At 57.7% G+C, this 57,496-nt stretch carries 53 protein-coding genes (1 of these 53 cut by a window edge); 31 read left to right on the top strand and 22 right to left on the bottom strand.

Translation table 11 applies throughout. The features are described from left to right. From metG to ACR0LL_RS03060, 3 genes are all read left to right on the top strand, one after another. Positions 1–1,388, top strand: partial view of a methionine--tRNA ligase gene (gene metG / locus ACR0LL_RS03070; protein WP_480583867.1) — the 3' portion only. The gene continues 331 nt to the left of window position 1, outside the view; the window shows 1,388 of its 1,719 coding nt (coding positions 332–1,719); the start codon falls outside the window, past its left edge; it ends in the stop codon at positions 1,386–1,388. A gap of 249 nt (positions 1,389–1,637) precedes the next feature. After that, positions 1,638–2,795 carry an efflux RND transporter periplasmic adaptor subunit gene (locus ACR0LL_RS03065; RefSeq protein WP_480583864.1) on the top strand — a complete coding sequence of 386 codons (1,158 nt, stop codon included), beginning with the start codon at positions 1,638–1,640 and terminating at the stop codon, positions 2,793–2,795. Positions 2,796–2,798: 3 nt separating this feature from the next. Continuing rightward, on the top strand, positions 2,799–5,936 hold the full coding sequence (locus tag ACR0LL_RS03060) for an efflux RND transporter permease subunit (RefSeq protein WP_480583861.1): 3,138 nt from the start codon (positions 2,799–2,801) through the stop codon (positions 5,934–5,936). 43 nt (positions 5,937–5,979) lie between these two features. On the opposite strand, the gene ACR0LL_RS03055 is transcribed toward ACR0LL_RS03060, so the two are convergent. Continuing rightward, positions 5,980–6,525: a DUF2087 domain-containing protein gene (locus tag ACR0LL_RS03055; protein ID WP_480583857.1), complete on the bottom strand. Its 546-nt coding sequence runs from the start codon at positions 6,523–6,525 to the stop codon at positions 5,980–5,982. A gap of 195 nt (positions 6,526–6,720) precedes the next feature. Beyond that, the gene (gene glpD / locus ACR0LL_RS03050; protein WP_480583854.1) at positions 6,721–8,307 is read right to left on the bottom strand and encodes a glycerol-3-phosphate dehydrogenase; all 1,587 of its coding nucleotides are present in this window, start codon (positions 8,305–8,307) and stop codon (positions 6,721–6,723) included. A 179-nt stretch (positions 8,308–8,486) separates the two neighbouring features. Between glpD and ACR0LL_RS03045 the strand changes: the two genes are divergently transcribed. The 6 genes from ACR0LL_RS03045 (at position 8,487) to ACR0LL_RS03020 (ending at position 13,218) form a co-directional block, all read left to right on the top strand. Beyond that, complete coding sequence (locus tag ACR0LL_RS03045; protein ID WP_480583851.1) at positions 8,487–9,248, top strand: DeoR/GlpR family DNA-binding transcription regulator; 762 nt, start codon at positions 8,487–8,489, stop codon at positions 9,246–9,248. Between the two features lie 107 nt (positions 9,249–9,355). Beyond that, positions 9,356–9,511, top strand: coding sequence for a DUF5993 family protein (locus tag ACR0LL_RS03040; RefSeq protein ID WP_480583848.1), 156 nt, complete (start codon positions 9,356–9,358; stop codon positions 9,509–9,511). 10 nt (positions 9,512–9,521) lie between these two features. Further along, on the top strand, positions 9,522–10,091 hold the full coding sequence (locus ACR0LL_RS03035) for a disulfide bond formation protein B (protein ID WP_480583845.1): 570 nt from the start codon (positions 9,522–9,524) through the stop codon (positions 10,089–10,091). Between the two features lie 35 nt (positions 10,092–10,126). Beyond that, positions 10,127–10,489 (top strand): DUF3302 domain-containing protein, encoded by a 363-nt coding sequence (locus ACR0LL_RS03030; protein ID WP_480485873.1) that lies wholly within the window; start codon positions 10,127–10,129, stop codon positions 10,487–10,489. A 21-nt stretch (positions 10,490–10,510) separates the two neighbouring features. Then, positions 10,511–11,656, top strand: a complete 1,146-nt coding sequence (locus ACR0LL_RS03025) for an HlyD family secretion protein (RefSeq protein WP_480583842.1) — start codon at positions 10,511–10,513, stop codon at positions 11,654–11,656. Positions 11,657–11,667: 11 nt separating this feature from the next. Next, complete coding sequence (locus ACR0LL_RS03020; RefSeq protein WP_480583839.1) at positions 11,668–13,218, top strand: efflux transporter outer membrane subunit; 1,551 nt, start codon at positions 11,668–11,670, stop codon at positions 13,216–13,218. Between the two features lie 3 nt (positions 13,219–13,221). On the opposite strand, the gene mprF is transcribed toward ACR0LL_RS03020, so the two are convergent. Then, positions 13,222–15,831 carry a bifunctional lysylphosphatidylglycerol flippase/synthetase MprF gene (gene mprF / locus ACR0LL_RS03015; RefSeq protein WP_480583836.1) on the bottom strand — a complete coding sequence of 870 codons (2,610 nt, stop codon included), beginning with the start codon at positions 15,829–15,831 and terminating at the stop codon, positions 13,222–13,224. Between the two features lie 113 nt (positions 15,832–15,944). Further along, positions 15,945–16,373, bottom strand: coding sequence for an Lrp/AsnC family transcriptional regulator (locus ACR0LL_RS03010; protein ID WP_480472343.1), 429 nt, complete (start codon positions 16,371–16,373; stop codon positions 15,945–15,947). A gap of 87 nt (positions 16,374–16,460) precedes the next feature. Between ACR0LL_RS03010 and rocF the strand changes: the two genes are divergently transcribed. Together rocF and ACR0LL_RS03000 are read left to right on the top strand one after the other, a co-directional pair. After that, the gene (gene rocF / locus ACR0LL_RS03005; RefSeq protein ID WP_480583833.1) at positions 16,461–17,381 is read left to right on the top strand and encodes an arginase; all 921 of its coding nucleotides are present in this window, start codon (positions 16,461–16,463) and stop codon (positions 17,379–17,381) included. After that, complete coding sequence (locus tag ACR0LL_RS03000) at positions 17,381–18,424, top strand: ornithine cyclodeaminase (RefSeq protein WP_480565115.1); 1,044 nt, start codon at positions 17,381–17,383, stop codon at positions 18,422–18,424. The genes rocF and ACR0LL_RS03000 overlap by 1 nt, the downstream gene beginning before the upstream one ends. A 139-nt stretch (positions 18,425–18,563) precedes the next feature. Here the strand turns inward: ACR0LL_RS03000 and ACR0LL_RS02995 are convergent, their stop codons facing one another. Genes ACR0LL_RS02995 through ACR0LL_RS02985 form a run of 3 tightly spaced genes read right to left on the bottom strand, consistent with a single transcriptional unit; the run spans position 18,564 to position 21,673 of the window. Continuing rightward, complete coding sequence (locus ACR0LL_RS02995) at positions 18,564–19,967, bottom strand: TRAP transporter large permease (RefSeq protein WP_480583830.1); 1,404 nt, start codon at positions 19,965–19,967, stop codon at positions 18,564–18,566. Between the two features lie 3 nt (positions 19,968–19,970). After that, on the bottom strand, positions 19,971–20,600 hold the full coding sequence (locus ACR0LL_RS02990) for a TRAP transporter small permease (RefSeq protein ID WP_480583827.1): 630 nt from the start codon (positions 20,598–20,600) through the stop codon (positions 19,971–19,973). 56 nt (positions 20,601–20,656) lie between these two features. After that, positions 20,657–21,673: a C4-dicarboxylate TRAP transporter substrate-binding protein gene (locus ACR0LL_RS02985; protein WP_480583824.1), complete on the bottom strand. Its 1,017-nt coding sequence runs from the start codon at positions 21,671–21,673 to the stop codon at positions 20,657–20,659. A 430-nt stretch (positions 21,674–22,103) separates the two neighbouring features. Here ACR0LL_RS02985 and acs point away from each other — a divergent pair, with 430 nt between their 5' ends. The 8 genes from acs to ACR0LL_RS02945 all read left to right on the top strand — a co-directional run bounded on the left by acs (position 22,104) and on the right by ACR0LL_RS02945 (position 31,507). Beyond that, complete coding sequence (gene acs, locus ACR0LL_RS02980; RefSeq protein ID WP_480583821.1) at positions 22,104–24,068, top strand: acetate--CoA ligase; 1,965 nt, start codon at positions 22,104–22,106, stop codon at positions 24,066–24,068. 7 nt (positions 24,069–24,075) lie between these two features. Beyond that, positions 24,076–24,759, top strand: a complete 684-nt coding sequence (locus ACR0LL_RS02975; RefSeq protein ID WP_480583818.1) for an adenylate kinase — start codon at positions 24,076–24,078, stop codon at positions 24,757–24,759. A gap of 180 nt (positions 24,760–24,939) precedes the next feature. Next, the gene (locus ACR0LL_RS02970; protein WP_209504901.1) at positions 24,940–25,224 is read left to right on the top strand and encodes a DUF4212 domain-containing protein; all 285 of its coding nucleotides are present in this window, start codon (positions 24,940–24,942) and stop codon (positions 25,222–25,224) included. A 15-nt stretch (positions 25,225–25,239) separates the two neighbouring features. Further along, positions 25,240–27,024 carry a sodium:solute symporter family protein gene (locus ACR0LL_RS02965; RefSeq protein WP_480583816.1) on the top strand — a complete coding sequence of 595 codons (1,785 nt, stop codon included), beginning with the start codon at positions 25,240–25,242 and terminating at the stop codon, positions 27,022–27,024. 108 nt (positions 27,025–27,132) lie between these two features. Beyond that, positions 27,133–28,956, top strand: a complete 1,824-nt coding sequence (locus ACR0LL_RS02960) for a putative nucleotidyltransferase substrate binding domain-containing protein (protein WP_480583813.1) — start codon at positions 27,133–27,135, stop codon at positions 28,954–28,956. A gap of 27 nt (positions 28,957–28,983) precedes the next feature. Beyond that, a complete protein-coding gene (locus ACR0LL_RS02955; protein ID WP_267364034.1) occupies positions 28,984–29,502 on the top strand; it encodes a hypothetical protein in 519 nt (172 codons plus the stop codon). A 2-nt stretch (positions 29,503–29,504) separates the two neighbouring features. After that, positions 29,505–30,917 (top strand): 3'-5' exonuclease, encoded by a 1,413-nt coding sequence (locus ACR0LL_RS02950; protein WP_480585248.1) that lies wholly within the window; start codon positions 29,505–29,507, stop codon positions 30,915–30,917. A gap of 89 nt (positions 30,918–31,006) precedes the next feature. Then, positions 31,007–31,507, top strand: coding sequence for a flavin reductase family protein (locus tag ACR0LL_RS02945; protein ID WP_480583810.1), 501 nt, complete (start codon positions 31,007–31,009; stop codon positions 31,505–31,507). Here ACR0LL_RS02945 and ACR0LL_RS02940 read toward each other — a convergent pair. From ACR0LL_RS02940 to ACR0LL_RS02930, 3 genes are read right to left on the bottom strand one after another with little or no spacing between them, the layout of a single operon-like run. After that, complete coding sequence (locus ACR0LL_RS02940; RefSeq protein WP_480485889.1) at positions 31,504–31,983, bottom strand: DUF6505 family protein; 480 nt, start codon at positions 31,981–31,983, stop codon at positions 31,504–31,506. The genes ACR0LL_RS02945 and ACR0LL_RS02940 overlap by 4 nt on opposite strands. Continuing rightward, positions 31,980–32,678, bottom strand: coding sequence for a biotin/lipoate--protein ligase family protein (locus ACR0LL_RS02935; protein WP_480583807.1), 699 nt, complete (start codon positions 32,676–32,678; stop codon positions 31,980–31,982). The genes ACR0LL_RS02940 and ACR0LL_RS02935 overlap by 4 nt, the downstream gene beginning before the upstream one ends. After that, positions 32,675–33,736 (bottom strand): Mrp/NBP35 family ATP-binding protein, encoded by a 1,062-nt coding sequence (locus tag ACR0LL_RS02930; protein WP_480583804.1) that lies wholly within the window; start codon positions 33,734–33,736, stop codon positions 32,675–32,677. The genes ACR0LL_RS02935 and ACR0LL_RS02930 overlap by 4 nt, the downstream gene beginning before the upstream one ends. A 132-nt stretch (positions 33,737–33,868) precedes the next feature. Between ACR0LL_RS02930 and ACR0LL_RS02925 the strand changes: the two genes are divergently transcribed. Next, positions 33,869–34,597: a hypothetical protein gene (locus ACR0LL_RS02925; protein WP_480583801.1), complete on the top strand. Its 729-nt coding sequence runs from the start codon at positions 33,869–33,871 to the stop codon at positions 34,595–34,597. Here ACR0LL_RS02925 and ACR0LL_RS02920 read toward each other — a convergent pair. Continuing rightward, positions 34,591–36,543, bottom strand: coding sequence for a 4Fe-4S binding protein (locus ACR0LL_RS02920; protein WP_480583798.1), 1,953 nt, complete (start codon positions 36,541–36,543; stop codon positions 34,591–34,593). The genes ACR0LL_RS02925 and ACR0LL_RS02920 overlap by 7 nt on opposite strands. A 263-nt stretch (positions 36,544–36,806) precedes the next feature. Between ACR0LL_RS02920 and ACR0LL_RS02915 the strand changes: the two genes are divergently transcribed. The 10 genes from ACR0LL_RS02915 (at position 36,807) to ACR0LL_RS02870 (ending at position 45,958) form a co-directional block, all read left to right on the top strand. Next, positions 36,807–37,361: a DUF3305 domain-containing protein gene (locus tag ACR0LL_RS02915; protein WP_267365561.1), complete on the top strand. Its 555-nt coding sequence runs from the start codon at positions 36,807–36,809 to the stop codon at positions 37,359–37,361. After that, positions 37,358–37,933, top strand: a complete 576-nt coding sequence (locus ACR0LL_RS02910; RefSeq protein WP_480583795.1) for a DUF3306 domain-containing protein — start codon at positions 37,358–37,360, stop codon at positions 37,931–37,933. Before ACR0LL_RS02915 ends, ACR0LL_RS02910 begins: the two co-directional genes overlap by 4 nt. Positions 37,934–37,937: 4 nt before the next feature. Then, positions 37,938–38,549 (top strand): TorD/DmsD family molecular chaperone, encoded by a 612-nt coding sequence (locus ACR0LL_RS02905; RefSeq protein WP_480583792.1) that lies wholly within the window; start codon positions 37,938–37,940, stop codon positions 38,547–38,549. Positions 38,550–38,610: 61 nt separating this feature from the next. Further along, complete coding sequence (locus tag ACR0LL_RS02900) at positions 38,611–38,799, top strand: ubiquinol-cytochrome c reductase iron-sulfur subunit N-terminal domain-containing protein (protein ID WP_209504175.1); 189 nt, start codon at positions 38,611–38,613, stop codon at positions 38,797–38,799. A 105-nt stretch (positions 38,800–38,904) separates the two neighbouring features. Beyond that, positions 38,905–41,799, top strand: coding sequence for a formate dehydrogenase subunit alpha (locus ACR0LL_RS02895; protein WP_480583789.1), 2,895 nt, complete (start codon positions 38,905–38,907; stop codon positions 41,797–41,799). Between the two features lie 12 nt (positions 41,800–41,811). Then, positions 41,812–42,405, top strand: a complete 594-nt coding sequence (fdh3B, locus tag ACR0LL_RS02890) for a formate dehydrogenase FDH3 subunit beta (RefSeq protein WP_209504177.1) — start codon at positions 41,812–41,814, stop codon at positions 42,403–42,405. A gap of 75 nt (positions 42,406–42,480) precedes the next feature. Beyond that, positions 42,481–43,683, top strand: coding sequence for a formate dehydrogenase subunit gamma (locus tag ACR0LL_RS02885; RefSeq protein WP_267365567.1), 1,203 nt, complete (start codon positions 42,481–42,483; stop codon positions 43,681–43,683). After that, the gene (locus ACR0LL_RS02880) at positions 43,684–44,946 is read left to right on the top strand and encodes a c-type cytochrome (RefSeq protein ID WP_480583786.1); all 1,263 of its coding nucleotides are present in this window, start codon (positions 43,684–43,686) and stop codon (positions 44,944–44,946) included. Positions 44,947–44,959: 13 nt separating this feature from the next. Next, positions 44,960–45,085: a hypothetical protein gene (locus ACR0LL_RS02875; protein WP_480583783.1), complete on the top strand. Its 126-nt coding sequence runs from the start codon at positions 44,960–44,962 to the stop codon at positions 45,083–45,085. Next, the gene (locus ACR0LL_RS02870) at positions 45,086–45,958 is read left to right on the top strand and encodes a helix-turn-helix transcriptional regulator (RefSeq protein WP_267365570.1); all 873 of its coding nucleotides are present in this window, start codon (positions 45,086–45,088) and stop codon (positions 45,956–45,958) included. Between the two features lie 63 nt (positions 45,959–46,021). Here the strand turns inward: ACR0LL_RS02870 and ACR0LL_RS02865 are convergent, their stop codons facing one another. The 10 genes from ACR0LL_RS02865 to ACR0LL_RS02820 form a co-directional block, all read right to left on the bottom strand. Next, positions 46,022–46,840 (bottom strand): ABC transporter substrate-binding protein, encoded by an 819-nt coding sequence (locus ACR0LL_RS02865; protein WP_480583780.1) that lies wholly within the window; start codon positions 46,838–46,840, stop codon positions 46,022–46,024. A gap of 16 nt (positions 46,841–46,856) precedes the next feature. Further along, a complete protein-coding gene (locus tag ACR0LL_RS02860; protein WP_480583777.1) occupies positions 46,857–47,591 on the bottom strand; it encodes an ATP-binding cassette domain-containing protein in 735 nt (244 codons plus the stop codon). After that, positions 47,584–48,297 (bottom strand): ABC transporter permease, encoded by a 714-nt coding sequence (locus ACR0LL_RS02855; protein WP_480485912.1) that lies wholly within the window; start codon positions 48,295–48,297, stop codon positions 47,584–47,586. Before ACR0LL_RS02855 ends, ACR0LL_RS02860 begins: the two co-directional genes overlap by 8 nt. Positions 48,298–48,456: 159 nt before the next feature. Beyond that, positions 48,457–49,446, bottom strand: a complete 990-nt coding sequence (locus tag ACR0LL_RS02850; RefSeq protein WP_480476654.1) for an ABC transporter substrate-binding protein — start codon at positions 49,444–49,446, stop codon at positions 48,457–48,459. 61 nt (positions 49,447–49,507) lie between these two features. Further along, positions 49,508–50,353 (bottom strand): ABC transporter permease, encoded by an 846-nt coding sequence (locus ACR0LL_RS02845; protein ID WP_480583774.1) that lies wholly within the window; start codon positions 50,351–50,353, stop codon positions 49,508–49,510. Beyond that, positions 50,350–51,267, bottom strand: a complete 918-nt coding sequence (locus ACR0LL_RS02840; RefSeq protein ID WP_480565157.1) for an ABC transporter permease — start codon at positions 51,265–51,267, stop codon at positions 50,350–50,352. The genes ACR0LL_RS02845 and ACR0LL_RS02840 overlap by 4 nt, the downstream gene beginning before the upstream one ends. Next, positions 51,264–51,605 (bottom strand): GNAT family N-acetyltransferase, encoded by a 342-nt coding sequence (locus ACR0LL_RS02835; protein ID WP_480583772.1) that lies wholly within the window; start codon positions 51,603–51,605, stop codon positions 51,264–51,266. The genes ACR0LL_RS02840 and ACR0LL_RS02835 overlap by 4 nt, the downstream gene beginning before the upstream one ends. A 91-nt stretch (positions 51,606–51,696) precedes the next feature. Then, positions 51,697–52,494, bottom strand: coding sequence for an ABC transporter ATP-binding protein (locus ACR0LL_RS02830; RefSeq protein ID WP_209595940.1), 798 nt, complete (start codon positions 52,492–52,494; stop codon positions 51,697–51,699). 54 nt (positions 52,495–52,548) lie between these two features. Continuing rightward, complete coding sequence (gene hydA / locus ACR0LL_RS02825; protein WP_480583768.1) at positions 52,549–54,003, bottom strand: dihydropyrimidinase; 1,455 nt, start codon at positions 54,001–54,003, stop codon at positions 52,549–52,551. Between the two features lie 91 nt (positions 54,004–54,094). Then, complete coding sequence (locus ACR0LL_RS02820; RefSeq protein WP_480583765.1) at positions 54,095–55,345, bottom strand: Zn-dependent hydrolase; 1,251 nt, start codon at positions 55,343–55,345, stop codon at positions 54,095–54,097. A gap of 172 nt (positions 55,346–55,517) precedes the next feature. On the opposite strand from ACR0LL_RS02820, the gene ACR0LL_RS02815 reads away from it, so the two are divergent. Then, entirely contained in the window at positions 55,518–56,126 is a 609-nt protein-coding gene (locus tag ACR0LL_RS02815) for a TetR family transcriptional regulator C-terminal domain-containing protein (protein WP_209504191.1), read from the top strand. Positions 56,127–56,173: 47 nt separating this feature from the next. On the opposite strand, the gene preA is transcribed toward ACR0LL_RS02815, so the two are convergent. Further along, positions 56,174–57,478 carry an NAD-dependent dihydropyrimidine dehydrogenase subunit PreA gene (gene preA / locus ACR0LL_RS02810; protein ID WP_480583762.1) on the bottom strand — a complete coding sequence of 435 codons (1,305 nt, stop codon included), beginning with the start codon at positions 57,476–57,478 and terminating at the stop codon, positions 56,174–56,176. Positions 57,479–57,496: the final 18 nt, after the last annotated feature.

The raw sequence follows: 57,496 nt of genomic DNA, 5'->3' as shown, positions 1-57,496 counted from the left end.
TTGATGCGGCCGGGTTGATCCGTGAGGTCACGGAAAAACAAGTCTATTCCAACGCAGATGGTCGCTTTCTTCCCGACCGCTATATCGAGGGCACCTGCCCCAATTGCGGGTATGAGAACGCACGTGGCGACCAGTGTGAAAACTGCACCAAGCAGTTGGATCCGACCGACCTGATTGAACCGCGCTCGGCCATTTCGGGCTCGACCGATCTGGAAGTGCGTGAGACCAAGCACCTCTATCTGCGCCAATCGGCGATGAAGGATCAGCTGGATGCCTGGATTGACAGCAAAACTGACTGGCCGATCCTGACCACATCCATTGCCAAGAAATGGCTGCATGATGGCGACGGGCTGCAAGACCGGGGGATCACCCGCGATCTGGACTGGGGCGTTCCAGTCAAGAAAGGCGAACAGGACTGGCCCGGTATGGAAGGCAAGGTCTTCTATGTCTGGTTCGATGCGCCGATTGAATACATCGCCTGTGCCAAGGAATGGGCGGATTCGACCGGGAAACCCGATTCCGAGTGGGAACGCTGGTGGCGCACCGATAAGGGTGCGGAGGATGTGCGTTATGTCCAGTTCATGGGCAAGGACAACGTGCCATTTCACACGCTTTCTTTCCCCGCCACTATTCTGGGGTCGGGCGAGCCGTGGAAGATGGTCGACCATCTGAAATCCTTCAACTACCTGAATTACGACGGCGGCCAGTTCTCGACCTCGCAGGGGCGTGGCGTTTTCATGGATCAGGCGCTCGAGATTCTGCCAGCCGACTACTGGCGGTGGTGGCTGCTGAGCCATGCGCCGGAAAGCAGCGACAGCGAGTTCACGTGGGAGAACTTCCAACAATCCGTGAACAAGGATCTGGCCGATGTTCTGGGCAACTTCGTCAGCCGCATCACCAAGTTCTGCCGCTCAAAATTCGGTGAGGTGGTGCCCGAAGGCGGTGAGTTTGGCGAGCGTGAGAACGCTCTGATCGATGAACTCACCAAACGCGTCCGCGCTTATGAGGCGCATATGGAAGCAATGGACGTCCGCAAGTCGGCTCAGGAACTGCGGGCCATCTGGGTGGCTGGCAATGAATACCTGCAAGCTGCAGCGCCGTGGTCAACCTTCAAGGAAGACCCCGAAGGGGCCGCTGCGCAGGTGCGTCTGGGCCTGAACCTGATCCGGTTCTATGCCGTGCTCAGCGCGCCGTTCATCCCTGATACCTCAGCCAAGATGCTAAGCGCCATGAACACGCTTGATACCAGCTGGCCCGAGGACGTGGCCGCAGCGTTGAACGCCCTGCCAGCGGGTCACGACTTTGTCGTTCCTGACGTTCTGTTTGCCAAGATCACAGACGAACAGCGCGAAGAATGGCAGGCAAAATTCGCCGGCAAACGCGGCTGACCACCCTGGTATTCGTCAGCTCAAACGGGGGCTGTCGGCCCCTGTTTTCGTTTAGCACCTCGGAACAGGCCGACACCTAAACCAGCTTAGTTGCTGAAATTTTTGGCGTCATCGCAAACCACAGCGGGATTCATCGCGCTTGAGAATTCGTGGCAAACAAGCCATCCTGCAAACAAGTTTTGTCGACTCGCGCGATTGTGACCGCCGGGATGGACACCAATTGTTTCTGAAATGCACGAGGCTTTCGCCATGTCCCAAGTTTTCCCTTTTCCAACTCAGGCCCGCAATCCAATAGCCACCGCACTATTGCTGATTTCCCTGGGACTGGCCCAACCTGCAACTGCACAGGACGAAGGAGCGGCACCGAAAGTTACGATTGCGGCCGCCTTCACCGAAGAAATCACCGACGAGGCTTCCTTCATAGGGCGCGCTCAGGCGATCAATAAGGTCGACATCGTCGCCCGCGTGAACGGTTTTCTCAACAGCCGGAATGTAGAGGATGGGGCTACGGTCAAGGAAGGAGACCTGTTGTTCACCATCGAGCCGGACCTTTACGAGGCGACATTGGAGGCCCGAAAAGCTGATCTAAACCGGGCCGAGGCGAACCTTGAGCTGGCCAAGGTCGATCTGGCGCGAAAGGAAGAGCTTTACAAACGCGACGCGACACCTGAATCCGAACGCGACATCGCGCGGGCCAACGAACTGGTCGCCGAGGCTGAGGTCAAGGCCGCAAATGCGGCGATCCAGCAGGCCGAACTGGACCTGAGCTATACGCAGATCCACGCACCTTTTGATGGGCGTATCGGCAGCATCACCACCAGCGTCGGCGATGTGGTAGGCCCGACCAACCCGCCGCTGGTGAACATTGTCAGCGAGACGCCGATCTATGTGAATTTCTCTCTGAACGAAAAACTTTTCACTTCGGTTCTTCAGGCAGTTGGCGCAAATTCAGCTTCTCTTGCGGACAGCCCGCAAAGCCCCAATGTGCATATCACGCTGCCAAATGGAACCAAGTTGGATGAAACGGGCAGGATCGTATTCGTTGACAATCGTATCGACCCGTTGACCGGCGCGATCACAATGCGCGCCCAGTTCGAAAATGCCGACCGTTTGATCCTGGACGGTGCATTCGTGAATGTGCAGATCGAAGCGTTGCAACCGACCTTGCAAGTTCTGGTGCCGCAAGCTGCGCTGCAACGCGATCAGCGTGGTGATTTTGTTCTGGTTGTAAACGACAAGCAGATGGTGGAGCAGCGATACATCACCACAGGCAACACAGAAGGTACCGCCATCATCGTTACCGAAGGCTTGCGTGAGGGCGAAAGCGTGATTGTCGAGGGCCTGCAACGGGTCCGTCCCGGTGTGGCTGTTGACGCGGTTGTCGCCTCTGAACAGCCGGGAGAGTAATCGATGTTCTCAGCCCTGTTCATCAGCCGGCCGAAGCTGGCGTTAGTCATTTCGCTTGTGCTGACCATCATGGGTGGCATCGGCTATCTGGTGCTGCCGGTCGCGCAGTTCCCCGACATTACTCCGCCCGTGGTCAACGTATCCACCAAATACACCGGAGCAAATGCGGAAACAGTGGAAAACACCGTCGCCGCTCCGATCGAGGCGCAGGTAAACGGCGTGGACGACATGATCTACATGACGTCCAGATCGTCTGACAACGGCTCGTATTCGTTGGACGTAACTTTCGAAGTTGGCACCGACCCTGATATCGCCTCGGTCAACGTTCAGAACCGGGTGGCACAGGCAATGTCGTCGTTGCCCTCCGAAGTGACATCTTCGGGCGTTGTCACACAAAAATCGTCGACCAACATGCTGATGCTGGTCACGCTGACCTCGCCCAACGGCACCTATGACAGCGTGTTTCTTTCCAACTATGCCTCGATCAACCTGCGCGATGCGCTGGCGCGTGTGCAGGGCGTGGGTAAAGCTGATGTTCTGACCAACTTGGAATACGCCATGCGGGTCTGGATGGACCCTGACAAGATGGCGGCCCTTTCCATCACGCCAGGTGACGTGATCAACGCGATCCGCGAACAGAATATCGAAGTGTCCGCCGGTTCGATCGGTGCGCCACCTGTTCCCGAAGGCCAGACCTTTCAATACACGATCAAGTCCAAAGGGCGACTGACATCCGCCGAAGAATTTGGCGATATCGTGATCCGTACTGGAGATGCTGGCGCAATTATCCGCGTAAGGGACATCGCCCGAGTTGAGCTTGGTGCAGAATTCTACTCGGCATCCGGCTATTTTCAGGCCGTGCCTGCCACCGTCATCGGCATCTATCAAGCCCCAGGCGCAAACGCCCTGGCCGTTTCAGAGCGCGTGCAGGCGGAACTGGAGCGGCTGTCCCGCGCATTCCCGACGGATGTCGAATATGAAGTACCCTTCAACACAACAGACTTTGTCGAAGCCTCTTTGAATGACGTCGTATCGACACTGATCCTGACCTTCACCCTCGTGATCTCGGTCGTTTTTGTGTTCCTGGGAAGTTGGCGTGCGACGATCATCCCCGCGGTTGCCATCCCGGTCTCACTGATCGGCACGTTTGCTTTCTTGCTGGCCTTCGGCATGTCGTTGAACACGATCTCGCTGTTCGCGCTGGTACTGGCCATTGGGATCGTGGTTGATGACGCCATCGTCGTGGTCGAAAACGTCGAGCGCATCATCGCTGATGAGGGGCTGCCCCCAGCCGAAGCCACCCGTAAGGCGATGGGGCAGATCACAGGCCCGGTCATCGCGACCACGCTGGTATTGCTGGCGGTATTCGTGCCCGTGACCTTCATGCCGGGCATCTCAGGGCGGCTGTACTCTCAGTTCGCTGTCACGATCTCGACCGCTGTTGTGATCTCGTCGATCAACGCGCTGACACTGTCGCCCGCGCTGTGTGGGCTGGTCCTTAAGGCCCGCTCAGGGCCGCCCAAAGGGCTGCTTGCACTGTTCGAAAACTTCATTGGTGGCGTTCGCAACGGCTATGTCGCCATTGTTCGCAAACTGCTTGTATTTCCGGCTATCGCGCTGGCCATCGTGGTTGGGCTCGGCATGGGAACAGGGGCAATCATGTCAAACACGTCCGCCGGGTTTATCCCGCTGGAAGACAATGGCTATCTCTTTGTCGACGTGCAACTGCCTGACGCCGCGACGCTGGAACGGACCGAGGCCGTGACAAAGCGCCTCGATGACCAGATACGCGAGATCCCGGGTGTGTCCAGCACCGTTCTGATCAATGGCTTCTCATTGCTGAACGGCACAATCACCAACGGCGCTGCGATCTTCGTGAACCTCGACAACTGGAGCGAACGGCAGGAAGAAGACCTGAGCGCCGAAGCCATTTTAGCCAAGGTGCTGGCCATCGCGAATAATGAGACCGCAGCCTCGACCGTTGCCTTCAACCCGCCGCCAATTCAGGGTCTCGGCATGTCTGCCGGGGTTGAGATGGAGGTGCAGCAAACCGGTGGCGGTTCACCGCAGGATCTGGCATCGGCTGTGGGGTCGTTTGTCTATTCGGCCAACCAACGACCCGAGATCGGGCAAGCCTATACGACATTCCGTGCCAACGTTCCGCAGCTGTTCGTGGATCTGGACCGCGAGAAAGCCAAGACACTGGACGTCTCGGTGGCTGAGATTTTCCAGACCATGCAAGCCCAGCTGGGGTCGTATTATGTCAACGACTTCAACCTGTTTGGTCGCGTCTATCGCGTAATGATCCAGGCGGAAGGCAGCTATCGCGACAATGTCGATGACATTGCCAGCCTCTATGTGCGTTCACAGAAGGGCGACATGGTGCCACTGGGTACCCTGATTGACGTGGAAAACGTTTTGGGGCCGGTTCTGCTGAAACGGCATAACCTGTTCCGGTCGGCAACGGTGACAGCGGTGCCAGCGCCGGGCCTGTCCAGCGGCGACGCGATCACAGCGATGACAGAGGTCTCTGCTTCGGCTCTGCCGCCGGGATACTCGTTCGAATGGACGGGGACGGCACAACAACAGTTGGCGTCAGGCAGCCTGGTGATCGTCATTCTGGGGCTGGCTATCCTATTCGGTTACCTGTTTCTGGTTGGACAGTATGAAAGCTGGACTATGCCGGTCTCGATCTTGCTGTCTGTGGTCGTGGCCCTGTTCGGGGCGGTGGCGGCAGTTGCCATCGTTGGCAGTGACATCAACCTCTATACGCAGATCGGGATGATCATGCTGGTGGGGTTGGCTTCGAAGAACGGCATTCTGATCGTCGAGTTTGCAATGGAACAGCGCGCCAAGGGTCTTTCGATCAAGAACGCTGCCGTCGAGGCAGCTCATCAGCGGTTCCGCGCTGTCATGATGACAGCCCTGTCTTTCCTGCTGGGCGTCGTACCGCTGCTGGCTGCCAATGGTGCGGGTGCGGCCAGCCAGAAAGCCATCGGTGTCGCCGTGTTCGGTGGTATGTTGGCCGCGACGCTGGTTGGCGTGATCGTGGTGCCTGTCCTCTACGCCCTGATGCAAAGCATGCGCGAGTGGCTGAAAGGCAGTAAAAACGATCCCGGCCCTTCAGAAGAAGCGGCCTGATCCGATCAAAGCCCCGCCCATCAGCGGGGCTTTTTTTCTGGTGTCAGTCTGATCTTTCCCGCCGCCGATCAGAGAGTTCGCGGATCACCACCTTTGCCTCTGGTGTCGGCGCCTGCTCGACCCGGCGATAATCCGATCCATCCCGGTTCCGTGTCAGCAGCCCACAGGAAATCATGGTCCGGCGCAGGGTTGCAGGGTCATCAAAACAATGTTCGGCATTGAGGCACACGTTGACCGCACCTTCTTGCAGCGCCACGGCTGCCGGTACCGCAGACCAGAGCCCCCACAAAGACAAAGTCTGCACCGATCGTTTTGACGGCCATTGCCGAAGTCTGCCCTGCCCGTCGAACAGGTGCAGTGTGCGCTCAACCGTGCGCATGTCAGCAACTGGTTGTTTCGGGCGAGCCTCGATCCGCCTGGCAGCGGCACTGGTGGCGCGCATATGTTGCACGTTCTGAAACCCGGCGGCACGAGCGACCATATTCATCAGGGTCAGGTGCGACGGGCTGGAGTCGCCAAGTTGTTGGGACAGGATACGCACGAATCCGGTCAGATCATCGGCGTGCAAGGGTACAGGAGTTTTGCTCATCACAAATCCATATCGGGCGTTTTGCGCGATCGTTGGTCGCTGACTTGACGAAACAACGCCCTGATGGTTGCGATAGTTTCCCATACACTGGCAGGTTTAGCACTCTGGGTAAGAGCAGCGACGCCTCGGTGTCTGCCGACCGTATCCAACGGCTAGCACAACACTCATCACCCGCCAAGAGGATAGAAAGATGGATCAGGTCGAGCCGGGGGCCAGCCGTTCAGCCATCCAGCCGTCGATCCGCGCGATCTGCTCGGCATTCAGTCGCAGGCCCAGCTTGTTGCGCCGCCAGACGACATCTTCGGCGGTCCGTGCATATTCCTTGTCGATCAGCCACGCGACTTCCCGCGCGGTCAGGGTTGCGCCAAAATCCTCACCCAGATCAGACAGCTGTTGCGCATCCCCAAGGACATCTGTTGCTTCGGTTCCATAGGCCCTGATCAGGCGTGCAGCCCAGGCGGCACCCAGAAACGGATACGCGGCCTGAAGCTGGTCAGTCAGGGCTTCAACAGCGTCAACCGGAAAGTCACCGCCCGGCAACGCCACACCAGCGGTCCAGGGGCCCGGCATATTTGGAAAGAATTCACCAACCTTCTCCAGAGCACTTTCCGCGAGCCTGCGATAGGTGGTGATCTTGCCGCCAAACACGTTCAATACAGGCGCCCCACCCTGCGCATCGACTTTCAGCGTGTAATCTCGCGTTGCTGCGGTGGCACTGCTGGCACCGTCGTCATAAAGCGGCCGCATACCAGAATAGGTCCACACAACATCTTCGCGGGTCACAGCGCGCTTGAAATACTTCGATGCGAAGGCGCACAGATACTCCTGCTCGGCCTCGGTACAGACGGGTTTCGTGTCAGGGTCCGGGTGATCCTGATCCGTTGTGCCGATCAGGGTAAAGTCCTGCTCATATGGAATGGCGAAAATGATGCGGCCGTCTTCGCCCTGAAAGAAATAGCACTTGTCGTGGTCATACAGCCGGGATGTCACAATATGGCTGCCCCGAACAAGCCGAACACCCTCGCGTGAGTTCACACGGATCTTGGTCTGGATGATGTCCCCGACCCAAGGGCCACCCGCATTGATCAGCATTCTGGCCCGAACAAGACGGGTTTCGCCGCTGCTGCGATCACGAATCGATACCTGCCAAAGGTCGTCCACCCGCTCGGCCGAAATCACCTCGGTTCGCACCATGATCTGCGCACCGCGCGCCTCGGCGTCGCGGGCATTCAGAACCACCAACCGCGAGTCTTCGATCCAGCAATCAGAATATTCATAAGCCGTTTCGAACTTGTCCTTTAACGGGACGCCTTCCGGAGCCGATCGCAGGTTCAGCGACGTGGTGCCCGGCAGGATTTTGCGACCACCCAGATTGTCATACATGAATAAACCCAACCGGATCAGCCAAGCCGGACGCCGCCCGCGCATCCACGGCATGACCGTACTGAGCAGCCGAGAGGTCGGCGTTTCCGAGTCAAACCGCATGTCCTTGTGGTATGGCAGCACAAAGCGCATCGGCCAGCTGATATGCGGCATCGCGCGCAACAGGGTTTCACGCTCGATCAGTGCCTCACGGACCAGACGGATTTCGAAATACTCCAGATAGCGCAAACCGCCATGAAACAATTTCGTCGAGGCTGATGACGTGGCCGAGGCCAGATCATTCATCTCTGCCAATGTAACTGACAGCCCGCGACCAGCAGCATCCCGAGCGATGCCGCAACCATTGATCCCGCCACCGATGATAAAAAGGTCCGTTGTCTGAACGTCGGCTGACCGCATACCAATGATTCCTTGTCAGGATGGATGACAGGCATTTGCCAGAACATCCTTCGTATGGTCAATGTTTTTGTTCGAATTTTTTCGCTTTGTAACAGTAACCTGAAATTTTCTAACACCTTCCTTGCAAAACCGGCCAAAAAGAACAAAAACGAAAGAAGCACTTCAAGTTTGGAAACACCATGTCCCTGTCTTTTCGCCAATCTGACATTCTGGACATTGCCGGGGCCGAAGGCCGCGTCACCGTTGACGGGTTGGCCGAAAGATTTGGTGTCACGGTCCAGACGATCCGGCGCGACCTGACCGAGCTGGCCGAGGCAGGTAAACTGGATCGGGTGCATGGCGGCGCGGTGCTGCGCTCGGGCGTGTCCAACATCGGATATGAAGACCGCCGTGCCCTGAACGCCGACGCCAAGACCCGTATTGCAAAGGCTTGCGCCACCGATATCCCCGACGGCGCATCGATCTTCATGAACATCGGAACCTCCACCGAGGCCGTGGCGCGGCAATTGCTGAACCACAAGAATCTGATGGTTGTGACCAACAACATGAATGTCGCAAACATTCTGATTGAGAACCCGGATTGTGAGGTCGTCATGGCCGGTGGCGTTCTGCGGCGCACCGACGGCGGGTTGATCGGGAACCTGACTGTTTCGACCATTCGGCAATTCAAATTTGACCTTGCCGTAATCGGCTGTTCAGCTTTGGACACTGACGGAGATCTTCTGGACTTCGACTTTCAGGAGGTACAAGTCAGCCAGACCATCATTGTGCAGGCACGCCGCACATTTCTGGTTGCCGACTATTCCAAGTTTCACCGCTCGGCCCCGGCCCGCATCACTTCTTTGGCAGAAATCGACGCAATTTACACGGATGCGCCGTTACCAGGCGATCTGCACCTGCGCAGTCAGGAATGGCAAACGGACATCGTCCTGTGTAACTAGCGGACATTAAGAATAGTCCCCAAATTACCGCGTCGCTTGCCAGATGCCACCCGGCCTGACACTATCGTCTTCATAAAGATATGTGCACGGGAGGGGAGCACCGGGCCATGATTGCGCTTTTATTTGCACTACTTACCGCCACGATGGGGCTCAACTATTTCAACATGACAAAGGCAGGCAAAGCGCTGTTCTTCCTTACAATTGCCCTCAGTATCTACTGGTTGAAATTCCACGCCACCAGTCAGCTGACAATTCAGCTTTGAGGGCCTCATCATGACACCCGAACTGTCACGTACACTAAACGCGATCGGAATGCTGGCCGTCAGTCTCGTTCTGGCGCTGGCATTCTTCTATCAACTTGTCCTTTACGAACTGCCCTGTCCGCTTTGCCTGTTGCAGCGTGTCGGCTTTGTAGCCGTCGGCGTCGGGCTGGGCCTGAACCTGCTTTATGGCGCGCGACCGCAGCACTATGCCATCATGCTGATTGCCGCTTTGTATGGCGGCAGTGTTTCGATCCGGCAAATCCTGTTGCACATTGTGCCTGGAACCGGCCACTACGGATCGCCCGTTCTGGGGCTGCATTATTACACTTGGGCGGGCATCGCCTTTTTCCTTGTCCTGCTGGGTACGTCGTTCATGCTGCTGTTTGATCGCCAATATGACTCGGGCGCGGCCAGCGAGGTACGTTTTGGGGGAAACAAGCTGGCCAAAACCGCCTTCTTTGTCATGCTGGCACTTGCCGTACTGAACGCCGGTTCAACTCTGCTGGAATGCGGACCGGGCATTTGTGATGACCCGCCAACGGACTACAAGTTGATTGACGAACTGAAAACGAATGATTGAGGATACCCTAACCTTCCCCTGATGGAGGCACGCACATGGGACTATTGGGCCAGCCGCTGGGCTATTATGACTATCTGACATTGGTCGCGCTGATCCTGCTGCTTGCAGCAGTTATGGCGCTGTTCCTGTTCATTATGGGCCTTCCGGGGCGGATCGCGATCAAACGTAATCATCCCCATGCCGAAGCCGTAAAGATCATGGGATGGATGGGGTTTTTGGCTGTCGTGCCTTGGGTTCACGCCTTCATGTGGGCTTTCCACGATGGCGTCACGGTCGATATTCGCCGGGGCCCGGACGAGGAAAAAGATGCCATTCGAGATGAAATTAAACGCCTGGGCGGCAAGGTCAAACCCGAATACCAGGATCGTCTGGACACAGACGACACACAACCCAGTTAAGACCGAAGGACCCTAATACCTATGTTCGTCGCCCTCGGCATCACGCTGTTCTACATCATTTTCGTCTGGCTCATTTTCTTCAAGCTGGAATGGCTGAAGTTCAACATTGCCTGGGGCATTGCTTCGTTCTGGGTGGGTGCACATCTGCTGCTGATCTTCCTTGTGGCGCTTCGCTTCTTTCAACCATTTTCGGCAGACAGCCACGTGGTACGCTCGACCATACAGATAATCCCCAAGCTGACACAGCCAACGATCCTGTCCGAGGTGCTTGTCGAACCAAATACACCGGTCACAAAGGGCGATCCGCTGTATCGGTTCGATGACACGGTGTTTTCGCTGGCGGTCGATAATGCGCAGGCCCAGTTGGTGGCGGCACAGCAGAATGCTAAAATCCTTGAACAGGATGTCATTGCGTCGACCGAAGCTGTCGAACGGGCCAATGCGCAATTGGCCTATGCGCAAACCCAACAGGCGCGGTATGAGAATCTTGTTCCGGCCGGAGGCGCCCGTCAGGACGATCTGGATCAATGGAACGAACAGGTGACCGAAGACCAGGCCGCCGTCAAACAGGCTGGGGCCAACCTGTCCAAGGCTCAACTGGCGCTGGAATCGCAGATTGACGGCGTGAACACCGGCATCCTTCAGGCGCAGGCGCAATTGGCCGAGGCCGAGTATTTTCTGGAAAACACAACAATCTATGCGCCTGAAAATGGCATGATCGTCTCACAGCAGGCCCGCCCCGGATTGGTGGTCGGTGACGTCCGGTTGGGTGCGATCGCCAGCTTTGTGACTGATGAAAGCCCTTATATCCTTGCCACATTCCGCCAGCAGAACCTGAAATTTGTCGAACCGGGACAAGAGGTCGAAGTCGCGCTTGATCTTTATCCCGGCGAAATCCTGACGGGCAAGGTCGAAGCGATCTGGTGGGCCACCCGGCAAGGGCAACTCATCCCGTCGGGCCGCCTGCCCGGTTTCGAGCTGCCCAAACTGCCCGGTCGGATTGCGGTTCAGATCACCGTCGATGTGCCGGAAGACCACATTTTCCCAGCGGGCGGCCATGCCGCTGTGGCGATCTATACAGGCCAGGGCAAAAGTTTTGAGTTTCTGAGACGCATCAACATCCGCCTTTATTCCTTCGCCAACTTCATCCGACCCCTGGATATCTGAGGATGCGCGCCATGACACTCCGCAGGTTGTTGGGAACCGCCATTTGCGCCGCCACTCTCGCGGCTTGCACACCCGTTGGACCGGATTTCGTGCGCCCCAACTCACCTGTCGTGAAACAATGGATTGAGGTCAACAACCCCAGCGCCGGTCAAAGCGGGCTGACTTCGCGCAGTGCGCCTGTCGTGAAATGGTGGCAGACATTCAATGATCCGACCCTCAACAAACTGATTGCCGAGGCCTACGCCCAGAACCTGACACTTCAGGTCGCTGGTGCGCGGGTTTTGCAGGCGCGCGCGCAACTGGGTATCGCCTTTGGCGAGCTTTACCCGCAGTCGCAGGCCATTGGCGGCTCGCTTGAACGGCGCCAGATCAGCGACAATCTGGGGCCAATTTCGGATGTCAATCGCGTCATCCCGCTGGATACCGAATTCTCGACCTCGCAAGTCGGCTTCGATGCCCAGTGGGAGTTGGACGTCTGGGGCGCCCAGCGGCGCGGTGTTCAGGCGGCGCGATCCAACCTGGCCCTGCAAGTGGCAAACTACGACGACGCGTTGGTTACGCTGACCGGGGACGTCGCCGCGCTTTACGTCAATATCCGGGCGCTGCAAGAGACGCTGGCAATTGCGCGCGAGAACATCAAATTGCAGCAGGACTCGGCAGACCTGACTCAGCTGCGGTTCAACAATGGCGTCACCACGGAACTGGACGTGCAGGAATCCACCGCCCTGTTGAACAACACTAAGGCGCTGGTACCCGAACTGGAAAGCGACCTGCAACAGACCAAGAACGCGCTTGCGGTGTTATTGGGCACGACACCTTCTCGCATGACCGGTCTGTTGGGCAATACCGGACGCATTCCATCGGCCTGGGCAAATGTGGCTGTGGGCGTTCCCGCTGAATTGCTGCGTCGCCGCCCGGATGTGCGCGCGGCTGAACTGGCGGCAGCCACGCAGTCGGCGCAGGTGGGCATCGCGATGGCGGACCTGTATCCCCAATTCATCCTGTCAGGCGCAATCGGCTTGCAGGCATCCGGCGGGCGCGATCTGTTCGGCGGCGGCAGCACAACCGGACTGGCCAGTGCGGGTGTGGTCTGGAATGTGCTGAACTATGGCCGCATCAAGAACAATGTTCGCGCGCAGGACGCCGCTTACCAGGCGCTGATTGCGAATTATCAGAACACTGTGCTGACCGCTTATTCCGAGGTTGAAAGTGCCATGGTCGCTTATGCGCAGGCACGTAAGCAGGTCGGGTTCTATCAGCAAAGTGTCGACGCCTCACGCAAAGCTGCCGAAATCGCCGTCAGCCAATATACAGATGGCATTGCCGATTATTCGCGCGTGCTGAACACCCAGACCGCACTATTGCGGTCGCAGGCCAATCTGATCGAGGCACGGCAGCAGGTATCCAGCAATCTGGTGGCGGTTTACAAGGGTTTGGGCGGCGGATGGCAAATCCGGCAAAATCAGGAATTCCTGCCCGAAACCGTTCTGGCCGAGATGGCCTATCGCACGGATTGGGGCGATCTGCTGCAGAAAACCCCAACCCGCGCAAGCCTGAATTAGGTGCTACTTGGTTAACCCGCGCAACCCGCCCGAGATCAGGATATTAACCTCATAGAGGATGCGGGGCGCGGCCAGCCCGCCGGGGCTGGCCAGATAGTTCGGGCTCCATTCCGGATCGAACTTCTGCTTGAACGCACGAAGGCCCTCAAAATGGTAGAACTGTTCGCCATGTTCGTAAACGAACCCACCGATGCGGTTCCAAAGCGAAGCAAGCTGACGGTTTTCGATCCCTGAAAACGGTGCCGCACCCAGTGAAAACCAGTGAAACCCCTGCTGCGCCCCCCAATCCATCATGTCGGCGAAAAGAGCGTCCATGACGAAACTTGGGCTATCGGGTTCATAACGCATGAGGTCCAGTGACAGCTCGGACTTGTTCCCTCCTTGGAACAGATTGGCAAAGGCCATGACCTTGCCGGTGTTGCCATCACGCAGGATCGCATGATCGAAATAGGACAGGTATTGATCATCAAATCCCCCCAGTGCAAAGCCCTTTTCTGCACCGGCCTTTTGCGCAAGCCAGCGGTCTGAAATCCCACGCAAATCTGACAACAGAGGCCTCAGTTCTTCCTTCGGAATGATCTCGAACACATATCCTTCGCGTTCAGCACGGTTCTTGGCCTGCCGGAACCGCTTGCGCGACTTTCCGTCCAGCGAGAAATCGTGCAATGACACCCGCGCAACCTCGCCAATCTTCAGGATCGACAGTCCAAGATCCAGAAAAGTCGGCAGATATTTGGTCGAGACACTGTAGAAAGCACAGAGTTTACCTTCACGATCCGCCATTTCCCGAAGCTGCCAAATCAGTTGCTGCCCGGCCCTCTCGTCACCAACCGGTTCTCCTTTTGAAATCAGCGCATTGCCCGTGTCTGCGTAGGCTATAAACGCGGTCTCATCCGGTGAAACCAGGAATTGCTTGTCACCGGTAAGCGAGATTTGCGACTCCGTATCCTCACTCTCCATCACCAGCCGCTCGACAACCTCTGGGATTTCAACCCGCTGTGGTGTCGGAATCTCACGCCCGAACAGAGAGTTCACGGCAACAATGCCCACGATCACGGCTACAACAAGGCTGGACCGCAGAAAGCGCGAGGCGTCACCGTTCCAGGCAAACTGCCACCACAGATCGTTTTGGTATTCGACATGCGAATATGCAAACAGCCCGATCCAGAATATCACCGCCAACAGAACCACGACACTGATCAGCCATGGGATGTTCAGCCGAAATATCGACGCACCACTGACCCGGTAGAACGCGCCACGAAACATAGCCAGCAGCCCAATCGTTCCCAGCATCGAAAACGCCTCGTGGATGTCGAGCCCCTTTGCAAGCGACGCAAAGAACCCCACCCCCATCAACACCATCGCAACGACCCATGCCCGGTAGAGCTTGCGGAACAACCCGCGCGACACCAGCAATAGCAACACCCCAACGACACTGCCTGCAAGATGCGAAGCCTCGACAAACGAAAGCGGCAGCATATCTTTCAGTGTGCTGAGCTTTTGCGCCCCCGCTGGCAGCGCGCCCGACACCAGCAAGATTACCCCGGCCACCGCGGCAACCCCGGCCGCTACCATCGGAACCATGGGACGGATCACGCGATAGACCCAGATGGCGGCACCGCCGATCAAGTTTCTTTGCGTCAAGGCAGATGCAACGGCAATGGAAAGGCTGGCGACTGCAAATGGCAGAAAAGTGTAAACCACCCGATAAAGCAGCAACGCAGCAATCACATCCGAACGGCCTGACGCCCCCAGACCGGCAATCAATGTCGCCTCAAACACGCCGATCCCACCCGGCGCATGGCTTAGGATCCCAACGGCAATGGCAGCGATATAGATCGTGAAGAAATACGGGTACCCGACACCCAGATCATCCGGCATCAAAACGTAAAGCACCATGGATGCGCCAAACAGGTCGCCAATGGCAGCCAACGTCAGCAGGCCCGCCAGTTTCCCTCCGGGCAGATCGAAACCGACGCCTGCAACGGCCAACCGCCGGCCACCGCTGGACAGCCAAATGAACATCGCGACAAATGCAGCCAGCAAGCACAATCCTATGGTGGTTTCGACCGTTTCGCTGACGGGCATCACCTTGGATATTCCATCCGGGTGCAGGGTCAGCAATAAGCCCAAAATCAGGATCAGACCCATCCAGAACGCTACCCACGAGGTCGCGATTACGCCAGCCACCCGGCCAAGGTCCAAGCCAAGCGACGCATATATTCGATACCGGATCGCAGTTCCCGTGATGTAGGAAAACCCTAGGCAGTTCGACACCGCGTATCCGCTGGCTCCGGCCATCCCCGCCACGGGTAACGGCACCTTGCCATCTGCCACGCTCTGTACCGCGAACACATCATAGAGCGACAGCGACAAAAAGCTGAACGCTGTCCAGCACATCGCAAAAAACATCAATTTCCATGATGTCGCCGAAATATCGGTCTGGACATCCGACCATTTCACATGGGCCGACAGATCGTGCAAAACCGAAAGGGCAATCCCGGTAATAACGACCGGTATCGCGATGCGCAGCCAGGGTTTTTCCAGCAGACCAGCAAGTCGTTCGGCCCACTGTCCGGCCAAAGGTTCGTCACCATTTTCAGATGTGGTCATGCCGCAAGCCTTCCGGAAATACTGAACCCTTAGTCAGCAAGCGGCCTACCTAAGGGTAAGTCGCACCCTGTCTACTCACAAACTCTGGCACAAGTCGCATTCATCTCAAAGTACTAGAGCCGCCCCTTGCGTGTTGACAGCAGCAGGTTCGTTTCCGAACGTGTAACGCCGTCGATCCTGCGAATATGAAACAGAACCTCGTCCAGTTCGGCCAGAGTTTCAGTACTGATTTCGGCAATCAAATCCCAACTGCCGTTGGTCGAATGGACCGCCGTGACCTGCCGCATGGCCCCGATCCGGGACATCACGCGCTCGGTGCCGCGCCCCTCGATTTCCAGCATCATCAGCCCACGTACCGGGCTTTGCGCCAGATCCCGACGCGTCAACACGGTAAAACCGACGATCTCACCGGATTGCTTGAGCCGTTGCAAACGGCTGCGCACCGTAGTGCGGGTCACACCAAGCGTTTCCGACAGCTCTGACAGGCTGGCGCGCGCGTCACGCTGCAATGCGCCCAGCAGACGACTATCCAATTCGTCCATATTACCTTCTCATTAAGGAGTTTCCTGATCCATTTTGAGCATTTTGTGCTCTTCACGCAAGACACAGTGACGGCCTAAATGAACCACATGGAACGCAAAAACATCATTTTAGTCGGCGCGCCGATGGACGCCGGAAAACGGCGTCAGGGTTGCCGAATGGGTCCTGATGCATATCGCGTGGCTGGGCTGGATCAGGCCTTGGCCGATCTTGGTCACTCCGTTTGCGATTGGGGCGACGTGCAACCTGGAAAAACGGACCTGCCCGAGCATCCGCACCTGTTCGCGCTGCCCGAATGCGTCGGATGGACGCAAGCGCTGAGCAAGACCGCACTGACAGCAGCTAAACAGGGCATTCCAATCTTCATGGGCGGCGATCACGCATTGTCCATGGGAACCGTGACCGGGATGGCCGCCTATGCTGCTAAGGTCGACCGCCCACTGTTCGTTCTGTGGCTGGATGCCCATAGTGACTTTCACACCCCCGACAGCTCAGACAGCGGCAACCTGCATGGCACACCTGTCGCCTATTTCACAGGAAGGTCGGGTTTCGAGGCGCTTCCGCCCTTACCCGCTGTCGTCCCAACCGATCGAGTCGGCATGATCGGCCTGCGCTCTGTCGACCCGGCGGAACGTTTGGCGCTGGAACAGGACCGCGCCATGCTGGCCGACATGCGCAGCATTGACGAACATGGGATCAAGGCGCCGTTGCTGGCGTTCCTGGATCGCGTGAAAGCCGAAAACGCTCTTCTCCACGTCTCGTTGGATGTTGATTTCCTGGATCCGGCCATTGCCCCTGCCGTCGGCACAACTGTTCCCGGCGGTGCGACCGAGCGCGAGGCTCATCTGGTCATGGAACTGCTGCATGAAAGCGGACTGGTCAGTTCGCTGGATCTTGTCGAACTGAACCCGTTCCTGGATGAACGTGGCCGCACCGCAAAACTGATGGTCGATCTGGCCGCCTCACTTATGGGCCGTCGCATCTTTGACCGCCCCACCCGGAGTTTCTGATGACCCAACCTTCTGAAAAGGCGCTCGTGCCTTTTGTGTCCGTCGACAACATGATGCGGCTGATTCACCACATAGGTGTCGAACAGATGATCGTACAGATCGCCGATCAAATCGAATCCGATTTCAAACGGTGGGAAAGCTTTGACAAGACCCCGCGCATTCCGGCGCATTCTCCCCACGGTGTGATTGAACTGATGCCCACCTCGGATGGGGAGGCATATGGGTTCAAATACGTGAACGGCCATCCCAAAAACACCTCCGAGGGTCTGCAAACAGTGACCGCATTCGGATTGCTGGCGGATGTTTACACTGGGTACCCCACCCTTCTGACCGAAATGACCATGCTGACGGCGTTGCGCACGGCGGCAACGTCTGCTCTGGTCGGGCGCTATCTTGCCCCAAAGAATGCCACCACCATGGCCATGATCGGCAATGGGGCGCAGTCCGAGTTTCAATGCCTCGCTTTCAAGGCAATGTGCGGGATCGACACTGTCCGGCTTTACGATACCGATCCCGGTGCAACAGCGAAATGCACCGCAAACCTGCAAGGCAAAGGCCTGACGGTCATCCCATGCAAGACACCGGAAGACGCTATTGAAGGCGCTCAGATCATCACCACCTGCACGGCCGACAAGAAATATGCCACCATACTCACCGACAACATGGTCGGCCCCGGCGTCCACATCAACGCCATCGGTGGCGATTGTCCCGGCAAGACTGAATTGCATCGGGATATCCTGCTGCGCTCGGACATCTTTGTCGAATACCCCGAGCAAACCCGGATCGAGGGCGAGATTCAAGCGCTGGATGCTGATCATCCCGTGACCGAGATGTGGCAGGTTATGACCGGAGCTGCCAAAGGGCGCACAGACGACCGCCAAATCACCCTGTTCGACAGTGTTGGCTTCGCGATCGAAGATTTCTCAGCCCTACGCTATGTCAAGCAGGCGATCAAAGGCACTGCATTCTTTGAGCCACTGGACATGTTGGCCGACCCGGACGATCCGCGCGACCTGTTCGGAATGCTGATGCGGGCCGGTTAGGCGCGCCTAAGGGGGCTCTGCCCCCGCCACCCGTGCCGGGCGCCTCCCCCGGGATATTTATTGGCCAGATGAAGCAGGGGATCCGTTCTTCATCTGGCTCTAAATATCCCGGAGCGCGAGGCAGAGCCTCGCATCCTACCTACCCCGCAAGAGATGGCAGGTAGAGTACAATACCAGGAAATGCCACAAGCATTGCTATGGTCAGGGCGTCGGCCACGAAAAAGGGTGTCACACCCCTGAAGACATCCTGAACACTCAAATCCGGGCGCACCCCGGCGACGACAAAGCAATTCAACCCAATCGGCGGCGTAATCAGGCAAAACTCGGCCATCTTGACGACCAGAATTCCAAACCAAATCGCGCACATCGGCCCGGACATGCCAAACGCACTGTCTGCAGCACTGACCGTTTCACCACCGTTCAGCGCCATGACCGCCGGATAAACAACAGGCAAGGTCAAAAGAAGCATTCCTATCGCATCCATGAACATGCCAAGCACCGCGTAAGCCAGCAGAATGCAGATCAGGATCATCATGGGTGACATTTCAAGGCTGGTTATCCAGTCTGAAAAGGCGCCGGGAAGATCTGCGAACCCTAGAAACCGCACATAGATCAGAACGCCCCAGATGATCGAAAAGATCATTGCGGTAAGCTTGGCCGTCTCCAGCAGCGCGGATTTGAACTCGCTCCAACGCATCCCGTGAAACAGGGCGAAGCAGAAGACAATGAAAGCGCCGATTGCGCCGCCTTCCGTCGGCGTGCCCCACGCTTTTTCACCAAATGGGTTATAGACAAAGCAGATGATGATCAGGATGACGGCGACAATAGGAATGGCTCCGGGAAGGGCCGAAAAGCGCTGTTTCCATGTAAAGCCTGTGACCGGGGGACCGACGGATTTGAAAATCACGGCGATCCCGACAATCAGCACGGCATAGATGATCGCGGAAAACGCACCCGGAATGAACCCCGCCAAAAGTAGCTTCCCGACATCCTGCTCGACGATGATCGCGTAGATCACCAGAATGGCCGATGGTGGGATCAACGAGGCCAGCGTTCCTCCGGCGGCCACCACACCGGCAGCAAAGCGTTTGTTGTAGCCGACCTTCAGCATTTCCGGGATCGCGATACGGGCGAAGACGGCAGAGGTGGCAACCGAGGCACCCGAAACCGCGGCGAAACCGGCGGTGGCGAATACGGTTGAAACCGCCAACCCTCCGGGGACCCATGCGACCCAGCGTTTGGCAGCTTCAAACAACGCCCGCGTGAGACCTGCGTAATAAGCCAAATACCCGATCAGGATAAAGGTCGGGATCAGGCTAAGAGTATGAGAGGCAACTTTGGAATGCGGCACTTGCCCGGCGGTTTTGACCGCAACAGTCAGCGCTTTACCGAACCGCGCCGGATCATACCCAAACTTGGCCCAAAAAATCCAAACAAGTCCAATTAGCCCGGCCAAGCCCGCAGCAAAGGCCACGCGCATGCCGACCACGACAAAGATCAGAAGCCCGCCCGTGACCCAGAGGCCAATTTCAATCGTGTCCATAAATCAGTCCTGCCCTTCGAACTGTTCGGCCTCAGCCGCTGCTTGTGCTGCCGCGTCCTGTATCAACGGAACGGCGACCGGAGCTTCCAATCCCAGCCATAGTGCGCGGCCATATCCCCAGACCTGCAAGGCAAGCCGCAGGCACAGAACGGAAAACGCGATGGGGGCCAGTAGTTTCGCGGGCCACAACGGAATTCCGATATCAATGGAACTGTCCCGGCTCCAAAATGGTGCGCCCAAATCAAAGGATCGGTCGAAGTGAGACCAGCTGCCCCAAACTAGCGCAAGCATCAGAAGCAGGATCAAAACCACCGAGACCAGTTCGAAAAGCCACAACCATCTGCCGTGAAGGCGTGACAAAACGATGTCCATGCGGATGTGGCCACCGTCGCGTTGAACATAAGAAATGCCAAGAAATGCGATCAATGGCATCGCCTGTTCGATCCAGTCAACATAACCTGGCAATGGGGCATTCAGGGCATTGCGCCCACTGACCGAGATAACGGCCAGGACCATCAGGCCAAATACTGCCAAACCACTGATGAGCGCGAGAAAACGCTCCAGTTTCAACAACTGCTGATCCAGCTGGCTCAGACGGCTTCCGTCCACCAGCACTGTGGCCTGTCCTGCCATTCCAGTATTCCCCAATATTGGTGTACCGGGTGCCTGGCAGGCACCCGGGTTCAGGATCAGTTGCCGCCGCGCTGTTGCGTCAGCGTCATCTGCACGAGATCATAAAGATCCTGCGCTGGCAGCCCCTGTGCCGTCATGTCCGCGATCCACTTTTCACGGATCGGATCGGCTGCCTTGGTGCGGAACTCCGCGATCACGGCATCGTCGATCATGACTTTCTGCACACCCTTTTCTTGCAGAACGCTGTCCCATTGTTCGAGCAATCCGCCATAATTCGCGAGGTAGTGTGCGATGGCTTCATCAATCGAGCTATCCAGCGCCTCGCGATGCGCGGCTGGCAGAGCCTCGTAGGCGTCAATGTTGACCACGACCGGGCAGTTTACCGTTCCGGGGTTCAGGTTTGCCGTCCACCAGTCGGCTTCGTTGATTGTCCCGAAAGACAGATGTGCGTGCTGGGCAAAGGCCACGGTGTCGACGACACCGGATTCCATGGCATTGAATGCCTCGGTTGCCGGGACCGAAGTCGGAACACCTCCGACCGCCTCGAAGGCTTGCCCCAAACCGCCAGTTGCACGGACCCGCATTCCGTCAAAATCAGCCAGTTCATCGCGCGGCTCGCCAGTGCCGACCAGATTATACTGCGGCATCGGTGAGGTCATGATGATGCGGGCGTTCCATTGCGCCATCTCATCCTTGACTGCGGGGTGGTCATAAACCGCATGACTGACCGCCACCTCCTCCTGCAGGTTGTTCACGCCGAGAAAAGGCAGCTCCAGAACGGTAATCGCGCGGTTTTTGTCGCGGTGGTAACCTGCACAGAACTGAGCCATCTCGAAGGCGCCGATTTCAATGCCGTCCAGATTTTCGCGCGGCTTGGACAACCCGCCATAGCTGACATTGATGGTGAATTCACCACCGGTTTTTTCGCTAACAAGTTCGGCCAGTTTTTCAACATGTTCGGTGAAGGCTCGACGCTTGCCCCAGACCGATGCGTTCCACTCAGTAGCAAAAGCTTCACCGACAAAGGCAAAGCTCAGGGCGGCGACAGCGGCGCCGCTCAACATCTTTTTCATCATTTGATCTCCCATTGATGCGCCTCCTCCCGAGGCGCTTGAGGATCAAGCTAGCGCCAACATTCTACTGTGCCAACCCTGCCTTGGTTTTCCGCTGGTATCAGAAGCAGTTCCCGCTTGGATTGCGCATGTAGAAAAACCCGACATTCGTGGACTGACACCTACTTGTGTTAGGAACTGCAAGTAGGACATGTGTTACACCTATCCATATATTTTAAATGGATTTTTACGGAATTAGTGCGTTTTCTTTACTAGATATGGTCGCAGTTAGAAATTTCTTTACAAATAAATTCAGGGATTCCGGCAATTTATTTATTTATTTTCAGAACTCGGTAATATTCGAACTCGGGGAGGAACGGGATCGACATTGCCGGACCAAGTGGCAAAAAATGTCCCAACGCAATCCAGTCCAGAGGGAGGAGCCTCAAAAATGACCACCGCTGCCCAGGCAGATGCCAAGACCTATCCGCCATCCGCAGAAACCGTCGCCCGTGCGCATGTTGATGCCGAAAAATATGCCGACATGTACGCCGCTTCGATCAGTGACCCCGACGCATTCTGGGGCGAGCAAGGCAAGCGCGTTGACTGGATCAAACCCTTCACCCAGGTCAAAGACGTTAACTACGATTTCGGTTCGGTTAAAATAAACTGGTATGCTGATGGCACCTTGAATGTCTCGGCCAACTGTCTGGATCGCCACCTGAAAACCCGCGGTGATCAAACGGCAATCATCTGGGAACCGGACGATCCAAATGACCCGGCTCAGCATATCTCTTACGCGGAACTGCACCGCCGCACCTGCCGCATGGCAAACATCCTAGAATCTTTGGGTGTGCGCAAAGGCGACCGCGTCGTCATTTATCTGCCGATGATCCCCGAGGCCGCTTATGCCATGTTGGCCTGTGCGCGGATCGGCGCGATTCACTCTATTGTTTTTGCGGGCTTCTCGCCGGACGCGCTGGCTGCCCGGATCAATGGCTGTGACGCCAAGGTTGTGATCACCGCGGACGAGGCTCCGCGTGGTGGGCGTAAAACGCCGCTGAAATCCAATGCCGACACGGCGCTGCTGCACTGCAAGGATACGGTCAAGTGCCTTGTCGTCAAACGGACCGGTGGCCAGACCACCTGGATCGACGGTCGTGACTTTGACTACAACGAAATGGCCCTTGAGGCGGACGACTACTGCGCGCCTGCCGAAATGAGCGCCGAAGATCCGTTGTTCATTCTCTACACCTCTGGCTCGACCGGTCAGCCAAAAGGCGTTGTTCACACAACCGGCGGCTATCTGGTTTACGCCGCAATGACGCATGAGATCACCTTCGATTATCACGAAGGTGACGTGTATTGGTGTACTGCGGATGTGGGCTGGGTGACCGGCCACAGCTATATCGTCTATGGCCCCCTGGCCAATGGTGCGACCACGCTGATGTTTGAAGGCGTTCCAACTTTCCCCGACGCGTCGCGCTTCTGGCAGGTTTGCGAAAAACACAAGGTGAACCAGTTCTACACCGCGCCCACAGCGATCCGCGCCCTGATGGGTCAGGGCAAAGAGTTTGTCGAGAAATGCGACCTCAGCGATCTGCGCACTCTGGGAACCGTGGGTGAGCCGATCAACCCCGAAGCCTGGAACTGGTACAACGAAGTGGTCGGCAAGGGCAAATGTCCCATCGTGGATACATGGTGGCAGACGGAAACCGGCGGTCACCTGATGACCCCCCTGCCCGGCGCCCATGCAATGAAGCCCGGATCGGCAATGAAGCCGTTCTTTGGCATCGAACCAGTGGTGTTGGATCCGCAGTCCGGCGTCGAGATCGAAGGCAATGGTGTCGAGGGTGTGCTCTGCATCAAAGACAGCTGGCCCGGCCAGATGCGCACCGTCTGGGGTGATCATGAGCGGTTCGAAAAGACCTATTTCTCGGATTACAAGGGCTACTACTTCACTGGTGATGGCTGCCGTCGCGATGAGGATGGCGACTACTGGATTACCGGGCGCGTGGACGATGTGATCAACGTGTCCGGCCACCGCATGGGAACGGCCGAGGTGGAAAGCGCACTGGTAGCACACGCCGCCGTCGCAGAAGCCGCTGTTGTCGGATATCCTCATGAAATCAAGGGGCAAGGCATCTATTGCTATGTCACTTTGATGAATGACCGTGAACCAAGCGAAGAGCTCCGCAAGGAGTTGCGCACCTGGGTCCGGACCGAGATCGGACCGATCGCCAGCCCCGATGTGATCCAGTGGGCCCCGGGCCTGCCCAAAACACGCTCGGGCAAGATCATGCGTCGCATCCTGCGCAAGATTGCCGAAAACGATTTCGGTTCGCTGGGTGACACTTCGACACTGGCCGACCCGTCGGTGGTCGAAGACCTGATCGAAAACCGCGCGGGCAAGTGAGGATGTGATGGACGCTGCTACGATCACCACACCCGCAGTACTTATCCTTCTCGGCCCTCCGGGCGCCGGGAAGGGCACGCAGGCCCGGATGCTGGAAGAGAAATTCGGACTTGTTCAACTCAGCACGGGTGACCTGCTGCGCGAAGCCGTTGCCGCAGGCACCGACGCAGGAAAAGCCGCCAAAGCCGTGATGGAAGCCGGTGATCTGGTCAGTGACGAGATCGTCATTGCGATCCTGCGCGACCGTATGGCGCAACCGGATTGCGCCAAGGGTGTCATTCTGGATGGGTTCCCCCGCACAACGGTTCAGGCCGAGGCACTGGACGGTCTGCTTGCGTCCAATGACCAGAAGATCAACGCAGCAATCAGCCTGGAAGTGGAAGATGCCGAAATGGTGATCCGCATCTCGGGCCGCTACACCTGCGCGGGCTGCGGTGAAGGGTACCACGACCAGTTTAAGAAGCCTGCCGAAGACGGTAAGTGCGACAAGTGCGGCAGCACCGAATTCAAGCGCCGCGCGGATGACAACGCTGAAACCGTGGCTTCGCGTCTGGCAGCTTATCATGCGCAGACCGCGCCGCTGATCACCTATTACGACGGTCACGGTGTTCTGAAACGCATCAATGCCATGGGCAGGATCGAACATATCGCGGGCGATCTCGAAGGGATCGTCAGCGACGTGATGAGTTAAGGGGAGGAGATAAGCCGCAAGGCTTTGATCCTAAAAAGAATACTTCAAAAGACCGCTGCGGCGGACTGGTGGAGTTTTGCCTGACACCACACGGTGTTGGGCATTGTCGAGAAGCGGACCGACGCACTGGAGGAGTTGGGCACCGGGCCGCCAAACGAGGAAGCGAAGGAGGAACCCGCAATGGCGGATCAATCTACAAACTCCGCGCAGGCAGCCGAAGCCGACAAGGGCTATTGGCAGGCCAACCTGCGCCTCATCTACATCAGCCTCGTGATCTGGGCGCTGGTGTCATTTGGATTCGGCATCCTGCTGCGTCCGCTGCTGTCGGGCATCGCCGTCGGTGGTACTGATCTGGGCTTTTGGTTCGCTCAGCAAGGATCGATCCTGGTCTTTCTGGTGCTGATCTTCAACTACGCCTGGCGCATGAACAAGCTGGACGCCGAACACGGCGTGGATGAAGAGTAAGGGAGAGCGGGGATAATGGATCAGTTTACCATCAACCTGCTGTTTGTCGGCGCATCCTTTGCGCTGTACATCGGCATCGCGATCTGGGCCCGCGCGGGTTCCACATCAGAGTTCTACGCCGCCGGTCGCGGCGTGCACCCGGTCACCAACGGTATGGCGACAGCGGCAGACTGGATGTCTGCGGCCTCGTTCATCTCGATGGCGGGCCTGATTGCCTTTACCGGCTATGACAACTCGACCTTCCTGATGGGATGGACGGGTGGCTACGTGCTGTTGGCCCTGCTGCTTGCGCCTTACCTGCGGAAGTTCGGCAAGTTCACCGTATCGGAGTTCATCGGCGACCGCTTCTACAGCCAGACAGCACGCATCGTTGCGGTGATCTGTCTGATTGTTGCATCGGTGACCTACGTTATCGGTCAGATGACCGGTGTTGGGGTTGCCTTTGGCCGCTTCTTGGAAGTGTCGAACACCACCGGGCTGTTGATCGGTGCAGGCGTTGTGTTTGCCTATGCGGTGTTCGGAGGGATGAAGGGCGTGACCTATACACAGGTCGCTCAGTACTGCGTGCTGATCACCGCCTACACCATCCCTGCCATCTTTATCTCGCTACAGCTGACCGGCACTCCGATTCCGGCGCTGGGTCTGTTTGGCGACACCGCAAGCGGCGTACCGCTGCTGACCAAGCTGGATGGCATCGTGTCCGAACTTGGTTTCGCGGAATACACAGCGCACCACTCGGACACACTGAATATGGTGCTGTTCACGTTGTCGCTGATGATCGGTACTGCCGGTCTGCCCCACGTCATCATGCGGTTTTTCACTGTTCCCAAAGTCGCTGACGCACGCTGGTCTGCTGGTTGGGCGCTGGTCTTTATCGCTCTTCTGTACCTGACTGCTCCGGCCGTAGGTGCGATGGCTCGTCTCAACATCACCGAAATGATGTGGCCCAATGGCGGCATCGAAGGTGGTGCCGTTACAGTCGAACAGATCGACAACGATGCACGGTACGACTGGATGGCCACATGGCAAAAAACCGGTCTGCTGGATTGGGAAGACAAGAACGGCGACGGCAAGATTCAGTACTACAACGACAAGTCTGAATCGATGCAGGCTATTGCGGAAGAAAAAGGCTGGGTCGGTAACGAACTGACCAAGTTCAACCGTGACATCCTGGTTCTGGCCAACCCCGAGATTGCGAACCTTCCAGGTTGGGTGATCGGTCTGGTCGCTGCAGGCGGTCTTGCAGCTGCTCTGTCGACAGCTGCTGGTCTGCTGCTAGCGATTTCGTCGGCCGTGTCCCACGACTTGATCAAGGGCGCGATCAACCCGCAAATCTCGGAAAAAGGTGAACTGATGTCAGCCCGTGTCGCGATGGCCGTAGCCATTATGGTTGCAACCTATCTGGGCCTGAACCCTCCGGGTTTTGCGGCGCAGACTGTTGCTCTCGCGTTCGGCTTGGCAGCGGCATCGATCTTCCCGGCATTGATGATGGGGATCTTCTCGACCCGCATCAACAACACCGGTGCGGTCGCGGGTATGCTGGCGGGTCTGGTCGTTACACTGGTCTACATCTTCCTGCATAAGGGCTGGCTGTTCATTCCGGACACCAACTCGTTCACCGATGCCGACCCGCTGCTGGGTACGATCAAGTCAACCTCGTTCGGTGCAATCGGTGCCATGGTCAACTTCGCTGTCGCCTATGTTGTGGCTGGCATGACCAAGGAAACTCCTCAGGAGATCAAGGAACTGGTCGAAAGCGTTCGCATTCCCCGTGGTGCGGGTGCAGCTCAGAACAAGTGAGCATGATGCGGTCGTTGGCTCTTGCCTTCGACCGCGTCTTTCGATCCACTACTCCCGCCCGGCATACCACTGGGCGGGATTTTTTCACCAGAACACCGGAGACATCAGATGCCCCTGTCCCACGATGAAATCGCCCGGTTTCTGAAATCCGTTCATCCCTATGACGCGTTACCGGCTGATGCCCTGGATCAGATCGTAAAACAGATCGAGGTCTGGGAAGTCGAGGAAGACACCTCGGTCTATGAACTGGGTCATGCGCTTCCCGGTGTGTTCGTGATCTATGAAGGACAGGTTGAAATCACCGATGAGAATGGTGCCGTTGTCTCTCAACTGGGTTTGCGCAATTCTTTTGGAGAGCGCGGGCTGCTGAAAGACGGCAAGGCAGCCACCAAGGCGCGTGCGCACACTCCGTCGGTCCTGATTGTTTTGCCACCGGATCTGGTGCGCGAGTTGATCGACGGTCACGATGTGGTCGCCAAGTTCTTCAACCGCACACGCGGCGACAGAAGTGGCCCGCAAAGCCTTGCGACCAGTTCCATTGATATTCTGATGGCACATAACCCGGCCACCTGCCCCGCGGATACGCCTGTTCAGAAAGCGGCGCAGATCATGCGCGACAAGCACATCTCGTCGCTGTGCATCACGGACGGCGACACGTTGCAGGGCATCGCAACGCTGCGGGATATCTCGGGCAAATACGTTGCGGACGGACTACCTCCGTCCACGCCAATTTCCGAGATCATGACCGCGAACCCCGTCACCCTGTCACCCGGCGACATCGGTTCCGACGTTCTGCACATCATGATGGAACGCGGCATCGGCCACGTCCCGATTTCCGAGGGCGGTCGGCTGGTCGGTATCGTCACACAAACCGACCTGACACATTATCAGGCCGTGAACTCGGCCGAACTGGTGCGACGCATCGCTCAGGCAAATACCGCCGAAGATATGGCGCGGGTAACGGCGGAAATCCCACAGCTGCTGGTGCAACTGGTTGCAGGCGGGAACCGGCACGAAATCGTCACGCGCCTAATCACCGATATTGCTGACACGGTTACCCGGCGCTTTCTGGCCCTTGCTGAACAGAAACTGGGCCCGCCCCCTGTGCCGTATCTGTGGCTGGCCTGCGGCTCGCAAGGTCGGCAGGAGCAGACAGGCGTGTCGGATCAGGACAACTGCCTGATGCTGGATGACGGCGTGACCGATGCGGATATGGAGTACTTTGCAAAGCTGGCCAAGTTTGTGTCGGACGGGCTGGATACCTGTGGCTATTTCTATTGCCCCGGCGACATGATGGCGACCAATCCGCGCTGGTGTCAGCCGGTGCGTGTCTGGCGCGACTATTTCAAGGGATGGATCGCCAAACCGAACCCCGAAGCGCAGATGCTGGCCTCGGTCATGTTTGACTTGCGTCCGATTGGCGGCGCGTTCGACCTGTTCGCCGACCTGCAGGCCGACACATTGGCGGCGGCCAGGTCCAATTCGATCTTCGTCGCACATATGATCTCGAACTCGTTGAAACACACCCCGCCGCTGGGGTTGCTGCGTGGGTTTGCAACCATCCGGTCGGGCGAACACCGCAATACGCTGGATCTGAAACACAATGGAGTTGTTCCGGTCGTGGATCTGGCACGGATCTACGCCTTGCAAGGCGAACTGCCCGAGGCCAATACGCGAGCCCGCCTTAAAGCGGCTGAGGCCAATGGCGTTCTCAGCGCGTCGGGCGCACGCGATTTACTGGACGCCTATGATCTGATCGCTGAAACCCGGCTTGAACACCAGGTCCAGCTGGTTAAATCGGGCAAGAAACCAGACAACTATCTGCCACCTTCCGATCTTTCGGACTTTGAGCGAAGTCATCTTCGTGACGCCTTCGTTGTGGTAAAAACGATGCAATCGGCGGTCGGCCACGGCAAGGGAATGCTGGGCTGACACGTATCTGAAGAACGGAGTGACACGATGTTTCTGGAATTGATCGGCACTGTTTTTGCGGGCTTCGCATTTGCGGGCATCGTACTTGTGCTGAACAAGCTGACCGGAGGGCGGTTGCCAAAATGGGTTACTCCGGTCGCGGCGGGTTTGGGGATGATCGCTGTGACAATTTCCAGCGAGTATTCCTGGTATGACCGCACGCGCGAACAGCTTCCCGAGGAAATGGCAATCGTACAAGAGGTTGAAAGCCGCGCCCTCTACCGCCCGTGGACCTACGCCATGCCCTTCGTCGACCGCTTTGCCGCCATCGACACCGTGTCGGTGCGTACAAACGAAAACGTGCCAGATCAACGGCTTGTCGATCTTTACTTCTTCGGCCGCTGGGCCCCGGTTTCAAAACTGCCCGTAGCCGTAAACTGTGCCGAGAATCGTCGCGCCAACCTTGCAGACGGCGCTGAGTTTTCTGATGACGGACGTCTGCTGAATGCAGACTGGATATCTGCCGGGCCTGCCGACCCCATCATCGACGCCACCTGCGGGGTTTGACTATGCTCACAGGGTTAAGCCTGAGGCTCAGGATATTTCTGTTTTTCTGTCTGCTCGCGCTCGGCGGGATATCAATCAGTTCCGCCGCCCTGTGGATCACCTATGCCCGGGCAGCGCAACCTGACCTGTTTGATGACTTCATCTTTGCCGAGGTTCTGATCGGGTTTGGATTGCTGGCTTTGATCGCCGGTATCTGGCTGTTGTTTGACGACAATGTCGCCAAACCGATAGAACGGCTTTCAGCGCAACTGCGGGCCCGCGCTCATGCCGGTGTCAGCACCGATCTGGACATGCAAGCCGCGCGATACCTGGGCGATCTGGCCCCAGCAGCGGCCGGCCTGGCCGAGCAACTTGCCGCGAATGCCATGCACACAGCCGAGGCGGTGGCCGCCGAAACCGCTCATCTGGCTGCGGAAAAACAGCGCCTTACTGCCCTTTTGACCGAAATTCCGGTCGCCATGTTGCTGGCCAGTCCGAAACACCAAATCGTTTTGTATGATGGTCAGGCAGCCGAGGTGCTGGCCCAGATCGCGCATCCCCGCCTGAACGCCTCGCTCTTCGAATACATCGAATCGACGGGGCTGACGGACGCGTACGGGAAGTTGTGTAAATCAGGTAAGGATGTTTTCTGCACCCTGACCAGCGTGGACGGCCGACAAACCTATTCGGCCCGAATGAAGCCACTGGGGGACGCACCCGGTTACATGCTGGTGTTCGAAGACAGCGTTGCCCGTATGTCGCCAGATGAGGCTCGCCCACTGGTCTATGATTTCGAGTTGCTGGACACGCCGGGTGACGGTGCGTTCGAAAACCGCTCTTTGCTGGATTTGTGTTTTGTGGTCTTTGACACGGAAACAACCGGTTTGCTGCCGCACAAGGATGAGATCGTTCAAATCGGCGCGGTCCGCGTTGTGAAAGGCAAGATCGTTGCGGGCGAGCATCTGGACATGCTTGTTGATCCGGGCATTCCGATCCCTGTTGCCTCGACCCGCGTGCACAAGATCAGTGATCGCATGGTTCAGGGCGCGCCGGATATCGTCAAAGCCGGGCGTGTGTTTCACCAATTCTCACGCGATGCGGTGATCGTAGCCCATAACGCCCCGTTCGACATGGCGTTCCTGCGCCGCCATGCCAAGCGTATGGAAGTCGAATGGGATCATCCGATACTCGACACTGTGCTGCTGTCGGCTGTTTTGTTCGGCGCAAGCGATACACATACACTGGACGCGCTGTGCGAACGGCTGGACATCACTATCCCCGAGGCGCTGCGCCATACGGCATTGGGCGACGCGGTGGCAACGGCCGAGGCGCTGGTCAAGATGCTGCCCATTCTGCAAGCGCGCGGGCTGAACACCTTTGGCGAAGTCATTGTCCAGACCCGCAAACACGGACGTCTTCTGGAAGACCTGAATTAACACCGAATTTGCAAATACCGTTCAGCTTTTCGTGGACAATCCGGGCCACGCATGGCACCTGATGCGCGGCCAAGGAACACGCGCGCGATATGACGGAAAAGATTTTCACACCGACCCCGGATCAAAGCCACGCCTTTCGTGAGGCGCTGGGATGTTTCGGAACGGGCGTCACCGTGATAACTGCGCAAACCGATGACGGCCCACGTGCAATCACCGTAAACTCGTTTGCGTCGGTGTCCCTGGACCCGCCGCTGGTGTTGTGGTGCCTGGCCAAAGAGTCAAACCGCTTCGACACTTTCAGCACCTGCACGCATTACTCGATCCATGTGATGGCTCAGGATCAACAGGACCAGGCGCTTAGATTTGCCCGCGACGGTGTGGATTTCACCCATGCCGAGTGGACGACGGACGAGGCTGATCGCCCGCAGCTGGCCAATTGTCTGGCACGGTTTGACTGCCGGTTGCATGCCCGGCACGAGGCTGGAGATCATCTGATCATTGTGGGTCATGTGGATCAGGTCATGTACCGCACCGGCAAGGGTCTGATCTTCAAGCGCGGTCAGTTCGGCGGGTTTGTCGACCCTTTCTAGTCGTCCAGCGACCCATGCACCGCCAGAACCTCTAGCTGTGCGTCTTGCGGAGTGATCACACGAAAGGCTTCGTGCACTCCTGTCTCAGACAATTCTCTGGCGACGGTCAGCAGCGTGTTGGCGGCATGGTCTTCACACAGCTCTGACATGTGATCGATTTCGTTCTGTGCCACGCTCAATGCCGCTTCGACCGAGGGCGCTCCGTAATACTGCACGAAATGTTCTGCCAGATTGCGGGTGATCTGATCCCTTTCAGCCGCTTCGATCTGGGTTACCGCCACAAATGTCACCCGGCCAAAGGTTTCCAACCCCAGCCAGCCATTCGCAAAAGCCTGACGCGCCTTACCTTCCAGATCCGCGCCGCTCCAGTTCGAAAACTCGAACCCGCCCGAAACGCACCATTCGCCGGTACGTGCCGGAGAATGGAACACGTTCATGTCGCTTTCATCGAAATGGATCGCGCGGGCCAGTTTCATCGTCCGTTCTCCAATAGTTCCGTCAGCGGGCGAAGACGGGTGTTGACCCCGTCGCGGATCAGCATTCCAAACCTCTCATCCGTGCCAAGGAATACACCGCCATCAACCAGTGGCTCACCTACGCCACGCAGCAGGCCCATCCATTCGGCATGCAGGGGCGCGTTGCCATCCTCCTGCCAGCGGTTGAGCCAAGTCAGCATATGGCGTGACCAGCTTTCGACCAGTTGCGTGGCCGAAACCTCGGCACAACCTTCATCATAAAGGGCTGTGACATCCGGCGTTTCGCCGGGCGCGCTGCTGGTTTGCATCAATGCGAGCTCCCAGCCGACAATCAGCCAATCCGGTTCTTCTTCCGCGTTTTCCCCGGAGGCCGAAACGCGGAACACACCGCATTTCGCACCATTCACACAAATCAGACCGTCCCACCCCAGATGCACCGCCACTTCGGGTGGGGCCAGAGCGCCCAGCGCATTCTGAAACCCAACAGCACAAAGCGGCAGCATCGCCATCGCGTCCCGAAGCGGCACCTCGGGCGCGAAAACGATCGCGACACGCAGGTAATCGGCCTGAATGTTATAAACAACCGCCCCCGCATCGCAGCCCAAAGCCGCCATAGCCTGGGCGCGTTCAAACGGGTCTTCCCCACCCTGAACCGGGTGACCCGTCAACAAAGGGGGAAAGACCGGTTGGCTCATGCGGTGCCTTTGGCGATCATGTCGCGGGCGATCTTGCGGAAAGCCTCAGCCTGAGGGCTGTCTGGTTTGCTGACCACAATTGGCGCGCCACCGTCTGCGGCGACACGAATGTCCAGATGTAACGGGATTTCACCCAGCAGCGGCACACCCATCGCCTCGGCCTCGGACTTGACACCACCATGACCGAAAACATGTTCTTCGTGCCCACAGTTCGAACAGATATGCGTGGACATGTTTTCGATCATCCCAACGATAGGCGTCTTGAGCTGATTGAACATGTCGATTCCCTTGCGGGCATCAATCAGCGCCACGTCCTGCGGCGTCGAGACGACAATAGCGCCGTCCACCTTGAATTTCTGGCTCAGCGTCAGTTGCACGTCGCCGGTACCCGGCGGCAGGTCGACGATCAGCACGTCCAGGGCACCCCATTGCACCTGGCTCATCATCTGTTGCAGCGCCCCCATCAGCATCGGCCCGCGCCAGACAACGGCCTGCCCTTCATTGGTCATCAACCCCATCGACATCATGGTGACGCCGTGGTTGCGCAGCGGCAGGATAGTCTTGCCATCGGGGCTGGCCGGACGGCCCGAGACGCCTAGCATTCGAGGCTGCGACGGCCCGTAAACATCCGCGTCCAGCAAACCCACGCGCCGCCCTTCTGCGGCCAGTGCACAGGCCAGATTGGCCGACACGGTGGATTTGCCCACACCCCCCTTGCCAGACGCAACCGCGATGATCCGGTCAACACCGGGAACGGCCTGCGGTCCAGTTTGCGAGGGCTTGGGTTTCGGCTTCAGATCCGGCGGCGCCTTGTCGGAATGAGCAGTCATCAGGGCCGATACATTTACGACGCCCTCAACCATCTGTGCGGCCTTTTCAGCTGTTGCGCGCACAGGTTCCATCTTTTCGGCATGCTTCGGGTCGATCTCAAGGACAAAGCGAACCGAATCGCCCTCGACATTCAGCGCACGCACGATGCCCGCACTGACAATGTCCTGACCTGAAACCGGATCGGTGATCTTTTTCAGGTTCGCCAGAACCGCGTCACGAACACTCATGCTGTTCTCTCCTTGGTATGCCCCGCCGACAGGGGCGTGCGTGTCGACATGTATTGGTCGCCGCTCATTGCATGTGTCTCCGTCTCTTTCTGTTCATTTGACGCGTAACAGCCTTCATAGTTAGGCTAAACCATGCGCCTTGTCTTGTTGTGCCTGAGCCTGACGCTCACCGCCACCCCCTCCTTGTCGCAGGAGGCGATTGGCCTTGCGGCCCCGGTAGAGGTTAACGACTCCGGTCTGTTGCAACATATCCTTCCTCGCTTCTCTCTCAAGACCGGGATACGCGTTGTCGCAGATGATGCCGGTGCCATGGTGCTGGTAACCGAACCACCCGGCGATCCTGTCTTTGCCCGTGGTGGCGTGGTTTATCACCTGCGGATCGAAGGCGATGATCGTCAAATCCGGTTTCGCGACTGGCTGCAATCAGAGATCGGCAAGCGCACTGTCGAAAGCTTTCCTCCTGTGGTGGGTGAACCGTTCAGCGCCAGCTTTGATCCCAAGGTCACCCAGTCGGACGATACCCTGGACGGCAACACCGTGTTGGGCGAAGAACTGTCGATGACCCATTGTGGTCGATGTCATGTGATTGGCCCCCGCAATCGGATGAACGGGCTTGGCTCGACCCCCTCTTTCGCCGTCCTGCGCGCGATGCCGGATTGGTCGGAACGGTTCGAAGCGTTCTTTGCCCTCAATCCCCACCCCGCATTCACGCAGATCGACGGGTTGACACCGCCCTTTGATCCCGAGCGCCCATCCCCAATTCACCCGGTCAAGATGACGTTGGACGATCTTGAAGCCATCCTGGCGTTTGTTTCGCGCATAGACGCCGCTGATCTGGGCGCGCCGCTAAAGCTTCAGTGATCCTTTCTATCCGAATAGTAATCCTCGGTGGTAACGACCCGAGGCTTGGGTTTTGACTGGAACGGATTGTCCTGCTGCTGGAAATGAGCATTCACTCGGCAATTGTCGCACATCTGGATCATCCGTGCCTGATCCGACGTGGCAAACATCGGGTGCGTGCCCGAAAGCTTTTCCATGATCCGTTCAACGGTTGATTTCACCCCGAACAAAGCCCCGCATTCGATGCAAGCAAACGGTTCCTCCTCGTTCAGGACCTGCTGAGACAGGGCAGCATCGCTCAGATCCAGTTGCGGCACCAAGGTGATCGCGTCTTCGGGGCAGATCGTCTTGCACATTCCGCATTGCAGGCACGCATCCTGCTGAAAGTTCAACTGGGGCTTGTCAGGGTTATCCATCAAAGCCCCGGACGGGCACAGCGACACGCAACTAAGACAGAGCGTGCAACTGTCTGTATTCACAGCAACGGCACCGTAAGGCGCACCTTCAGGCAATGGCAGCGGGGCTTTGGCCTGCGGATTCAGGGCCTGTGCTGCCAACCGTGCGATTTGTCGGCGGTTGCCAAGTGGCAACACCGGATCTGCCAACGGTTCGGGAACTTTCTGAGCATACAGCAAGTCTGCCATCGCGTCAGGGTCCACCTCCTCGATCAGCCCGATCCCATCCGAACCAGTTATGGCACGTGCCAGTTCAATTTCGCGATCCAGCGCATCCTGTTCGGTCGTCGGGGCCAGCAACACATCCACACGCGCAAATCCATGTGCCAGCGCGGCCAGCATTTCCGAATGGCCGAACCCGGATATCACTTTCAATTCCAGCGGGATAACATCCGCAGGCAATCCCCGGCCGAACCTTGCTGTAAGCCTTATCATTTCGGCACCGTAGGCGTCGTGCACAAGCAACCGGGGTGCGATACCGCCTGCCATTCGGTACGTGCGTGCCAGAATATGCATCCGTGACAGCAAGGCCGAAACAGGTGGATCTTCATAGGTTATCGCCGTCGACGGGCAGACCGCCGCGCATTCGCCACACCCAGCGCAGACCATTGGATCAATCGCCACATGCTCGCCCGAGGGTGTGATTGCACCGGTTGGACAGATATCCAGACAGTTTGAGCACCCAACCTGTTCCGCCCGCGAATGGGCGCAAAGTGTTTCCTCCAGTCGCACGTACAGTGGTTTTTCGAATGTTCCAACCAGTTGGGCGGCTTCAAAAGCCAAACGTTCTACAGACACCGCATCCTTGGGATCAGCCCTCAGGTACCCCTCGCGCTTGGCCGGAGCCTGCACAAAGGGCGTGCCCCCCGTCAGGTCAACGATGATATCGCAGGCCGATTGCGCCCCATCTCTTGGTTCCGTCCAATTGAAAGCACCCCTGCCTGCGGGAACCACTTGCTGCACATTGTCCAGACGCAAGGAAAACCCACCCAGAGCACCCGAAACAGACCGCAATTGTCCCCGAATGACGTCGAAGGCCCGAGAGTCTGGCTCAGCCTGATCCGTGACCAGAACGGTTACAGCCAGTGTTCGGGCCAACCTTTCCGCCAGTCCAAAGGCAACGGTACCAGGACCAATGATGAAACACGTGCCTTCGCTGATAACATCAACGCTGGGCGTCACCGGTTGCGGCAGGAACGCTTCGGCAGCTAAGGCAGCCATTTTGGCCGTCGCATCTGCGCCCTGATCGGACCAACCGGCACGATCCCGCAGGTCGACAAAGCCGGGGATTTCGATATTCATATCTTCGGCAAGCGACCGGAATACCTCTTGTTCCTGCAGACAGGCGATGACGGTATCGCCCTCTTGCATCAAGGCCGCAGCGGATTGCAGTTCCTTTGAGCAAAGCGCAGTATGCACCTTTGAACATGCAATCCCGCAGGCGCTTTCGATCCTGTCCGGATCCAGCGCCTGAGTTCCTGCGCAATTGCAGAGCAATAGTTTCGTGCCCATGTCCCCTCCCTCGGGAAGCAATCCCGATCCTTTGCACTTTAGGCTGCATTCCCGATGAGGCAACTTCAACCCTGCGAAGCGCACAGCGCGCCCGGCAGAGTTTCGCGGCAAAATCCCATAAAACAAAAGCCTTCTCAGGCTTTGATCACGAAGACGCTACCGGGAATACGACCAAAGTATTAAAGCGCAGGCTTGGCACGTGGCTATTTTGTGTTCCATAGTGGACATGGAAAGGCAGGGGAGAGCCTTTCGGGGAGGATCCAGTGGCCAAGGCCGCAAGCCAGATCGACATGCCGGTTGGCGTCATTGTGCGCAAAACACCCGGGGTCACACGTTGGGCCCGCTGGAACTGGCGCGCGGTCGCCGTGTTGCCCGGTGCAGGGCCAGCCGATTGGCAGGAACTGCGCCGCGAAGGCGAGGCGGTCGAATACCACGCTGCCACCCTCCCCCTGACCCTCTGGGCGGACGAGACCGAAGCCTACCTGGTCAACCTGTCGGACGGGCAGCCCTCAATCTATCTTGTACTGCGGAATGAGCTGAAGGGCGACACGCCCCTGAATGCAGTTCTGATCACCGCTTCTCCGTTCCAGGGGCAGGATTACGCGGATACCGGCGAAGAGATTGTCGAGAAAATCCCAATGACCGAAGGGCTGATCGCCTGGGTAAGGGATTTCACCCTGAAACATCACCAGCACGAAGTGTTCGTCAAGCGCCGTCGCGACAGAAAGCGAACCGATTTGGTGGAGGATGGTAAGGGCGACGCGCGTATCCGGCAGGCATCGGATGTTTTCCGCGCCCCGAGACGGGTGCTGCAATGACAGAGCGGCGTGATTTCTGGTCGCGCCGAAAGGCTGCCGTTCAGGCCGAAGCTGAAGCCGAGGCGCTGGCCCTTGAAGAACAAGTGATCGCAGCCCATCACGCCGAACTTGAAGAAAAGAGTGACGCCGAGATTTTGGCCGAATTCAACCTTCCCGATCCCGATACCCTCGGACCCGGCGAAGATATTTCAGGCTTTATGTCCAAGGCAGTGCCTGATCGCCTGCGGCGCCGTGCCCTGCGTCGGCTGTGGCGGTTGAACCCTGTTCTGGCCAATGTCGACGGGCTGGTTGATTACGGCGAGGACTACACCGATTCGGCCTGCGTGATCGAAAACATCCAAACCGCCTATCAGGTTGGAAAAGGCATGCTGGCGCATGTCGAGGCACTGGCCGCCGACGCGCAAGAAACGGAAGTAGACGAAATCGAGGCTGATACGCTCTCTGAACCTGAGGTCGTGCCGGTTGACCCCGATCCCGTGCCACAGCCGGTTTCAGTTGCTCAGGTAGAAGAGCCGGAAGAACTCGAACGTCCCCCGTCGCCACGTCGAATGACATTTGAATTTGAAGGATGACCGAATGACCGCAAGTGACGCGCACACTCTGGATGTTTCAGCCGAGGATCGCCTGCGCGCGGATTTCTATAACTTTCTGGGTCTGTTACTGGCAGGTCCTCCGGACCAGATATTGCTGAACCAAATGGCTGGTCTGGTCGGAGATGACACGGATCTTGGCAAGGCCATTCAATCCATGGCGCGGGTTGCCAAAGTTACCAAGCCAGCCGCTGCCGAACGGGAATTCAATGCGTTGTTCATCGGATTGGGCCGGGGTGAGTTGCTGCCTTACGCCAGTTTCTACCTGACGGGCTTCCTGAACGAGAAACCCTTGGCTCAGCTGCGCAATGACATGGCGGTTCGCGGGATTACACGTGCCCAGAACGTGTTCGAGCCCGAAGATAACATCGCCTCATTGATGGAGATGATGGCCGGAATGATCGTCGGGCGTTTTGGCAGCCCGGCATCCCTTGATGACCAAAAGGCATTCTGGAGCAAGCATATCGGCCCGTGGGCCACGCATTTCTATTCGGATTTGGAAGCAGCCGAGAACTCGGTTCTTTATGCATCCGTCGGCACTGCCGGGCGGGTGTTCATGGAGATCGAGCGCGAAGCGTTCCGGATGACGACAGCGTGAACCGCTGTCATTCGCCAGCGCCCAAACGGGCGTTACACTGCAATTGGGAAAGGAGGTTCCCATGAGCAAGACCAAGGAAGAAGGCGCCACCCGCCGTGACTTCCTCAAACTGGCCGGAACCGCAGCGCCTGCTGCCGTTGCCGCCGCCAGCCTGACCGGGAAGGCCGAAGCCGCCGCGCTGCCGACCGACGAAACCCGCATTCAGGATACTGCGCATACACGCGCCTACATCGAGAGCACCCGGTTCTAGGACCGGACGCTTTCATACCCGGCAGACGGTTGCGATTGGCCCTGACGTCGGTTTCAGCAGTACCAAGCCAGCCGTGGCTGACACGGCGCGCAAGGGAGGAAAGACATGCTTAGGAAAAAGACCAACGGGGTTGCGAGACGCCCCCAGCGGACAAGTATCCTGTCCCAGGTCGGCGAGAAAACCGTCGATCGCCGCGCATTCCTGCGTGGCTCGGGCCTGACGATCGGCGGCCTTGCCGCGATCAGCGCCACGGGTGGAACCGTGACGCCAGCCAGTGCCCAGACAGCGGCCAATCAGGCCGTCGAAAACATCAAATCCGTATGCACCCACTGTTCGGTCGGCTGTACCGTCGTTGCCGAAGTGCAGAACGGTGTCTGGGTCGGGCAGGAACCCGGCTGGGACAGCCCGTTCAACCTGGGTGCACATTGTGCCAAGGGGGCGTCGGTTCGCGAGCACGCCCATGGCGAGCGCCGCCTGAAATATCCGATGAAAAAGGAAGGCGGCGAGTGGAAGCGCATCAGCTGGGAAGAGGCGATCAACGAGATCGGCGACGGCATGATGTCGATCCGCGAAGAATCCGGGCCCGACAGCGTGTATTGGCTGGGCTCAGCAAAACACAATAACGAACAGGCCTATCTGTTCCGCAAATTCGCCGCCTACTGGGGCACGAACAACGTGGACCATCAGGCCCGTATCTGTCACTCGACCACTGTTGCGGGTGTTGCGAATACATGGGGCTACGGCGCCATGACTAATTCGTATAACGACATCCACAACTCGCGCGCCATCTTCATCATCGGCGGTAACCCGGCCGAGGCGCACCCTGTCTCTCTGCTGCACGTTCTGCGCGCGAAAGAGCAGAACAACGCCCCGCTGATCGTCTGCGACCCGCGATTTACGCGCACCGCAGCCCATGCGGATGAATATGTCCGTTTCCGCCCGGGTACAGACGTTGGACTGATCTGGGGCATCCTGTGGCACATCTTCGACAACGGTTGGGAGGATAAAGAGTTCATCCGCACCCGTGTCTGGGGCATGGACCAGATTCAGGATGAGGTGGCCAAATGGACGCCTGAAGAAACAGAACGCGTCACCGGCGTGCCTGGCTCGCAACTGAAACGTGTTGCCCGAACCATGGCCAACAACCGCCCCGGCACGGTCATCTGGTGCATGGGCGGCACACAGCACACCAACGGCAACAACAACACCCGCGCCTATTGCGTGCTTCAGCTTGCGCTGGGCAACATGGGTACCTCGGGTGGTGGCACCAATATCTTCCGCGGCCACGACAACGTGCAGGGCGCGACAGACCTTGGTGTGTTGTCCCACACTCTGCCCGGCTATTACGGCCTGTCCGCGGGCGCATGGGGTCACTGGAGCCGCGTCTGGGGTGAAGACCTGGATTGGCTTAAGGGCCAGTTCGCCACGATCAAGGGCAAAGACGGCAAGGACAAACCGCTGATGAATGAAAGCGGTATCCCGGTCTCTCGCTGGATCGACGGTGTTCTGGAAGATCCTGCGAACATGGATCAGGACAACAATGTCCGCGCCATGGTTCTGTGGGGTCACGCGCCGAACTCGCAAACGCGGGGTCCGGAAATGAAAACGGCAATGGAAAAGCTGGACATGCTGGTCGTGATTGACCCGTATCCCACTGTCTCGGCCGTTCTGCATGACCGCACCGATGGCGTCTACCTTTTGCCCGCCTGTACGCAGTTCGAAACCCGTGGCTCGGTCACCGCGTCAAACCGCTCGTTGCAGTGGCGTGACAAGGTCGTTGATCCGCTGTTCGAAAGCCTGCCGGACGAGGTCATCATGGCCAAGTTCGCCAACAAGTTCGGCTGGGCGGATCGCCTGTTCCGCAATATCGAGATGGAAGACCCCGAGACCCCGAATGTTGAAAGCATCACGCGTGAATTCAACTCGGGCCTCTGGACCATCGGATATACCGGGCAGTCGCCGGAACGCTTGAAAAGCCATATGGCCAATCAGCACACGTTCGACCGAACCACGCTGCAAGCCATTGGTGGACCAAACGACGGCGAATATTATGGTCTGCCCTGGCCGTGCTGGGGAACCGCTGAGATGGGTCATACGGGGACTCCGAACCTCTATGACATGTCCAAACCGGTGGCCGAAGGCGGCCTGACCTTCCGCGCCAGGTTCGGAGTGGAACGCGATGGCGACAACCTGCTGGCCGAAGGGGTCTATAGCGTTGGATCAGAAATTCAGGACGGATACCCTGAATTCACGATGCAGATGCTGATGGACCTTGGCTGGGACGGCGACCTGACGGCTGAAGAACGCGCTGCAATCGATGCCGTTGCAGGCCCCGAAACCAACTGGAAAACCGACCTTTCGGGCGGTATCCAGCGGGTGGCGATCAAGCATGGCTGTGCGCCCTTCGGGAACGCCAAGGCCCGCGCGGTCGTCTGGACCTTCCCGGATCCGATCCCACTGCATCGCGAGCCGCTTTATACGAACCGGCGTGATCTGGTGGTGGACTATCCAACCTACGAAGACCGGCACGCCTATCGCCTGCCCACCCTTTATGCTTCGATCCAAAAGAACGACTTTTCAAAGGATTACCCGATAATCCTGACGTCAGGTCGTCTGGTTGAATATGAAGGCGGCGGCGAGGAAAGCCGGTCTAACCCATGGCTTGCTGAACTTCAGCAGGACATGTTCGTCGAGATCAATCCGCGCGATGCCAACAACCTTGGCATTCGGGACGGGCAACAGGTCTGGGTCGAAGGTCCGGAAGGCGGTAAGGTCAAGGTGATGGCGATGCTGACCAATCGGGTCGGTGCCGGTGTCGCCTTCATGCCTTTCCACTTTGGCGGCCATTTCCAGGGCGAGGACTTGCGGCACAAATACCCCGCCGGTGCTGACCCCTATGTTCTGGGCGAAAGTTCCAACACCGCCCAGACTTATGGCTATGATTCAGTGACCCAGATGCAGGAGACCAAGTGTACTCTCTGCAAGATCTCGGCAGCGTAAGGAGGACGATTAATGGCTAGAGCAAAGTTTCTCTGCGACGCTGAACGCTGCATCGAATGCAACGCCTGCGTAACCGCGTGCAAGAACGAGCATGAGGTACCCTGGGGCATCAACCGCCGCAGGGTGGTGACGATCAATGACGGCAATCCGGGCGAACGCTCGATCTCGGTGGCCTGTATGCATTGTTCGGATGCGCCCTGCATGGCGGTGTGCCCGGTCGACTGCTTCTATCAGAACGAAGAAGGTGTTGTCCTGCACTCCAAGGACCTGTGCATCGGTTGCGGTTATTGCTTTTACGCGTGCCCGTTTGGCGCGCCGCAATACCCGCAGGCAGGCAATTTCGGTTCACGCGGCAAGATGGACAAATGCACCTTCTGCGCCGGTGGTCCCGAAGAAAACCACTCGACCGCAGAGTTCGCCAAATACGGTCGCAACCGGATCGCCGAGGGCAAACTGCCCATCTGCGCCGAAATGTGCTCCACCAAGGCCCTGCTTGCCGGTGACGGCGACGTGGTGTCGGCTGTGTACCGTGAACGCGTCGTGGCGCGCGGTTTCGGCTCGGGCGCCTGGGGTTGGGGTACTGCCTACGACCAGAAAGACGGCTAAGCCGCTGTCTGCACAAAGCAATGGACAACCCGCTCGGCGCGGGTTGTCCGATCTTGGAATTTGACCGAGGTTCAGATGCTCCGCTTTCTCATCGCTTTTCTGTTCACCCTTGGACTGACCTTTTCGGCAGCCGCCCAAACGACCGATGACAGCAACGCCACGCCTGAAAGGGCGGGAACCGGCGGAGCGACGACCCTTGAAGATATTCTCGCCCGGCAACGTGGTGAGCAGGTGGATAACGGATATCGCTCCGGCAATACCGGCCAGAGCAATGTCGAGGGGCTGATGGGTCAGCTTGGCACCCGTGGTGTCGCGTCGGACAGTGATGTATATCGTGCGTTGCGCTATGGCTCGGCCAATGTGACCGTATCGTCAAACGGCCCCGCCGCAAGCGTGTTGATACAGGATGGCGGCATGTGGTGGCTGAACTTCCGCAGCGGACCGCTGCGCGAATATGGCACTTACATCATCGCCGGGATGCTGGGCATCATTCTGCTGTTCTTCCTGATCCGTGGGAAAATCCGCATTGATGGAGAGAAAACGGGCCGCACGGTCACCCGTTTCAACGGGATTGAACGTTTTGGCCATTGGCTGTTTGCTGGATCGTTCCTGATCCTCGCCATTACTGGTTTGCTCACGCTCTATGGCCGCGACTTCCTGATCCCGATCTTCGGCAAGGAAGGTTTCGCCACCATCGCACAGGGCTGCAAGTGGCTGCATAATAATCTGGCCTGGGCTTTCATGCTGGGTCTGATCATTGTCACGGTGAACTGGATTGCTCATAACATCCCCAACCGCACTGACCTGAAATGGCTGGCCGCTGGCGGGGGCCTGTTCACCAAGGGCAACCACCCGCCCGCCCGGAAATTCAATGCGGGGCAAAAGATCATCTTCTGGGCCTGCATCCTGCTGGGCGTGTCGATCAGCCTGTCCGGCTTGTCACTGCTGTTCCCGTTCGAGATGCCCCTGTTCGCCAAGACCTTCTCGGTCGCAAACGCCACGGGCATTCCGCAGGCGCTGGGTCTGACCTTGCCAGTGCAGATGTCACCGCAAGAAGAGATGCAATTCGCCCAAGTCTGGCATGTCATGATTGCCTATGTGTTCATCGCGATCATCGTCGCGCATATCTATCTCGGCTCGGTCGGGATGGAGGGCGCGTTTGACGCCATGGGAACCGGAGAGGTCGAAGAACAATGGGCGCGCGAGCATCACTCGCTCTGGCTGGAAGAGGTGCAGGAAAAAGAGGCTGGCAAAGCAGCCGCCTCACCCGCTGAATAGATGCGTGGGCTGGTTCTGGCGCTGGCGCTGGTGCCCCTGCCTGCCGTGGCAGAATTCTTTACACTGAAAGGGCATGGCGGGCCTATCATGGGCATTGCCACCGCGCCAGACGGTCGCATCGCAACAGCCAGTTTCGACAACTCAGTGGGTCTTTGGACCGGGCAAACGCCAAATTGGTTCGAAGGGCACGAAGCCGCCGTAAACGCAGTCGCGTTCAACGGCTCCGCTTTCTATTCTGCCGGGGACGATTTCACCCTGCGCAAATGGCCCAGCGGTGAAGTCATTGGCCGACACAAGGGCAAGATTGTTGGCCTTGCCGCGTCAGAAACCCTTATTGCCACGGCCAGCTGGGATGGAACAATCGGCCTGTGGCCTGTCGATGGCACAGAACCCGCGCGGCTTGGACCGACCGGCAGTGGCGTAAACGCGGTCGCATTCTCACCTGACGGCACGCAGCTATTTTCGGCGGGCGTCGACGGCGCTTTGCGCCTATGGGACGTGTCCAGCGGGCAAGAAACAAGGCGTCTTGTCGAGCACGGGTTCGGCATCAATGAACTGGCGCTGAATGCACAGGACAACTGGCTCGCTTACGGTGCGGTAGACGGTGTCACACGTATCCTTGACCTTTCCAACGGTGAAGAGCGCGACTTTACACTGGACCGCCGCCCGATCCTTGCCCTTGCGCTCAGCCCGGATCGGAAACTTTTGGCCGTAGGTGATGGCGAAGGGTATATTATGGTCATCGACACCGTCGATTGGCGCATTGCACAGGATTTTCGCGCCACGTTGCGCGGTCCGGTCTGGGCTTTGGCATTTTCCAAAGACGGTAAAAACATCCATGCGGGCGGACTTGACGAGGCGATGTACAGCTGGCCTGTGGACGCTCTGTCCGACCAACACCAGATGGCCTCGGCAGAACCGAGTTTCCTGAAAAATCCTGATGAGATGGACAACGGGGAACGCCAGTTTGCGCGCAAATGTTCGATCTGTCACAGCCTGTCCTCCGATAACGTGCGACGTGCAGGCCCAACCCTGCACGGTGTATTTGGACGTCAGGCCGGCACGGTTCGTGGGTATTTGTACTCGGATACATTGCAAGGCTCTGATATCATTTGGAATGACGAGACAATAAATGCCCTTTTCGACGAGGGGCCAGACCACTACATTCCGGGGTCGAAAATGCCGATGCAGCGAATTGCCAAAGCACAGGATCGCCAGGATCTTATTGCTTTTTTGCGTCGCGCAACAACTGACCGGAACTGAACCGGAGGAGCCCATGAAAGCCTTTCTTGCCGCCGTCGCCGCGATGGTCGTTATTGCAGGCGCAGCCCCGTTTGTGCTGGAACAGATCGGGTTCAGCACCGCTGACACTACGTCCGGCATCGCCGTGCGCCTCGACTGAATGGCGCAATATCTGACCACCCGTGAACTGGCCGATCTGCTGCGCATTGGCGAGCGGAAGGCTTATGACCTTGCCTCGTCAGGCGAGGTGCCGTGTGTGCGCGCCATGGGCAAGCTGTTGTTTCCGCGGGCCGAGATCATTGCCTGGCTCAACGCGTCGCGATCCGGCCCTCAGGTCGCTGAACCGCCCCTGCCCCCGATCATAGCAGGCAGCCACGATCCCTTGCTGGACTGGGCGCTGCGTGAAAGTGGGTCGGGGCTGGCCACCTATTACGACGGTTCTTTTGATGGCCTGATCAGGCTCAGTGAACGAAGCGCACAGGGCGCTGTGTTACACATCCACGAAAATGGCGGATTCAACAAGGAATCCCTGCAAGACACTTTGGGCGAAGCCCCGGTGATCCTATATGAAGTCGCCCGACGTGAGCGTGGATTGCTTCTTGCCCCGGGCATATCCGACATCAATTCTTTTGACGACCTCAAGTCACGCACCGTCATACTGCGTCAGGACAGTGCGGCAAGCCAGCGCCTGTTTGACGCCCAACTGGACGCCCACGGCCTGCGCCGGGATGATCTGGACATTCGACCCGGCTGCGCACGTACAGAAGAAGAGCTTGCGATCGCCCTGCATGACCGGAAGGCCGAGGCCGGTTTTGGGCTTGGCGCCCTAGCCGGTCTCTACAACTTAGGTTTTGTCCCCACTCATTCCGAGCGGCTGGATCTTGCCATCTGGCGTCGGGCCTTTTTCGATCCGCCGATACAGAAACTGCTAACCCTGTTGCGCTCGGGTCAGTTCGCCCAGCGGGCGCGCGAGTTCGGCGGCTATGACCTGTCTGGTCTTGGCACGATCCACCACAATGGGGCCAGCGGGTGAAAATCCACCCGCGCCTTCATCTTTTCAAAAATACTCGCCCCGCGGGGCTGGCCGCAGGCCAGCTTATTGCGCATTGGGGAAAAACACCTGCTGACCGTCCAGCTGGAAAGAGGCGATCGCCTGCTGCCCGTCGGGCCCGGTCAACCAGTCGATGAAACGCTGACCAGCGGCCGCCCGTACATGCGGATGCTTTTCAGGATTTACGAGGATCACACCATATTGGTTGAACAGACGCGGGTCGCCTTCGACCAGGATCTCAAGATTGCCTCTGTTACCAAAGGACAGCCACGTCGCCCGATCTGTCAGAGTGTACGCGTCCATGCCGCTGGCAACGTTCAGCGTCGCCCCCATACCTGAACCGGTTTCCCGATACCAACTGCCGGACGCGCCGGTTGGGTCCAGCCCCGCAGCCGACCAATGCCGCAGCTCGGCCTTGTGCGTTCCGCTGTCATCACCGCGCGACGCAAACGGGGCTTCAGCCTTTGCAATCGCTGTAAGAGCGCTCAGAATGTCGGCACCACCGCGAATTCCAGCGGGATCTGCCTTGGGGCCCACCAATACAAAATCGTTATACATCAGGTCCTTCCGCTCCACGCCATATCCATCAGCGACGAATTTCTCTTCGGCGGATTTGGCGTGAACCAGCAGAACGTCCCCGTCACCATTCACTGCGTTGCGGATTGCCTGACCGGTTCCTACGGCCACAACGCGTACGTCAATGCCCGACTCGGCCTCGAACCACGGCAGAATATAGTCCAACAGCCCCGAGTTCTGGGTGGATGTCGTAGACTGCACGACAATGAACGGTGTCTCTGCCAAGGCCGCATTTGCCGACAGACCAAGGGCTATCACCGCTGCCCGAAGTATTGCGCGGAACATCATTTTCTCCGTTTTTCTTTTAGGTAACCAATCCACCCGCGAGGTAGCGACGCGATGCTTCGCTTTCGGGGGTATCCAAAACCTGCTTTGCGGGGCCGTGTTCAACCACATGACCGCCCTGCATCATGACCACATCCGACGCCAAACGACGGGCCTGGCCAATATCATGTGTGACCATCACGATCCGTACACCCCGCGCCGAGGCGCGCAGAACCATACGTTCGATCATCTGTGTCGCGCCGGGATCAAGGGCGCTGGTCGGTTCGTCCAGAAACAGTGTTTCGGGCTCCAGCGCCAAGGCACGCAAAATGGCCAGCCTCTGGGCCTCGCCCCCCGAGAGCGACCGGGCAGATTGCCAGGCCTTCCCCTCCAGCCCGCCTTCGGCCAGCAACTCGATGATACGTGCCTTTCTTGCCGCTCGCCCCATACCCTGACGCTTGAGGACAAAGCCCAGGTTTGCAGCAACAGACCGTCGCAACAGAACCGGTCTCTGAAATACCATGGCTTGGCGCGTTTTCTGCGCGGCGCCCAGAGGGTTTCCGTCCTGCACCACCCGCCCGCGATCCGGCGAGATCAGGCCATGCAAGCACCGTAGCAACAGACTTTTTCCCGCACCGTTGGGGCCAAGAAGCAACGTCGGCCCCGGACCATCCAGAACCAATGAAGGAACATCCAGCAAAACCTTGCCGTTGCTGCGAATTTGCACTTTTTCAACCGTCAGACAGTTCGACATTTCACAGATCACGTCACGCATGGCGCAACCCCTCCTGCTCGGCCCGCAAACTGACCGCGCTGACCATCGCGTTTACGGCAATTGCAATCCCGATCAGGATCGCCCCCAGCGCCAGTGCCAGCGACAGGTTTCCCTTCGACGTTTCAAGCGCAATGGTTGTCGTCATCACGCGGGTCACATGATTGATGTTTCCGCCAACGATGATAACCGCGCCCACCTCGGCGATGGCGCGTCCGAAACCGGCAAGCAAGGCCGTGACCAGTGCCAGTCGCGCATCCCACAACAAAACCGGGACCGAGGCCAGCCGTGACACTCCCAAGGACCGCAGCTGTTCTGAATATTCCTCAGCCAACATTTCAACAACCTGGCGCGTCAGAGCCGCGACAATGGGAGTGACCAACACCACCTGCGCGATGATCATGGCGGTCGGAGTGTACAAAAGCTCAAGCACCCCCAAGGGGCCCGAACGGGACAGCATCAGATAGACCAGCAGGCCCACGACAACCGGTGGAAACCCCATCAGTGCATTCATCAGGACGATCAGCATCCGGCGGCCGGGGAACCGGGCGACGGCCAACGCAGCCCCCACGGGCATTCCGATCAGAGCAGAAACCAGCACCGCAAAAACGGACACTTTCAGAGACAACAGCACAATTGCCCACAGCTCAGAATCTCCCCCAAGGATCAAGGCAATCGCAGCGCTGAATTCTGATGAAAATTCCTGCATTTTATTCCCTGTAGTCGACCCTTCGTATAGAAACGCGTAAGTTTACAGGGAAATACTACTTTATATCGGTGTCAAGTACAGACACAATTCCGACACCACGAATGCGAAACGCGGCCCCGATTGGGACCGCGCTTTTGACCTTCAAATTAACGGTTAGCGTCAGTTCAGAGCAGCGTCCGTAATCTGGTGCGTCCAGGCCCCTTCAGGTGTCTTGGTGATCACCGGGTCAGAACCTCCAGCCAACAGGGTACCAACGGTGCGATCAAAATCCGCCGGGTCCAGCGCGCCGTTCGAACCTGCGGTCAACTTCGCGATCTCACCCATCATGCGTTTCTGATGTTCTTCCGTCTGCGCACCCGTTGCATCGTTCTCCAGCACGATATCCGCTGCTTCGTCGGGGTTCTCCTCGGCGTATTTCCATCCTTTCATCGAGGCGCGAACAAACCGCTGCATCTTGTCGGTGAAGGCCGCATCGCTGAGATTTTCTTCCAGAACGTAAAGACCGTCTTCCAGCGTCGCGACACCCTGGTCTTCGTATTTGAAGGTCACCAGTTCATCTGGGCTGACACCGGCATCGATGACCTGCCAGTATTCATTGTAGGTCATGGTGCTGATGCAATCCGCCTGACGTTGCAGCAGCGGATCGACGTTGAAGCCCTGTTTCAGAACTTCCACACCGTTGTCGCCTTTCCCATCAGTGCTGATGCCCAACTGGCTCATCCAGCTCATGAACGGGAACTCATTGCCAAAGAACCAGACACCCAGCGTGCGGTTCTTCAGGTCCTCAGGCGACGAAATACCGGCATCTTTCCAGCAGGTCAGCATCATGCCCGAGCTTTTGAACGGCTGGGCGATGTTCACCAACGGCAACCCTTTTTCACGTGCGGCCAGAGCGGCAGGCATCCATTCAACGGTCACATCAGCACCGCCGCCCGCAATCACCTGTGTCGGAGCGATGTCAGGCCCACCGGGCAGAATGGTAACGTCCAGGCCTTCTTCCTCGTAAAAGCCCTTGTCCTTGGCAACGTAGTAGCCCGCGAATTGTGCTTGCGTGACCCATTTCAGTTGCAGTGTCACTTCATCCGCCGCCAGCGCCGTACTGGCTGCCAGACCAAAGGCGGCAACCGCCCCGCTGAATAGCTTGTTCATCTTCATTTCTCCTAGTTGCTTGTTGCGCCCCGATTTTCAGGGTCTGTTGATTTTCTTCGTCTTATCCGCGTTGTGAGGGGTGCCAGAACGTCACCACTTTTTCGATTCCCGCCACCAGGCCATAAAAGGCCGTACCCGCGATAGCGGCAACAACGATTTCGGCCCAGACCATGTCCAACGACAATTGACCGACGCTGGTGGAAATCCGAAATCCCATACCGAGCGTTGGCGATCCGAAGAATTCCGCCACGATGGCGCCAATCAAAGCCAAAGTTGTCGAAATCTTCAACCCGTTGAAAATGAAAGGCATCGCCGCGGGCAGCCGCAGCTTCAGAAAGCTCTGCCAATAGCTTGCAGCATAAGTTTCCATCAAGTCACGCTGCATTGCGGTGGCCTCGCGCAGACCGGCCACGGTGTTGACCAGCATCGGAAAGAACACCATCACAACCACCACCGCCGCTTTGGAATGCCAATCAAACCCGAACCACATGACCAGAATGGGTGCCGTCCCCACAATGGGCAAAGCCGCGACGAAATTTCCGACTGGCAAAAGCCCCAAACGCAGGAAATCCCACCGATCGACAGCAATCGCCATAAGGAAGGCCGATCCACAGCCGATAACATATCCGCTGAGCGCTCCTTTCAGGATTGTCTGAACAAAGTCGGACCAAAGAATGTCAAGGCTACCTGCAAATCGCACCGCTATGGCAGACGGTGCCGGCAGAATGACCAGCGGCACTTCAAGCCCACGGACCACCAGCTCCCAGGCTCCAACAATGGTCAGACCAAAAATCACCGGTGCCAGAAAGCGTACCATCTGGCTGTTGGCTTGCGGGCCACTGGCCAATCGGCTGTTCAACCACCAGCCGAACGCCCACAGCAGCAAAGCAAAGACAACCAACATCATTGCGCCATCCCCATCCGCTTCAGAACCGACCGTTCAATCAATCCCAGCAAACCGACCAGGCAGGCAGCCAGAATGGCCGCAGCAAACAGCGCTGACCATATCTGCACGGTTTGACCATAGTAACTGCCTGCCAGCAACCGAGCACCCAATCCTGCGACAGCGCCTGTCGGCAGCTCACCCACGATTGCGCCGACCAACGACGCCGCGATACCGATCTTCAACGAAGTGAACAGGTATGGCATCGACGCCGGCAGGCGCAGTTTCCAAAACCCCTGCGATTGGCTGGCATTATAAGTCCGCAACAGGTCAAGTTGCATCGCGTCAGGGCTGCGCAACCCTTTGACCATGCCGACGACAACCGGGAAAAAGCTCAGATACGCTGATATGATCGCCTTGGGAATGATCCCCTGAACCCCGACCGAGTAAAGAACCACGATAATCATCGGTGCCAGAGCGATAATCGGGATCGTCTGGCTAACGATAGCCCATGGCATGACCGACAAATCCATCACGCGGCTATGCACGATCCCAACGGCCAACAGGACACCCAGCCCGGTCCCGATGACAAAGCCCAGCATCGTAGCGCTGAGTGTCACCCACCCATGAAAGATCAGCGATCTTTTCGAGTTGATTTTCTTCAGAACAGTTGTATCCCACAATTCAATCGCCACCTGATGAGGTGATGGCAAACGGGGCTTGCCTTGCTCCCAAGTTGCTGGAATCGCGAACGAATTATTCAGAACCAGACCGAACTCTCCCAGATCCCGGCGCGCACTTGCAGTGGGTGGCTGAACCTCGGCACCGCCACGTTCAAGCTCGGTCAAAACCCCTTTGATGTTCATCGGAACGCAAGCGACATACCAGAACAGAACGATCACGGCGACGACGGTGAAAACGGCAATGATCTGCTTCATGCATGCCACTCCATTCGATAGACGGGCACTGTATCCGGCGGTACGGGTGGTTCTTCGGCAGTTACCTCGAACCCTTCACGGCGGTAAAACCTCTGCGCCGCCTGATTGGGTTTGTGTGTTGTCAGCCAAAGATGGGTCCGACCCCGCTTCGCCTTGGCAACGAAACGCTTGCCAATTCCCTGCCCCGTCCGGCTGCAATACAACGCACCGATTTTACACTGCGCCGGATCTATGGACATGTAGCAATCAACCGGATCACCCGCGACCCAGATCTCGCGACTGTCGAACGCTTCATGGATCAGGGTCGACAATTCCTCCACCGGTAATTCATCAGGCATCCAGTCCGTCTGCCAGGCCCAGCTGCAAATCACACGAGCACAAGCCGGCAAGTCACTTACCACGGCCCGTCTGATGGTTTCTGCCCCCGGATCAGTCGTCATAAGAATGCCCCGCCCGCAACCCGTCGCGAACACGATGGGCCACTTCGATGAATTCCGGAGTGTCACGAATGTCCAACGGCCGTTCCTTTGGCAGCGGGCTGTCGATCACATCCGTAATCCGCCCCGGCCGCGGGCTCATCACGACAATTTTGGTGCTCAGATATACGGCTTCTGGAATCGAATGAGTCACGAAGCCGATGGTCTTTTCTGTTCTGGCCCAAAGCGCCAGAAGCTGCTCGTTCAAGTGGTCCCGTACAATCTCATCCAAAGCGCCGAACGGCTCATCCATCAACAAGATATCGGCATCAAAGGCCAAGGCCCGGGCGATGCTGGCGCGCTGCTGCATCCCACCGGATAACTGCCAGGGAAACTTTCCGCCAAATCCTTCAAGATCAACCAGTTCCAGGACTTTTCTCACCCTTTCCTCCTGCTCGGACGCGGAATAGCCCATGATCTCAAGCGGCAACTTGATGTTCTTTGCTATGGTGCGCCAGGGATAAAGGCCCGCTGCCTGAAAGACATACCCATAGGCCCTGTTCCGCCGTGCTTCGTCCGCTGTCATTCCGTTGACAGTCAGCGACCCGCCGGTCGGTGTCTCCAAGGCCGCAATACAGCGCAGGAAAGTGGTTTTCCCACAGCCCGAGGGGCCAATGAAACTAACAAATTCACCCTTGTCGATCGTCAGGTTCACGTCTTTCAACGCGTGAACAGGCCCGTCATTGGTTTGAAAGGTGAGGTCAAGCTGCCTTGCTTCGATGACGTGCTGGGTCGTGCTTTCAGTGGTCATTCTATTGCCTTGAAAAGAGTGGTGCTGGGGCCGCCCAGAAAACGGCCCAACGGATCAAACCCCCGTCGCCGGGATACCTGTCCGCTCAACTGGCCGAGGGGCGGTTAGTTCTTTCCACGCGCTCAAAGCCTTGTTGACGGTCGTATTTGCCTCGCGCGCAACGAACTCGCCATGGCCTTCCTGCGTGCGGATTTCACCATCATGTACCGCAACCTGTCCACGGGTCAGCGTAAAGCGCGGCAGGCCTTTGACCTCTTTGCCCTCAAACACGTTGTAGTCGATCGAAGATTGCTGCGTACTGGCTCTGATCGTTTTTGTTTTTTCAGGATCCCACACGACGATATCCGCATCCGCTCCAACAAGGATCGCGCCTTTTTTAGGGTAGCAATTCAGTATCTTGGCGATGTTTGTTGAAGTCACCGCAACAAATTCATTGGGCGTCAGGCGTCCGGTATTCACACCATGCGTCCACAGCATCGGCATCCGATCTTCCAAACCGCCGGTCCCGTTCGGGATCTTGGTGAAATCCCCAACTCCAAAGCGTTTCTGTTCGGTCGTGAAGGCGCAATGGTCGGTTGCCACAACACTCAGCGATCCTGATTGCAGGCCATTCCACAGGCTGTCCTGGTGCTGCTTATTGCGGAACGGGGGGCTCATGACCCGCCGCGCGGCGTGGTCCCAATCCTGATTGAAATATTCGCTTTCATCCAAGGTCAGATGCTGAATCAGCGGCTCGCCCCACACCCTCTTGCCCTGCATTCTGGCTCGGCGAATGGCCTCATGAGACTCTTCGCAGGATGTATGAACAACATACAGCGGCACGCCCGCCATATCTGCGATCATAATGGCCCGGTTTGTGGCCTCACCCTCTACTTGCGGCGGTCGGGAATAAGCGTGCGCTTCCGGGCCAGAGTTCCCCTCGGCCAGAAGCTTGGCGCTCAGTTCGGCAACGACGTCTCCGTTCTCGGCATGCACCATTGCGATGCCGCCCAGTTCGGCCAAACGCCTGAACGAAGCATAAAGCTCATCGTCATTCACCATCAGCGCGCCTTTATAGGCCATGAAATGCTTGAACGTGTTGATGCCGCGCGTTTCGATCACGGTCTTGAGGTCGTCAAATACCTGTTCCCCCCACCATGTCACCGCCATGTGGAACGAGTAGTCGCAATTCGCCCGCGTTGATTTGTTGTCCCAGCGCTTCAGGGCATCCAACAGGCTTTCACCCGGATTGGGCAGTGCGAAGTCAACAACCATAGTCGTGCCCCCCGCCAGGGCCGCCCGCGTACCGCTTTCAAAATCATCGCTGGAATAGGTGCCCATGAACGGCATTTCCAGATGGGTATGCGGATCAATCCCACCGGGCATCACATAACAGCCGGTCGCGTCCAGCTCTTTATCCCCTTTCAGACCCATCCCAATCTCGGTGATGACGCCGCCTTCGACCAATACATCCGCCTTGTATGACAAATCCGCGGTGACAACGGTTCCGTTTTTAATAACAGTACTCATTTTGAACTCCCTGATGCGGTCTGCGCCGCTTGCTTCATCTGGCCAAAAATATCCCGGGGGAGTCGCCCTTGGGCGACGGGGGCAGCGCCCCCTATTCCACGATTTCGGCAGTCTCGACCACGGCATGCAGCAAGACATCTGCCCCGGCTGCCGCCCAATCCTTGCTAATCTCTTCAGCCTCATTATGGCTCAGCCCGTCGACACAGGGGCACATGACCATGGCGGTCGGGGCCACGCGGTTAATCCAGCAGGCATCATGCCCCGCGCCCGAGATGATGTTGGTATGCGAATAGCCCAGCCTTTCAGCCGCATCGCGCACGGCAGACACGCAATCGTCGTCGAACTTCACCGGATCGAAACCGCCGACTTTCTCGAATTCGATCTGCAGGCCCATTTCTTCGACAATATCTTCCGCCGCCACCCGCAGGCGATTTTCCATGTCGGTGATCACCTCCAGCTCGGGCGAGCGGAAATCGACCGTGAAAACGACTTTTCCGGGGATTACGTTGCGAGAATTCGGGAATACGTCGATATGCCCCGCGGCACCGACCGCATGCGGCGCATGAGACCAGGCGATTTCGTCCACTTTCTCAAGAATGCGCGCCATCGCAAGCCCGGCATTCTTGCGCATCGGCATCGGGGTTGAACCGGTATGGGCATCCTTGCCGGTCACCGTGACCTGTGTCCAGCTCAGACCCTGACCGTGGGTGACGACGCCGATATCCTTTCCTTCGGCTTCAAGGATCGGGCCTTGTTCGATATGCAACTCAAAGAAAGCATGCATTTTGCGCGCGCCGACTTCTTCTTCGCCGCGCCAACCGATCCGGTTCAGCTCATCCCCGAACTTCTTACCCTCGGCATCTTCACGGCCATATGCCCAGTCCTGCGTGTGCATTCCCGCAAAGACACCAGACGACAGCATGGCAGGCGCATATCGCGTCCCTTCCTCGTTAGTCCAGTTGGTTGCCACGATGGGATGTTTTGTCTTGATCCCGAGATCATTGAGCGTGCGGATAATCTCCAGCCCGCCCAGAACGCCCAGCACACCGTCATATTTTCCGCCGGTCGGCTGCGTATCCAGATGCGATCCCACATAGACCGGCAAAGCGTCCGGGTCGGTGCCCTCACGATGCGCAAACATGTTGCCCATCTGGTCCAGCCCCATGGTGCATCCGGCCTCTTCACACCATTTCTGGAACAAGGCGCGGCCTTCGGCATCCTCGTCAGTCAGAGTTTGCCGATTATTCCCCCCCGCAACACCGGGACCGATCTTGGCCATCTCCATCAGGCTGTCCCACAACCTGTCGCCATTGATCCTGAGATTCTGCGCCGGAGCTGCCATTGTCTTATTCCCTGTTTGCTTGCGATTTTGCTCGCTATTGGTGTCTTGATTTGACCAACTGGTCAAACTCACGCTATCACGGGTTCGGTATCAGTCAAGAAATTGCGCGGCAAAGCCTGAAATTTCAGTGTAATCCGTGCCTATCCGACGAAAAAAGAGACACACTGAAATCATGCCGAAAGACCGCGCACCGACTCGTATCCAGAAGAAGAACCGAGCCGCGATTCTCGAGGCTGCCCTGAATGTGTTTTCCGCACACGGGTTTCGTGGGGCGACCGTCGATCAGATTGCTGCCGAGGCGGGGTTGAGCAAACCCAATCTCCTCTACTATTTCGCGTCGAAAGAGGCGATCCACACCGAATTGCTTTCGGGCTTGCTGGAAACCTGGCTGGCGCCCCTGCACGATCTGGATGAGACCGGTGATCCGATGGAGGAAATGCTGGCCTATATTCGCCGGAAACTGCAAATGAGTCAGGAGCTACCACGGGAAAGCCGCCTTTTTGCCAATGAACTTGTGCAAGGCGCGCCGCGCATTCACGACGCTTTGTCCAATGATCTCAAACAACTGGTTGACGAAAAGGTCACCATTCTCACCAATTGGATGGATCAGGGCAAAATCGCGCGGTTGCACCCTTATCATCTGATGTTTTCGATCTGGGCGCTGACGCAGCATTATGCCGATTTCGACGTTCAGGTGCGGGCTATTCTGGGTGACGAAAACCCGTTTGAGGGTGCAGAACCCTTTGTCGATACGCTGTACCGAAAGCTTCTGACGCCATGAATGCAGGGGCCGCGTCAGCGGCCCCTCAGGGATATTCCCTGTCTCGATCATTCCGCTGCTTTGGCCATCGGATTGTTCGGGTGCGTGGTCCAGTTCGCATAGGTCGGCTGAACCTCTTTCCCGGTGCGCGGATCGATTTCACCCGCCGCCATCGGCACCATCGAAATACAGCCCTCGACCGGGCAGACATCAACGCAGAGGTTACAGGCGACGCATTCGTCATCCATCACCTCGAACACACGGTCATCCGACATTGAAATCGCCTGATGGCTGGTATCTTCACAGGCGGCATAGCATCGGCCGCATTTGATGCACTGGTCCTGATCGATCTTGGCTTTGGCGATGTAGTTCAGGTTCAGGTATTGCCAATCGGTGACATTGGGCACCGCGCGCCCGATCACCTCATCAATGCTGGTATACCCCTTTTCATCCATCCATTCCGACAGACCTGTCGTCAATTCATCAATGATCTTGAACCCATAGGTCATCGCAGCGGTACAGACCTGCACCGTGCCACATCCCAGCGAGATAAACTCGGCCGCATCACGCCATGTGGTGACACCCCCGATGCCCGAGATTGGCATGCCATGCGTCGCCTCGGCCCGAGCGATTTCGGACACCATCGACAGGGCGATCGGTTTCACGGCAGGGCCGCAATATCCTCCGTGGCTGCCTTTGCCATCAATCGACGGTTCCGGGCTGAACGTGTCCAGATTTACGCTGGTGATCGAATTGATCGTGTTGATAAGCGACACCGCATCCGCGCCACCATTTCTGGCCGCCGCCGCAGGTTTCCGGATATCGGTGATATTCGGTGTCAGTTTCACGATGACCGGACGGTCATAGTATTGCTTGCACCACCGCGTGACCATTTCGATGTATTCCGGAACCTGCCCTACGGCGGACCCCATACCACGCTCGCTCATCCCGTGCGGGCAACCGAAGTTCAGTTCGATTCCGTCCGCGCCGGTTTCAGCCACCCGCGGTAGAATGGCTTTCCAGGCTTCTTCCTCGCAGGGCACCATGATCGAAGCGATCAGGGCGCGATCCGGATAGTCGGACTTGACCCGCGCCATTTCCTCGAGGTTCACCTCAAGCGGGCGGTCGGTGATCAGTTCGATATTGTTCAGTCCCAGCAAACGGCGGTCGGCACCGTAAATCGCGCCATACCGCGGGCCGTTCACATTTACGACCGGAGGTCCCTCGGACCCCAGCGTCTTCCACACAACACCGCCCCAACCGGCATCAAACGCGCGACGAACATTGTATTCCTTGTCCGTCGGCGGCGCAGAGGCCAGCCAGTAAGGGTTGGGGCTGGAAATGCCCAGAAAGTTAGTCGTCAGATCGGCCATGGCTTCTCCCTTCCCGGC

Source organism: Ruegeria sp. AI2 (assembly GCF_056541275.1).
Note: the sequence above shows the minus strand (reverse complement) of the source record. Positions and strands in the feature narration are given on the sequence as shown.

What these genes read in the sequence shown, in the direction of transcription:
- ACR0LL_RS03045 (WP_480583851.1), top strand. Translation starts at nt 8,487, where the DNA reads ATGTCCCTGTCTTTTCGCCAATCTGACATTCTGGACATTGCCGGGGCC.
- ACR0LL_RS02975 (WP_480583818.1), top strand. Translation starts at nt 24,076, where the DNA reads ATGGACGCTGCTACGATCACCACACCCGCAGTACTTATCCTTCTCGGC.
- ACR0LL_RS02930 (WP_480583804.1), bottom strand. Translation starts at nt 33,736, where the DNA reads ATGAGTGTTCGTGACGCGGTTCTGGCGAACCTGAAAAAGATCACCGAT.
- ACR0LL_RS03010 (WP_480472343.1), bottom strand. Translation starts at nt 16,373, where the DNA reads ATGGACGAATTGGATAGTCGTCTGCTGGGCGCATTGCAGCGTGACGCG.
- ACR0LL_RS02970 (WP_209504901.1), top strand. Translation starts at nt 24,940, where the DNA reads ATGGCGGATCAATCTACAAACTCCGCGCAGGCAGCCGAAGCCGACAAG.
- ACR0LL_RS03055 (WP_480583857.1), bottom strand. Translation starts at nt 6,525, where the DNA reads ATGAGCAAAACTCCTGTACCCTTGCACGCCGATGATCTGACCGGATTC.
- ACR0LL_RS03030 (WP_480485873.1), top strand. Translation starts at nt 10,127, where the DNA reads ATGGGACTATTGGGCCAGCCGCTGGGCTATTATGACTATCTGACATTG.
- ACR0LL_RS02935 (WP_480583807.1), bottom strand. Translation starts at nt 32,678, where the DNA reads ATGAGCCAACCGGTCTTTCCCCCTTTGTTGACGGGTCACCCGGTTCAG.
- ACR0LL_RS03040 (WP_480583848.1), top strand. Translation starts at nt 9,356, where the DNA reads ATGATTGCGCTTTTATTTGCACTACTTACCGCCACGATGGGGCTCAAC.
- ACR0LL_RS02850 (WP_480476654.1), bottom strand. Translation starts at nt 49,446, where the DNA reads ATGAACAAGCTATTCAGCGGGGCGGTTGCCGCCTTTGGTCTGGCAGCC.
- ACR0LL_RS02875 (WP_480583783.1), top strand. Translation starts at nt 44,960, where the DNA reads ATGAAAGCCTTTCTTGCCGCCGTCGCCGCGATGGTCGTTATTGCAGGC.
- preA (WP_480583762.1), bottom strand. Translation starts at nt 57,478, where the DNA reads ATGGCCGATCTGACGACTAACTTTCTGGGCATTTCCAGCCCCAACCCT.
- ACR0LL_RS03065 (WP_480583864.1), top strand. Translation starts at nt 1,638, where the DNA reads ATGTCCCAAGTTTTCCCTTTTCCAACTCAGGCCCGCAATCCAATAGCC.
- ACR0LL_RS02985 (WP_480583824.1), bottom strand. Translation starts at nt 21,673, where the DNA reads ATGAAAAAGATGTTGAGCGGCGCCGCTGTCGCCGCCCTGAGCTTTGCC.
- ACR0LL_RS02840 (WP_480565157.1), bottom strand. Translation starts at nt 51,267, where the DNA reads ATGAAGCAGATCATTGCCGTTTTCACCGTCGTCGCCGTGATCGTTCTG.
- ACR0LL_RS02965 (WP_480583816.1), top strand. Translation starts at nt 25,240, where the DNA reads ATGGATCAGTTTACCATCAACCTGCTGTTTGTCGGCGCATCCTTTGCG.
- ACR0LL_RS03060 (WP_480583861.1), top strand. Translation starts at nt 2,799, where the DNA reads ATGTTCTCAGCCCTGTTCATCAGCCGGCCGAAGCTGGCGTTAGTCATT.
- ACR0LL_RS02905 (WP_480583792.1), top strand. Translation starts at nt 37,938, where the DNA reads ATGACCGCAAGTGACGCGCACACTCTGGATGTTTCAGCCGAGGATCGC.
- ACR0LL_RS02925 (WP_480583801.1), top strand. Translation starts at nt 33,869, where the DNA reads ATGCGCCTTGTCTTGTTGTGCCTGAGCCTGACGCTCACCGCCACCCCC.
- ACR0LL_RS02880 (WP_480583786.1), top strand. Translation starts at nt 43,684, where the DNA reads ATGCGTGGGCTGGTTCTGGCGCTGGCGCTGGTGCCCCTGCCTGCCGTG.
- ACR0LL_RS02870 (WP_267365570.1), top strand. Translation starts at nt 45,086, where the DNA reads ATGGCGCAATATCTGACCACCCGTGAACTGGCCGATCTGCTGCGCATT.
- mprF (WP_480583836.1), bottom strand. Translation starts at nt 15,831, where the DNA reads ATGACCACATCTGAAAATGGTGACGAACCTTTGGCCGGACAGTGGGCC.
- rocF (WP_480583833.1), top strand. Translation starts at nt 16,461, where the DNA reads ATGGAACGCAAAAACATCATTTTAGTCGGCGCGCCGATGGACGCCGGA.
- ACR0LL_RS02945 (WP_480583810.1), top strand. Translation starts at nt 31,007, where the DNA reads ATGACGGAAAAGATTTTCACACCGACCCCGGATCAAAGCCACGCCTTT.
- ACR0LL_RS03020 (WP_480583839.1), top strand. Translation starts at nt 11,668, where the DNA reads ATGACACTCCGCAGGTTGTTGGGAACCGCCATTTGCGCCGCCACTCTC.
- ACR0LL_RS02860 (WP_480583777.1), bottom strand. Translation starts at nt 47,591, where the DNA reads ATGCGTGACGTGATCTGTGAAATGTCGAACTGTCTGACGGTTGAAAAA.
- ACR0LL_RS02910 (WP_480583795.1), top strand. Translation starts at nt 37,358, where the DNA reads ATGACAGAGCGGCGTGATTTCTGGTCGCGCCGAAAGGCTGCCGTTCAG.
- ACR0LL_RS02895 (WP_480583789.1), top strand. Translation starts at nt 38,905, where the DNA reads ATGCTTAGGAAAAAGACCAACGGGGTTGCGAGACGCCCCCAGCGGACA.
- ACR0LL_RS03000 (WP_480565115.1), top strand. Translation starts at nt 17,381, where the DNA reads ATGACCCAACCTTCTGAAAAGGCGCTCGTGCCTTTTGTGTCCGTCGAC.
- glpD (WP_480583854.1), bottom strand. Translation starts at nt 8,307, where the DNA reads ATGCGGTCAGCCGACGTTCAGACAACGGACCTTTTTATCATCGGTGGC.
- hydA (WP_480583768.1), bottom strand. Translation starts at nt 54,003, where the DNA reads ATGAGTACTGTTATTAAAAACGGAACCGTTGTCACCGCGGATTTGTCA.
- ACR0LL_RS02950 (WP_480585248.1), top strand. Translation starts at nt 29,505, where the DNA reads ATGCTCACAGGGTTAAGCCTGAGGCTCAGGATATTTCTGTTTTTCTGT.
- ACR0LL_RS02960 (WP_480583813.1), top strand. Translation starts at nt 27,133, where the DNA reads ATGCCCCTGTCCCACGATGAAATCGCCCGGTTTCTGAAATCCGTTCAT.
- ACR0LL_RS02835 (WP_480583772.1), bottom strand. Translation starts at nt 51,605, where the DNA reads ATGCCTGATGAATTACCGGTGGAGGAATTGTCGACCCTGATCCATGAA.
- ACR0LL_RS02820 (WP_480583765.1), bottom strand. Translation starts at nt 55,345, where the DNA reads ATGGCAGCTCCGGCGCAGAATCTCAGGATCAATGGCGACAGGTTGTGG.
- ACR0LL_RS02815 (WP_209504191.1), top strand. Translation starts at nt 55,518, where the DNA reads ATGCCGAAAGACCGCGCACCGACTCGTATCCAGAAGAAGAACCGAGCC.
- ACR0LL_RS02995 (WP_480583830.1), bottom strand. Translation starts at nt 19,967, where the DNA reads ATGGACACGATTGAAATTGGCCTCTGGGTCACGGGCGGGCTTCTGATC.
- acs (WP_480583821.1), top strand. Translation starts at nt 22,104, where the DNA reads ATGACCACCGCTGCCCAGGCAGATGCCAAGACCTATCCGCCATCCGCA.
- ACR0LL_RS03035 (WP_480583845.1), top strand. Translation starts at nt 9,522, where the DNA reads ATGACACCCGAACTGTCACGTACACTAAACGCGATCGGAATGCTGGCC.
- ACR0LL_RS02865 (WP_480583780.1), bottom strand. Translation starts at nt 46,840, where the DNA reads ATGATGTTCCGCGCAATACTTCGGGCAGCGGTGATAGCCCTTGGTCTG.
- ACR0LL_RS02885 (WP_267365567.1), top strand. Translation starts at nt 42,481, where the DNA reads ATGCTCCGCTTTCTCATCGCTTTTCTGTTCACCCTTGGACTGACCTTT.
- ACR0LL_RS02955 (WP_267364034.1), top strand. Translation starts at nt 28,984, where the DNA reads ATGTTTCTGGAATTGATCGGCACTGTTTTTGCGGGCTTCGCATTTGCG.
- ACR0LL_RS02990 (WP_480583827.1), bottom strand. Translation starts at nt 20,600, where the DNA reads ATGGCAGGACAGGCCACAGTGCTGGTGGACGGAAGCCGTCTGAGCCAG.
- ACR0LL_RS02830 (WP_209595940.1), bottom strand. Translation starts at nt 52,494, where the DNA reads ATGACCACTGAAAGCACGACCCAGCACGTCATCGAAGCAAGGCAGCTT.
- ACR0LL_RS02920 (WP_480583798.1), bottom strand. Translation starts at nt 36,543, where the DNA reads ATGGGCACGAAACTATTGCTCTGCAATTGCGCAGGAACTCAGGCGCTG.
- ACR0LL_RS03025 (WP_480583842.1), top strand. Translation starts at nt 10,511, where the DNA reads ATGTTCGTCGCCCTCGGCATCACGCTGTTCTACATCATTTTCGTCTGG.
- fdh3B (WP_209504177.1), top strand. Translation starts at nt 41,812, where the DNA reads ATGGCTAGAGCAAAGTTTCTCTGCGACGCTGAACGCTGCATCGAATGC.
- ACR0LL_RS02940 (WP_480485889.1), bottom strand. Translation starts at nt 31,983, where the DNA reads ATGAAACTGGCCCGCGCGATCCATTTCGATGAAAGCGACATGAACGTG.
- ACR0LL_RS02855 (WP_480485912.1), bottom strand. Translation starts at nt 48,297, where the DNA reads ATGCAGGAATTTTCATCAGAATTCAGCGCTGCGATTGCCTTGATCCTT.
- ACR0LL_RS02900 (WP_209504175.1), top strand. Translation starts at nt 38,611, where the DNA reads ATGAGCAAGACCAAGGAAGAAGGCGCCACCCGCCGTGACTTCCTCAAA.
- ACR0LL_RS02845 (WP_480583774.1), bottom strand. Translation starts at nt 50,353, where the DNA reads ATGATGTTGGTTGTCTTTGCTTTGCTGCTGTGGGCGTTCGGCTGGTGG.